The organism is Clostridium sp. BL-8 (assembly GCF_002006495.1).
Lineage (GTDB): Bacteria > Bacillota > Clostridia > Clostridiales > Clostridiaceae > Clostridium.
The window spans coordinates 1-53,441 of sequence record NZ_LZZL01000038.1 but is presented as its reverse complement, the minus strand read 5'-3'; the positions used below and the strand labels follow the sequence as shown (position 1 = coordinate 53,441).

64 protein-coding genes are annotated in these 53,441 nt (G+C 29.8%); 11 read left to right on the top strand and 53 right to left on the bottom strand.

Annotated features, from left to right (window positions below):
- From CLOBL_RS14330 to CLOBL_RS14315, 4 genes are all read right to left on the bottom strand, one after another.
- Positions 1-212: AAA family ATPase (locus CLOBL_RS14330; RefSeq protein ID WP_179117758.1), on the bottom strand; the 212-nt coding region annotated here is incomplete at its 3' end.
- A gap of 253 nt (positions 213-465) precedes the next feature.
- Positions 466-693 (bottom strand): hypothetical protein, encoded by a 228-nt coding sequence (locus CLOBL_RS14325; RefSeq protein WP_077859659.1) that lies wholly within the window; start codon positions 691-693, stop codon positions 466-468.
- Positions 694-918: 225 nt separating this feature from the next.
- Complete coding sequence (locus CLOBL_RS14320; protein WP_077859658.1) at positions 919-1,467, bottom strand: flavodoxin family protein; 549 nt, start codon at positions 1,465-1,467, stop codon at positions 919-921.
- 41 nt (positions 1,468-1,508) lie between these two features.
- A complete protein-coding gene (locus CLOBL_RS14315) occupies positions 1,509-2,714 on the bottom strand; it encodes an alpha/beta fold hydrolase (protein ID WP_077859657.1) in 1,206 nt (401 codons plus the stop codon).
- A 129-nt stretch (positions 2,715-2,843) separates the two neighbouring features.
- Between CLOBL_RS14315 and CLOBL_RS14310 the strand changes: the two genes are divergently transcribed.
- The gene (locus CLOBL_RS14310) at positions 2,844-3,455 is read left to right on the top strand and encodes a TetR/AcrR family transcriptional regulator (protein ID WP_077859656.1); all 612 of its coding nucleotides are present in this window, start codon (positions 2,844-2,846) and stop codon (positions 3,453-3,455) included.
- 84 nt (positions 3,456-3,539) lie between these two features.
- Here CLOBL_RS14310 and CLOBL_RS14305 read toward each other — a convergent pair whose 3' ends face one another.
- Positions 3,540-4,382: an AraC family transcriptional regulator gene (locus CLOBL_RS14305; protein ID WP_077859655.1), complete on the bottom strand. Its 843-nt coding sequence runs from the start codon at positions 4,380-4,382 to the stop codon at positions 3,540-3,542.
- 256 nt (positions 4,383-4,638) lie between these two features.
- Between CLOBL_RS14305 and CLOBL_RS14300 the strand changes: the two genes are divergently transcribed.
- The gene (locus CLOBL_RS14300; RefSeq protein ID WP_077859654.1) at positions 4,639-5,937 is read left to right on the top strand and encodes a glycoside hydrolase family 27 protein; all 1,299 of its coding nucleotides are present in this window, start codon (positions 4,639-4,641) and stop codon (positions 5,935-5,937) included.
- A gap of 245 nt (positions 5,938-6,182) precedes the next feature.
- On the opposite strand, the gene CLOBL_RS14295 is transcribed toward CLOBL_RS14300, so the two are convergent.
- The 10 genes from CLOBL_RS14295 to CLOBL_RS14260 form a co-directional block, all read right to left on the bottom strand.
- Entirely contained in the window at positions 6,183-6,935 is a 753-nt protein-coding gene (locus CLOBL_RS14295) for an alpha/beta hydrolase (RefSeq protein WP_242953844.1), read from the bottom strand.
- A gap of 46 nt (positions 6,936-6,981) precedes the next feature.
- On the bottom strand, positions 6,982-7,158 hold the full coding sequence (locus CLOBL_RS28040) for a hypothetical protein (protein WP_179117757.1): 177 nt from the start codon (positions 7,156-7,158) through the stop codon (positions 6,982-6,984).
- A gap of 122 nt (positions 7,159-7,280) precedes the next feature.
- Positions 7,281-8,183, bottom strand: a complete 903-nt coding sequence (locus tag CLOBL_RS14290) for a hypothetical protein (RefSeq protein ID WP_077859652.1) — start codon at positions 8,181-8,183, stop codon at positions 7,281-7,283.
- A gap of 290 nt (positions 8,184-8,473) precedes the next feature.
- Positions 8,474-8,941, bottom strand: coding sequence for a cupin domain-containing protein (locus CLOBL_RS14285; RefSeq protein WP_077859651.1), 468 nt, complete (start codon positions 8,939-8,941; stop codon positions 8,474-8,476).
- Positions 8,942-9,220: 279 nt separating this feature from the next.
- Positions 9,221-9,397 (bottom strand): hypothetical protein, encoded by a 177-nt coding sequence (locus CLOBL_RS28035; protein WP_179117756.1) that lies wholly within the window; start codon positions 9,395-9,397, stop codon positions 9,221-9,223.
- Positions 9,398-9,643: 246 nt separating this feature from the next.
- Positions 9,644-10,606 (bottom strand): hypothetical protein, encoded by a 963-nt coding sequence (locus tag CLOBL_RS28960; RefSeq protein WP_077859650.1) that lies wholly within the window; start codon positions 10,604-10,606, stop codon positions 9,644-9,646.
- Positions 10,607-10,982: 376 nt separating this feature from the next.
- Complete coding sequence (locus CLOBL_RS14275; RefSeq protein ID WP_077859649.1) at positions 10,983-11,702, bottom strand: SDR family NAD(P)-dependent oxidoreductase; 720 nt, start codon at positions 11,700-11,702, stop codon at positions 10,983-10,985.
- 215 nt (positions 11,703-11,917) lie between these two features.
- Positions 11,918-12,307 (bottom strand): hypothetical protein, encoded by a 390-nt coding sequence (locus CLOBL_RS14270; protein ID WP_143323871.1) that lies wholly within the window; start codon positions 12,305-12,307, stop codon positions 11,918-11,920.
- 425 nt (positions 12,308-12,732) lie between these two features.
- Complete coding sequence (locus CLOBL_RS14265; protein WP_077859647.1) at positions 12,733-13,836, bottom strand: diguanylate cyclase; 1,104 nt, start codon at positions 13,834-13,836, stop codon at positions 12,733-12,735.
- Positions 13,837-14,254: 418 nt separating this feature from the next.
- The gene (locus CLOBL_RS14260) at positions 14,255-14,911 is read right to left on the bottom strand and encodes a flavodoxin family protein (RefSeq protein WP_077859646.1); all 657 of its coding nucleotides are present in this window, start codon (positions 14,909-14,911) and stop codon (positions 14,255-14,257) included.
- Positions 14,912-15,066: 155 nt separating this feature from the next.
- Between CLOBL_RS14260 and CLOBL_RS14255 the strand changes: the two genes are divergently transcribed.
- On the top strand, positions 15,067-15,447 hold the full coding sequence (locus tag CLOBL_RS14255) for a helix-turn-helix domain-containing protein (RefSeq protein WP_077859645.1): 381 nt from the start codon (positions 15,067-15,069) through the stop codon (positions 15,445-15,447).
- A gap of 249 nt (positions 15,448-15,696) precedes the next feature.
- Here CLOBL_RS14255 and CLOBL_RS14250 read toward each other — a convergent pair whose 3' ends face one another.
- From CLOBL_RS14250 to CLOBL_RS14155, 20 genes are all read right to left on the bottom strand, one after another.
- Positions 15,697-16,671 carry an alpha/beta hydrolase gene (locus CLOBL_RS14250; RefSeq protein ID WP_077859644.1) on the bottom strand — a complete coding sequence of 325 codons (975 nt, stop codon included), beginning with the start codon at positions 16,669-16,671 and terminating at the stop codon, positions 15,697-15,699.
- Between the two features lie 495 nt (positions 16,672-17,166).
- A complete protein-coding gene (locus CLOBL_RS14245) occupies positions 17,167-18,036 on the bottom strand; it encodes a PhzF family phenazine biosynthesis protein (protein ID WP_009171104.1) in 870 nt (289 codons plus the stop codon).
- A 279-nt stretch (positions 18,037-18,315) separates the two neighbouring features.
- On the bottom strand, positions 18,316-18,702 hold the full coding sequence (locus CLOBL_RS14240) for a VOC family protein (RefSeq protein WP_077859643.1): 387 nt from the start codon (positions 18,700-18,702) through the stop codon (positions 18,316-18,318).
- A gap of 344 nt (positions 18,703-19,046) precedes the next feature.
- Positions 19,047-20,465, bottom strand: a complete 1,419-nt coding sequence (locus CLOBL_RS14235; protein ID WP_077859642.1) for an aldehyde dehydrogenase family protein — start codon at positions 20,463-20,465, stop codon at positions 19,047-19,049.
- Between the two features lie 6 nt (positions 20,466-20,471).
- Entirely contained in the window at positions 20,472-21,299 is an 828-nt protein-coding gene (gene eutJ, locus CLOBL_RS14230) for an ethanolamine utilization protein EutJ (RefSeq protein WP_077859641.1), read from the bottom strand.
- Between the two features lie 44 nt (positions 21,300-21,343).
- Positions 21,344-21,991: a phosphate propanoyltransferase gene (locus tag CLOBL_RS14225; RefSeq protein WP_077859640.1), complete on the bottom strand. Its 648-nt coding sequence runs from the start codon at positions 21,989-21,991 to the stop codon at positions 21,344-21,346.
- Between the two features lie 38 nt (positions 21,992-22,029).
- On the bottom strand, positions 22,030-22,311 hold the full coding sequence (locus CLOBL_RS14220; protein ID WP_077859639.1) for a BMC domain-containing protein: 282 nt from the start codon (positions 22,309-22,311) through the stop codon (positions 22,030-22,032).
- A 103-nt stretch (positions 22,312-22,414) separates the two neighbouring features.
- Positions 22,415-23,614 carry a methionine adenosyltransferase gene (metK, locus tag CLOBL_RS14215; protein ID WP_077859638.1) on the bottom strand — a complete coding sequence of 400 codons (1,200 nt, stop codon included), beginning with the start codon at positions 23,612-23,614 and terminating at the stop codon, positions 22,415-22,417.
- 32 nt (positions 23,615-23,646) lie between these two features.
- Positions 23,647-24,663 carry a response regulator gene (locus CLOBL_RS14210; protein WP_077859637.1) on the bottom strand — a complete coding sequence of 339 codons (1,017 nt, stop codon included), beginning with the start codon at positions 24,661-24,663 and terminating at the stop codon, positions 23,647-23,649.
- A gap of 3 nt (positions 24,664-24,666) precedes the next feature.
- Entirely contained in the window at positions 24,667-25,980 is a 1,314-nt protein-coding gene (locus CLOBL_RS14205) for a PocR ligand-binding domain-containing protein (RefSeq protein ID WP_077859636.1), read from the bottom strand.
- A 68-nt stretch (positions 25,981-26,048) separates the two neighbouring features.
- The gene (locus CLOBL_RS14200) at positions 26,049-27,155 is read right to left on the bottom strand and encodes a 1-propanol dehydrogenase PduQ (protein WP_347472850.1); all 1,107 of its coding nucleotides are present in this window, start codon (positions 27,153-27,155) and stop codon (positions 26,049-26,051) included.
- Between the two features lie 68 nt (positions 27,156-27,223).
- Complete coding sequence (locus CLOBL_RS14195) at positions 27,224-28,549, bottom strand: aldehyde dehydrogenase family protein (protein ID WP_077859634.1); 1,326 nt, start codon at positions 28,547-28,549, stop codon at positions 27,224-27,226.
- 44 nt (positions 28,550-28,593) lie between these two features.
- The gene (locus tag CLOBL_RS14190; protein WP_077859633.1) at positions 28,594-28,857 is read right to left on the bottom strand and encodes a EutN/CcmL family microcompartment protein; all 264 of its coding nucleotides are present in this window, start codon (positions 28,855-28,857) and stop codon (positions 28,594-28,596) included.
- A 40-nt stretch (positions 28,858-28,897) separates the two neighbouring features.
- Positions 28,898-29,476, bottom strand: coding sequence for a BMC domain-containing protein (locus CLOBL_RS14185; RefSeq protein WP_077859632.1), 579 nt, complete (start codon positions 29,474-29,476; stop codon positions 28,898-28,900).
- Between the two features lie 118 nt (positions 29,477-29,594).
- Complete coding sequence (locus tag CLOBL_RS14180) at positions 29,595-30,383, bottom strand: hypothetical protein (protein WP_077859631.1); 789 nt, start codon at positions 30,381-30,383, stop codon at positions 29,595-29,597.
- A 91-nt stretch (positions 30,384-30,474) separates the two neighbouring features.
- Positions 30,475-30,759 (bottom strand): propanediol utilization microcompartment protein PduA, encoded by a 285-nt coding sequence (gene pduA / locus CLOBL_RS14175; protein ID WP_077859630.1) that lies wholly within the window; start codon positions 30,757-30,759, stop codon positions 30,475-30,477.
- Between the two features lie 103 nt (positions 30,760-30,862).
- On the bottom strand, positions 30,863-31,642 hold the full coding sequence (pduB, locus tag CLOBL_RS14170; RefSeq protein WP_077859629.1) for a propanediol utilization microcompartment protein PduB: 780 nt from the start codon (positions 31,640-31,642) through the stop codon (positions 30,863-30,865).
- Positions 31,643-31,672: 30 nt separating this feature from the next.
- Entirely contained in the window at positions 31,673-32,593 is a 921-nt protein-coding gene (locus tag CLOBL_RS14165) for a glycyl-radical enzyme activating protein (RefSeq protein ID WP_077859628.1), read from the bottom strand.
- Between the two features lie 45 nt (positions 32,594-32,638).
- Positions 32,639-35,182 carry a glycyl radical protein gene (locus CLOBL_RS14160; RefSeq protein ID WP_077859627.1) on the bottom strand — a complete coding sequence of 848 codons (2,544 nt, stop codon included), beginning with the start codon at positions 35,180-35,182 and terminating at the stop codon, positions 32,639-32,641.
- Positions 35,183-35,488: 306 nt separating this feature from the next.
- Complete coding sequence (locus CLOBL_RS14155; RefSeq protein ID WP_077859660.1) at positions 35,489-35,566, bottom strand: EutP/PduV family microcompartment system protein; 78 nt, start codon at positions 35,564-35,566, stop codon at positions 35,489-35,491.
- A gap of 211 nt (positions 35,567-35,777) precedes the next feature.
- Between CLOBL_RS14155 and CLOBL_RS14150 the strand changes: the two genes are divergently transcribed.
- The 3 genes from CLOBL_RS14150 to CLOBL_RS14140 all read left to right on the top strand — a co-directional run bounded on the left by CLOBL_RS14150 (position 35,778) and on the right by CLOBL_RS14140 (position 38,054).
- Positions 35,778-36,236 (top strand): heme-binding protein, encoded by a 459-nt coding sequence (locus CLOBL_RS14150; RefSeq protein WP_077859626.1) that lies wholly within the window; start codon positions 35,778-35,780, stop codon positions 36,234-36,236.
- 621 nt (positions 36,237-36,857) lie between these two features.
- On the top strand, positions 36,858-37,505 hold the full coding sequence (locus CLOBL_RS14145) for a flavodoxin family protein (protein WP_077859625.1): 648 nt from the start codon (positions 36,858-36,860) through the stop codon (positions 37,503-37,505).
- Between the two features lie 219 nt (positions 37,506-37,724).
- Entirely contained in the window at positions 37,725-38,054 is a 330-nt protein-coding gene (locus CLOBL_RS14140; protein WP_077859624.1) for a hypothetical protein, read from the top strand.
- On the opposite strand, the gene CLOBL_RS14135 is transcribed toward CLOBL_RS14140, so the two are convergent.
- Both CLOBL_RS14135 and CLOBL_RS14130 read right to left on the bottom strand, forming a co-directional pair.
- Complete coding sequence (locus CLOBL_RS14135; RefSeq protein ID WP_077859623.1) at positions 38,049-38,240, bottom strand: hypothetical protein; 192 nt, start codon at positions 38,238-38,240, stop codon at positions 38,049-38,051. The genes CLOBL_RS14140 and CLOBL_RS14135 overlap by 6 nt on opposite strands.
- Before the next feature lie 103 nt (positions 38,241-38,343).
- Complete coding sequence (locus tag CLOBL_RS14130; RefSeq protein ID WP_077859622.1) at positions 38,344-38,904, bottom strand: DUF1697 domain-containing protein; 561 nt, start codon at positions 38,902-38,904, stop codon at positions 38,344-38,346.
- A gap of 240 nt (positions 38,905-39,144) precedes the next feature.
- Here CLOBL_RS14130 and CLOBL_RS14125 point away from each other — a divergent pair, with 240 nt between their 5' ends.
- Positions 39,145-39,468: a hypothetical protein gene (locus tag CLOBL_RS14125; protein WP_077859621.1), complete on the top strand. Its 324-nt coding sequence runs from the start codon at positions 39,145-39,147 to the stop codon at positions 39,466-39,468.
- 99 nt (positions 39,469-39,567) lie between these two features.
- Here CLOBL_RS14125 and CLOBL_RS14120 read toward each other — a convergent pair whose 3' ends face one another.
- The 8 genes from CLOBL_RS14120 to CLOBL_RS14085 form a co-directional block, all read right to left on the bottom strand.
- Complete coding sequence (locus CLOBL_RS14120; RefSeq protein ID WP_077859620.1) at positions 39,568-40,023, bottom strand: GyrI-like domain-containing protein; 456 nt, start codon at positions 40,021-40,023, stop codon at positions 39,568-39,570.
- 87 nt (positions 40,024-40,110) lie between these two features.
- A complete protein-coding gene (locus tag CLOBL_RS14115) occupies positions 40,111-40,509 on the bottom strand; it encodes a polyketide cyclase (RefSeq protein WP_077859619.1) in 399 nt (132 codons plus the stop codon).
- Positions 40,510-40,685: 176 nt separating this feature from the next.
- The gene (locus CLOBL_RS28955; RefSeq protein WP_077859618.1) at positions 40,686-41,426 is read right to left on the bottom strand and encodes a hypothetical protein; all 741 of its coding nucleotides are present in this window, start codon (positions 41,424-41,426) and stop codon (positions 40,686-40,688) included.
- A 30-nt stretch (positions 41,427-41,456) separates the two neighbouring features.
- Positions 41,457-42,326 (bottom strand): immunoglobulin-like domain-containing protein, encoded by an 870-nt coding sequence (locus CLOBL_RS14105; protein ID WP_077859617.1) that lies wholly within the window; start codon positions 42,324-42,326, stop codon positions 41,457-41,459.
- A gap of 282 nt (positions 42,327-42,608) precedes the next feature.
- Positions 42,609-43,022: a polyketide cyclase gene (locus CLOBL_RS14100; protein WP_077859616.1), complete on the bottom strand. Its 414-nt coding sequence runs from the start codon at positions 43,020-43,022 to the stop codon at positions 42,609-42,611.
- Positions 43,023-43,525: 503 nt separating this feature from the next.
- Positions 43,526-43,795 (bottom strand): hypothetical protein, encoded by a 270-nt coding sequence (locus tag CLOBL_RS14095; protein WP_077859615.1) that lies wholly within the window; start codon positions 43,793-43,795, stop codon positions 43,526-43,528.
- 22 nt (positions 43,796-43,817) lie between these two features.
- Positions 43,818-44,276 carry a hypothetical protein gene (locus CLOBL_RS14090; protein WP_077859614.1) on the bottom strand — a complete coding sequence of 153 codons (459 nt, stop codon included), beginning with the start codon at positions 44,274-44,276 and terminating at the stop codon, positions 43,818-43,820.
- 155 nt (positions 44,277-44,431) lie between these two features.
- The gene (locus CLOBL_RS14085; protein WP_077859613.1) at positions 44,432-45,109 is read right to left on the bottom strand and encodes an isoprenylcysteine carboxylmethyltransferase family protein; all 678 of its coding nucleotides are present in this window, start codon (positions 45,107-45,109) and stop codon (positions 44,432-44,434) included.
- A 201-nt stretch (positions 45,110-45,310) separates the two neighbouring features.
- Here CLOBL_RS14085 and CLOBL_RS14080 point away from each other — a divergent pair, with 201 nt between their 5' ends.
- The gene (locus CLOBL_RS14080) at positions 45,311-45,631 is read left to right on the top strand and encodes a hypothetical protein (RefSeq protein WP_077859612.1); all 321 of its coding nucleotides are present in this window, start codon (positions 45,311-45,313) and stop codon (positions 45,629-45,631) included.
- Between the two features lie 241 nt (positions 45,632-45,872).
- Here the strand turns inward: CLOBL_RS14080 and CLOBL_RS14075 are convergent, their stop codons facing one another.
- The 7 genes from CLOBL_RS14075 to CLOBL_RS14045 form a co-directional block, all read right to left on the bottom strand.
- Positions 45,873-46,229: a VOC family protein gene (locus CLOBL_RS14075; protein WP_009171122.1), complete on the bottom strand. Its 357-nt coding sequence runs from the start codon at positions 46,227-46,229 to the stop codon at positions 45,873-45,875.
- Between the two features lie 229 nt (positions 46,230-46,458).
- A complete protein-coding gene (locus tag CLOBL_RS14070; protein ID WP_077859611.1) occupies positions 46,459-47,619 on the bottom strand; it encodes a hypothetical protein in 1,161 nt (386 codons plus the stop codon).
- Between the two features lie 117 nt (positions 47,620-47,736).
- Positions 47,737-48,183, bottom strand: coding sequence for a hypothetical protein (locus CLOBL_RS14065; protein ID WP_077859610.1), 447 nt, complete (start codon positions 48,181-48,183; stop codon positions 47,737-47,739).
- Positions 48,165-48,755, bottom strand: a complete 591-nt coding sequence (locus CLOBL_RS14060) for a DUF1349 domain-containing protein (protein WP_077859609.1) — start codon at positions 48,753-48,755, stop codon at positions 48,165-48,167. The genes CLOBL_RS14065 and CLOBL_RS14060 overlap by 19 nt, the downstream gene beginning before the upstream one ends.
- Before the next feature lie 59 nt (positions 48,756-48,814).
- The gene (locus tag CLOBL_RS14055) at positions 48,815-49,657 is read right to left on the bottom strand and encodes a type II CAAX endopeptidase family protein (RefSeq protein WP_077859608.1); all 843 of its coding nucleotides are present in this window, start codon (positions 49,655-49,657) and stop codon (positions 48,815-48,817) included.
- Positions 49,658-49,856: 199 nt separating this feature from the next.
- On the bottom strand, positions 49,857-50,375 hold the full coding sequence (locus CLOBL_RS14050) for a GNAT family N-acetyltransferase (RefSeq protein ID WP_077859607.1): 519 nt from the start codon (positions 50,373-50,375) through the stop codon (positions 49,857-49,859).
- A 107-nt stretch (positions 50,376-50,482) separates the two neighbouring features.
- Positions 50,483-50,845 (bottom strand): helix-turn-helix domain-containing protein, encoded by a 363-nt coding sequence (locus CLOBL_RS14045; RefSeq protein ID WP_077859606.1) that lies wholly within the window; start codon positions 50,843-50,845, stop codon positions 50,483-50,485.
- A gap of 223 nt (positions 50,846-51,068) precedes the next feature.
- On the opposite strand from CLOBL_RS14045, the gene CLOBL_RS14040 reads away from it, so the two are divergent.
- Complete coding sequence (locus CLOBL_RS14040; protein ID WP_347472844.1) at positions 51,069-51,383, top strand: cupin domain-containing protein; 315 nt, start codon at positions 51,069-51,071, stop codon at positions 51,381-51,383.
- A gap of 93 nt (positions 51,384-51,476) precedes the next feature.
- Entirely contained in the window at positions 51,477-51,899 is a 423-nt protein-coding gene (locus tag CLOBL_RS14035; RefSeq protein WP_077859604.1) for an EamA family transporter, read from the top strand.
- A 296-nt stretch (positions 51,900-52,195) separates the two neighbouring features.
- Here the strand turns inward: CLOBL_RS14035 and CLOBL_RS14030 are convergent, their stop codons facing one another.
- The gene (locus CLOBL_RS14030; protein WP_077859603.1) at positions 52,196-52,843 is read right to left on the bottom strand and encodes a DUF4362 domain-containing protein; all 648 of its coding nucleotides are present in this window, start codon (positions 52,841-52,843) and stop codon (positions 52,196-52,198) included.
- Between the two features lie 359 nt (positions 52,844-53,202).
- On the opposite strand from CLOBL_RS14030, the gene CLOBL_RS14025 reads away from it, so the two are divergent.
- Positions 53,203-53,441: phage tail tip lysozyme (locus tag CLOBL_RS14025; protein WP_242953842.1), on the top strand; the 239-nt coding region annotated here is incomplete at its 3' end.

Sequence of the window (53,441 nt, the reverse complement as noted above, 5' to 3'; positions counted from 1 at the left end):
TACGAATTATCTTTTTCACTATTCTCAAAGAAGTATTGAAGCATACTCATATTTAATGTCTTCCCAAATCTTCTCGGTCTTGTAAACAAATTTACATCTGCTTTATTATCCAATAGATCTTTTATAAGTAATGTTTTATCAACAAAATAATAATCTCTAGTTATTAACTTTTCAAAGTTATCTATTCCTATTGGTAATGGTTTAAAATTCACCTTATCACTTCCATTCAACATTTAATTTTAACATAGGAGATTGTCAAAACAATTTTACTTTTGACAATGCCTGCTTTTTACAATATAAAAGCTTCACTTTACATACTAATTATAACCGAAATACTATCTTATTAAAACTTACCTTGTTTAAAAAGCAATACATGGTATATACATTTTTTCATATTATCCAAATCTTTTAAAAATTTAAACATATTTTTTTAATTCAAATTATAATTTTACTAATTCTATACTATTATTCTGCCATTCCTGGCCCAAAACTAACCATCCCTATAATAAAAAACATGAAATAATATATAATAGGAATAGCTAAGCAAATCATTCCAATTATGATAGTTTTTTTATAGGTTTTTCCTTTATATTTGGAGAAAAATCCAGCGATGAGTAATGTTATTGAAAATATTAATGCCGCAACAGGAATCCATGCTACTGTAAAAAATATAGTACGTTCTATAATACCCACTAAATAAGTCCTCCTTAATAAATTTAATACAAATAGCATTTGTAACAACTTATTATTATGCTCTGATTATAACATATTTTGTAAATATGTTATTTCTTAATTTTAAAATATCAGTTTAGCTCATAGGATTTTAGAGTATTACTCAATAAAAAAACGCAAATCCAATCTCTTGAAAATGCGTTTTTACAATCTGTTATTTATTTTTATTAATTCATGACATATTTATTAAACCAAATTTTCTCCATCTTTAAATGCTCTTAAAGATAACTCATTAAAAGCTTCATCATCAGTTCCACAGTAGTGGATGCAATCCTCCAAGTTCCAACCAAATACGTCAAAAATATTATTAACATATTTAATGGCTTCTGCACCTTTTTTAGGATCTAAGCTTCCTTGAGCAAATACAGTTATTAACTTTTTACCTGGATGTCTAGGAATAAACTTATTTGGAAGCTCTTCAACCATTGGAAACGTACGATCTAACCAAGTTTTTGCTTGACTTGTAATTTGGAACATATATATTGGGGAACCAAATACAATAGCATCTGCCTCAGCAATAGCTTTATACATTGGCTGTAAATAATCATTAACAGCACAGCCATCATGAGTACGACAATAGAAACATCCTTGACATCCACGAATTTCAGTGTTATTTAAATCAAATTCAATAACCTCAGCACCTTTTGATTTTGCTCCTTTTGCTACTTGATCTAATAATTTTGTAGTATACCCATTCTTTCTTGGACTACCATTAAAAATAACTACTTTTGACATTTTTCATCTCTCCTAAATATAAAAATTTGAATCCTGTGTTTCTATATCTTCCTTAGTATCTTTTCAATCCAACTAAAAATACGTTCATTTGCAATTAATTTAGCTCCAGCTTGGCAATGGAATTCAGCTCCTTCTTCAGCTGTAAATAAAATAAAATCTTTGTGGCAGATAAGTTCTTCATACAACTGCTTTGCTTGATCTCTAAGCAGTTTGTCATTTTCCGAATCAACGATTAAGGTAGGGCATTGTATTTTTTCTGCTAATCCTTTCATATAAAAACCTCCAACCTTTAGAATGAATTCAGCAGGGGTATTTACACCAAATACATACATTCCATGTGAAAAGCTCCATTTTGCTTTTGAGTTTAATTCCATTTTTTCCTTAACAGCTTTATTAAATCCCTCTGAATCAGAAAGTGCGAAATTTAAAAATTCTTCTCTTGGCATATTAAAGATACTTGTAAATCCTCCTAAAAAATCATATACTCCTCCATTTGCTATGCAGCCTGCAAGTCTATGTTCAAAAGCTGCAGCTCTAGGAGCAAGATACCCGCCTAAACTTTGTCCCCATAAGACAATCTTCTTTGAGTCTACTTCTTTTCTTGTAATCAGATAGTCTACCACTGGAGTTATAACCTTCTCGTAATCATGTCTGAAAAATAGTTGTTGTTTATGTACGGCCTCTCCTTGCCCTGGCCCCTCGAAAGTAATACAATGCATACCGTGTTCAAGTGCATCCATTGCCATTCCGTAAAATGCTTCCTTTGTTCCATCAAAGCCAGTCATAGCAATTAAAACTGGTTTTGGTTCCTCTGAATCCTCTAATTTATAAAAATGTCCTGTAAGTGTTGTATTTTCATAGGGGATTTTCACTTCTTCAATAACAGGCTTATTAAGTTTTATAACATTAGAAAAACAATCTAGGCTTGCACTATATAATTCCTCTATCTTTGGGTCTTCTGGATTTTCATGAAGGTAGAATTCTGCAATTCTATAATAATTAGAAGCTCTAAGATAAGCTTTTCTTGCACTTATTAAATGGCCATTTGAGTAGCTTTCTTTTGCAACTCTTTGCAAACGCTTGGCTGTTTTAGTCCATTCTTCACACCAGCTTTGATAGTCTCCTTCTTTAATTTTCTCTGCTGTTGAAACCACTTCTCCTATATCTGCAGCTTTGAAAGCAGTATCTCCAAGAAGCCCCAATACCTTGGATGCGAATTGATCATCTTTAAAAATTAAATTATTCATAGTAATTCTCCTTTACAGTATTTATTGTTTATGCAACACCTTGTTGCTATAATTAAAATATATCAGATATAGATTTGTATTCAACCAACAATATTTATTGTTTGTTTTATATACAACAAAGGAGTGAAAATGTTGCAGAATAAACATGATATTCGAACAAAACGGACACATCAGCAAATAAGAGATGCTCTTATTGATCTTATTTTTGAAAAACATTTCGATAATATTACAGTCGGTGATATCACTAATAGAGCCATGATTAATCGTTCTACCTTTTATAGGTATTATCAAGATAAATACGACGTTGTACTAAAAATTTTTGAAGATGCAATGGAAAAAATGAAAAAAGATTTAGGTCTTCCTAAAGAAAGCCTTAAGAATCTTAATGAAGACCAAAGATCTGATCCCTGGGTGAAACTATTTGATCACTTTGCTGAAAACAGTCGATTATATCTGGCAATGCTGGATGATTCATGTAACATATGGTTTATGTCTAGACTGCGCAGCAACATCATCTCAATGTTAAGAGAGCGTGAAAAATTGCGAAGCTCTTTTCTTGTAAGTGATAAAGACTGCTCCCCAGAGATTCAAGAAATGGCGTTCTTATTTACCGCTAATGCTTTAATCGGTACTATTGATTGGTGGTTAAAGTCAAACTGTACTCCAGATTCAGAGAAAATGTCTTATTTATTTAGATCTTATTTTAAAAACGGCCATGTAGGAATGCTTAATAAAAATTAATGTTGTGATTCAAATTTTGCATAAAAAAGACTAGACATTTCTAATTCACTTGAAATGTCTAGCCTTATATGTTTTATTAATTAATCAATTTCTTTCATTACGAAACTGATATGGTGTTAGCTGTGTATTTTTCTTAAATACTTTACTAAAATAGTTTCCACAAGAGAAACCACATCTTAAAGCAATTTCATTTACTGAAAGTTCTGTGTTATGTAACAAATGTATTGCATGCTGCATCTTAAGGTTTATGAGATATTTTAGTGGATTTATCCCCGTTTCCTTTGTAAATTCTCTGGTAAAGTGACTTAAAGATACACCAAGTTGTCCTGCTAAAGCATCAATTCCTTCAAGTTTTGAAAATTCATTTTTCATAATCTCTATTGCAGTTCTTGTCCTTATAGAATATTCATCTTGATTATAGGCTACCTTACTACATAATAAGCATAAAAAATGAAAAACAGTTTCGCTACCTACAAAAGGCTTAATATGCATCCCATCACTTAAATTTTCATAGAACTTTAATAAATATTGTATAACACTGCTATTTTCAGGAAGTGTAATAATTTTGCCAATTTTTCGTACTATCTTATCATAATATGGCTTCACAGCAGTTCCTTCAAAATGTATATATAAAAACTGCCACCCCTCTTCATCTAAATCCTCTGGACAATAATATTTTTCGTCATCTGGAATTTCAACAAAAAAGGCCTGCCCTTGCTCAATATAATATTTTTCATTCTTTGTCTCAAATATTCCATGCCCTTTTAAGGTATATTGAAACAAATATCCTTTTATATCTCTAGAATTATTATCAAAATAATAACTTGAAGTCCTCCTCTTTTCAATCCCCATATCCTTCAATTCAAATGGAGGATTTGGAATCTCATCAAAGAATACAAAACCATGTGACCCAAATTTATACGCCATCAAAAATTCACCCTTTTTATCAATTTATCACTCTTGCATCAAATTTAATCTATGTAATACACTTAATATAAAGCATTATATATTAATAAAAGCACTAACTATAATTATATCAAAAAACTACATTATAATCATATAGTAACTTGTTTTTTATTTAATTTCTATTTCTAGGCGTACCTAAAATGCAATGTTTACTTTTATTAAGGCGCGCAATAATCTTTTAATTTATAAAATTTTATTATAAGAGAGGATTTTTATCATGTTACTAGAAAACACTTTTGCACAAACTCCACCAATGGGCTGGAATAGCTATGACTATTATGACACTACAGTAAATGAGGCTCAAGTTAAAGCTAATGCTGAATATATGGCTAAATACTTAAAACCACATGGATATGAATATGTTATTGTAGATATTCAATGGTCTGATCCACTTGCTGGTACTGACAGAGAAAATTTCCAATATATAAATTTCAACCATTTTAATATGGATGAATATTCTAGGCAGCTTCCCGCTGAAAACAGATTTCCATCTTCTAAAAATGGCGCTGGCTTTAAACCTCTTGCAGACTATATTCATAATTTAGGCTTAAAATTTGGCATTCACATTATGAGAGGAATTCCAAGATATGCTGCACATATGCATTTAAAAATCAAAGGTACAGATGTAACTGCAAATAAAATTGCAAATCCTTATTCTATATCTAAATGGAATCCAGATATGTATGGTGTTGATTATGAAAAGTCTGGTGCTCAAGAATACTATAATTCTATTTTTGAATTATATGCAGAATGGGGAGTTGATTTCGTAAAGGTTGATGATATATGCAATACTAATTTCTATAAAGACAACCCTTATTCAGCTGAAAAAGAAATTGAAATGATTCATAAAGCTATATTAACTTCTGGCAGAAATATGGTCTTAAGCCTTTCACCTGGACCTGCTGTAATTGAAAAAGCTTGGCACTTAGAAAAGTATGCAAATATGTGGCGTATTACTGATGACTTTTGGGATAACTGGGAGTTACTTAAGAATATGTTTGAACGTTGTGAAGTATGGCAAAATCATGTATCAACAGGCTGCTATCCTGATTGTGACATGATTCCCGTTGGGTACTTAGGTAAAGGTTTTGGCCATGAGCGCTATACTAACTTTACAATAAACGAACAAATTACATTAATGACCCTTTGGTGTATCTTTCGTTCTCCTTTAATGGTTGGAGCTGAGTTAACAAAATTAGATTCGAAGACTTTAGAGCTTTTGACAAATGATGAAGTACTTTATTTAATATCAAATTCCCATGGAGCAATTCAAATTGAACGTTCTAACGAGCATGCTATATGGTTTAGTAAAGATAATAATGATGAAAGCTATTATCTAGCTGCATTTAACTTATGTGAAGAAACTCAAACTATAGAGGTTTCTTTAAAAGATCTTGGAATTAATTCTAAGGTTTCTATACGTGATTTATGGAAGCATGAAAACTTAGCTCCAACTGAAGATATAATTATTGCTAATGTTCCTTCCCATGGCGCAGCACTATATAAATTAGTTTAAAAAAACTTAATATACTGGACAGTCAAAAATTCTGTTCAATTAACAAGCCTGTAGATCCTCATAGAATGAAGAATTTGCTTGCTTGTTTTTAATTATTTTAGTTATGCTTAAATTCGCATTTTTACACATAATGCGAAAAATGTTTTTACGTAAGTAGCTTGCTTTTTTATAAAGCTTTTGACTGTCCAGCTATTTCATGGTTATCATAATACTCATTGGAGTAAACTACTATATATATGATTTCATTACAATAGGCATCTTCTTTCTAAAAATTCATCAAAATATTTATAAAATTCTTCTTTCTTTGCTAAATGAATATTGTGATCTTCATCTGACATTTCATAAGCTATACAATTAGGAATTAGTGACTGCATTTTAACAAACTCCTCATTTGATACTGCATTATTGCCTTTAGCTATAATTAGCAAAACAAGACACTTTATGCTTGGTAAAAGTTGAAACCAACTTTGATAATAAGTGCTATAAGCAGCCATGGCCTGAGAACTAAACATCATCTTATATCCCTCTACAGTTTCTACAAGACTATTCATAAAATATTGATATTCTAGACTTGAGCTTGAAGCCTCCTTAATAAATTTCATTGCCTCGTTTAAGCTTTGAAAAGGCAAAGGCCAATCTTTTGTTAAAGGGTCAACGGCTGAAATTTGATTTAATGGCAGCATATTTCGCTTATCTGGTCCAGCTGCTGATTTATCGAGTATAGCCAAAGCTTTTACATACTTAGGATATACTGCTGCTAAATATCCAGCAATTCCTCCACCCATTGAGTGTCCCACTAGAATTACTGAATCTATCTTTAGAAAATCTAATAATTCAATTATATCCTCAGCCATTTCTTCAACTGTATATTTAGATATAGGTTTACTACTCAATCCATGCCCTCTCTGATCCGGCGCAATAATTCTGTATTGTTTCCCATAATGCTCAATAAATTCAGCCCAAGTTTCTGCTCGTCCATACATTCCATGAAGACACACAATAGTCGCCCCTTGTGTCTTTGTATCAAAATAAAACATATCAATATTATTTAGCTTGGCCATGTTCCTGTAGATTTTTGTTTTTAGCAATTGATAGATTGTTATCTACATCAGCTCCACTTATATATCGAAGTTCCGTTATACAAGCGTCATGAAACCCTCCATAAATATCATTTAAATAATCTATATCGGATTTGTTACTTATATCATACCAATTACTCATCAATTACACTTCCTAAAATTTATTATTAAATGCTTACATAACCGTTCATCTTATATATCCTTTTTGATTAAATTTAAATTCATAATTACTAATAATGCTAAATGTGAGAAGATTCGAAATTATTACTTTTGTTTTAGTATGGAACTAATCCAAAAATAGCAACTATCTAATTCTTCATCGCTAATTAAATCTGACCTATGCTCAAACATTATCTTTACATTCTTATTTTCCTTTGTAATAATCTTCAGATAATTTTCAATAGGTGCCCAACCATCCTCTATTTTTAAATTTGGTAATGTAGGAAAATGGCTGTTTTCTAAATTTCCAGAAACCTTAACATTCCATAAATGAACTACTTCAGTATATTTTGCAAATCTTTTAATAATTTCTTTTTCATTAAAGTTTGAATCTATTTTACTTTGTAAGTGCAATCTTCCAGTATCCAAGCATATTTTTACTGTTCGATACTTTTCTAACAAAGATTCCAGAAAGCTATATTCACAAATATACTTATTTAAAATATCAAATTCTAATACAGGAATAAAATTATATTCGAGGCTTTTCTCAGATAGCCAAACAAAAAGATTTTCACTATATCTCTTAAATTTATTAATTGAATAATCTGCTTCATATGTATATTCACTTTTATCTTCAAATCTCCAATTACTCATATTAAAATTATTTTTCAAGATAACTGGCTTAGGGTAATGAAAGAGAATATATTCTGGCTTAACCTCCATATTATCAATATAATCTAATTCTTCTTCGATATATTTATAAGCATTTCTCCTCATATCTTCATCTAATGCTAAAAATTGAGGGTCTCTCAAATTTGATATTCCAGCTCTTAAAGGAAAGTGAATACCAAATTTAACTCCTTTTCTTTTAGTTTCATTAATTAACTTTTCTATATCTCTTTCATCTTCAAAGAGACACGCTTCTATTCCATAAAAATTTTCCTTAAAGTCCCTATTAAATTTGTCATTATCGAATTTTCCATACATTCCAATCATAAATTTTTGCATTAGTTCCCTCCGACTCTAATACTAATTCGTAAAAAATTTACCATTTCAAATCAATTATAACATAAATTGTAAATTTCTCGTTATTCAATTTTCAAAGGTCAGTTTAATAATTTACTAAGTCAAATCTAAATTGGTTGAAGCTGAATATAGCATTAGAGTTTGATATAAAAAAATCGCAAATTCAATTTCTTGAATAATACGATTTTACAATTTGCTATTTAATTTTATTGATTTATGATATAAGAATCATGCTTACTAACACTATCTAACATTATGCTTATTTTCTAACCTTATTCTCCGTCATAATATTCAACCTGTAGATTAGTTTTAAAAATCTGATCTATGTTTTTGCCCCAAATGCCTATTTTCCCTGAATCGGGATAAAACGCTACATCAATGTCATTATATGTATCAAAATCTAAATAAATCAATGCTTCACTTTCAGATATATTGGTCAATTTATGTGCAGCCTTTTCATTAGCTGGAAAAAATAAAAAATCTCCAGCAGAAACCTCTTTGCACTCAGTTGGAGTTTTTAGTAATCCTCTTCCGCTTATAATATAAAATGCTTCTTCATTTTTGGTATGATAGTGATAAGGATAGGCTGATTTTCCCGGTGGTATTTCATATACAGATATTGCACATTGTTCAGCAGCACCTTTAGAAACTAATTCACGCTTGTAATATTCATAACCTTCATGTTTGCTTTTGTGTTTACTAGGAATATCTTTAATTTTCACATGTAATAATTCATTCATAAAACTTTACCCACCTCATTTTTAAGTACTTACTACGACCAATAATATCACAACAAACTACCATTATAAATAAATTATAGCATAAATTGTTAATGTATATTATTCAATTTTTAAAGAACATTTTTCCACTAATTGCTACATCAGATCTACAAAGTACATATTTTTTTTTAGAAGTACGCAGTAAAAATACCGTCATTCATTTAAATAATACGGTATTTTTTGTACTTTTTTATTAAATTGGCAATGTTTTCATAATACAAATCTATTTATTATGCCTATTTATGCTATAGGTACCTTCTTATCCTCGCTTCGTACAAATGTATTGCACTTATTGCAATGATAACTATTTGTTATAATTTTAGTCACTTTACCATTATCATCTTTTTCTTCTTTTTCTGTTGTAGTCATTATCATGCTTGCTAATTCATGGCATTTAGGACAATATTCATTAATCATAAACTTCACATCCTCTTAACAATATATTTTATATTATAACATATTTTGTAAATACTGCATTATTCAATTTTCAAAGATCACTTTTTATTTAAGTTAATTCGTCAAATCTACAGTTTGTCTAATGTTAGAATTGCGTATAAAAAAAATCGCAAATTCATTCTCTTGAATAATACGATTTTGCAATAAATCATTTATTTTTGGCGTTTATATTATAAGAGGATTGCTAATCAAAAATTTTAAAGATAACTATTTTATATAAACTGTCAAAGCATTAATAACATCATCAGTAACTTCTTCACCATTTTGATAAAAAACCTTTACTGCATCTCCTTGATGCAAAATTAGCCATCCATTTCCAGTTACATCTATTATTTTTGCATGTTCTGTATTTATATTATAAGTTTTATTATTCTCATCGTTTATCACACATGATATATTATAACCACTTGCTTCTGCTTCTGAATTTACAGAAACAACTTTTCCTAATATTGAGGATTCGGTAGTTTTTTCCTCATTTCCTTCTAATATATTTCCAACAATCGTATCAAATTTAGTAGCTTCTTTGTATGGGATCTCATATGTGAATCTGTTTTTCTCCTCGAAAAACTTATTACCTGAAAGTTCAAATTCTCTAATGTTTCCATTCTTTAAGTATACTTTAATAAGATATCCCCCTCCAACATAATCACTTGGATCTGATTTTGTTTCAATTATATTTAATGATGTCAAATAATCTATAATTTTTTGTATTTGATCCTCATCAGATATATCAACTGCCTTAAATCTTGATGGAAAATCAGAAAGATTAATTTTTTGCACGTCATTCCTATTAAGGTTTAAATCTGTATTGCTAGTTATAGTTTTTTTACCAGTTTCCAAGCTTGATGAAATATTTTGCACAGATTGACTCCAAGCTCCATCAGAATCTAATGAATAACCATCAATAGACGTATTAGTAGCCATAGCACCACTACTATATAAATAATACCACTTATCTCCAGTCTGTATCCATCCAGTTTTCATGTATCCATCATCATCAAAATAATACCATTTTCCATCTATCTGTTTCCAACCTATTGACCATGAATTACCTTCTGAATTCCACCATCCGTTTGAATCCTGCTTCCATTCTGCACTTACCCCACTAGAACTTAATGCCAATGTAGATGTTATAATTAATGAACTTGTAATTATTTTTGTTAATTTCATACTTTTACTCCTTCATTTCTACTATTCTCATGTTATACCATTAAGTACAAATATTCGTATTTTTTCAAGTACCTTTTTATTCAATTTTCAAATATAAATTTGATTCATTTTATGTGAATATTTTTTTCAAGTTTTCACATAATAATATCCTCATGTTAAAACTGATCTCCTCATTTCATTCATTTATTAGGAGTTTTTTCTATTTTTAGAATTATTCACAAAAAAAATCGTAAATCCAATCTCTTGAATACTACGATTTTACAATTTGCTATTTATTTTTATTGATTCATGATATATAAAAATTACGACGTAAAACACATTGTAAAACAAGCCCATATCAGATTGCTGCTCCGATATGCGCGTATAGTTTAATTTCTCAAAATAATCCGCAGTTGTAATCAGCAACAGCACCATTATAATTTATAATCTCGCCATTATGATTTTTGCCATCAAGGATTATGTCTGTTATTAACTTGCCAGCTTCCTCTGCTGTCTTCATGTGTGGTCCTGTCGAGTTTCCATTTAAGTCAGTTGTTGTTCCGCCAGGCATGATCCCAAAAATTTCTAGAGGTTTTCCAGCTTGTTGGAAATTCAAAGCAAGGGTTTGTGTCATGGCATTTAGTGATGCTTTACTCGATTTATAGGAAAATGGATTAAAATAAGGTGTCATGCCGATAGGAATTGTGATATTTACAATTCGCCCATTATTTTTTTCAAGTGTAGGTAATAATTGTTTAGTAAGTTCAAATGGACCAAATACATTTGTTTCCATGACGCTTCTCAATTCATCCAACGTAAATTCATAGCCTGGTTTTCTCATGTCACCTGGAATAGCTGCATTATTGATTAATATGTCAAGATCAGAATGCTGTGATTTAATTGTGTTTACAGCTTCTATAATAGTTTCTTGATTCTGCAAGTCAATATTTATATAAGTTGCTTTAATGCCTTCACTAAGAAGTTCATTAACCGCTTCAAGTCCGCGTTTTTCATCTCGTGATCCTATTAACACAGTCCACCCACTTTTCCCCATTTCATGTGCTATTTGTTTACCAATCCCTTTGTTCGCTCCTGTGATAAAAACTTTCTTTGACATATCTTAGCCTCCTAATCTTTTCTTTGTTTCATTTATATTTTTATTAACTACTTTAATATGAACTTTTATGTGTTATATACTAATGCTATCACATAGAGTTATGTCTAGGTCAAGTGTTTTTACAAAATTATAAGGATATTTATGAATGGGCTATTCTATTAAAATGCAATTATACAATTTGTTATTTATTTTCACTGCTTCATGTTTGAAGAAAATTAAGGACTATACAGATGAGAATAAAAATTATTTATATTTCCATAGTTTAATGTTATACCTTCCCCTGAATATAAAGTATCTTTTAATGTAGAACCTGCAATAGAAGTTATGTTGTTATTTGCATCTACAGCAATAGCACCAACACATTCTTCAGAATTGAATGCGTAACCTTCAGTATTAGTATCTACAAAAGTTGCTTTTTTACTCTTTCCAAAAGCCTTTTCTACTGAACTTAAATTAAATTTGTCCATTAACGAAATTCCATTGATACTTTCTCTACTTAAGTCTATACCATGAACTCTTATGAACCTCAATTCATAACGATTAATTACTAAATAAGTGACTGTTAATATTATAATAATTATATAAATTACATGAAGTTTTTTCACCTTTTTGTCTCCTACTTTATTACTTCTTCTTATTCCACTATCCTGAATCAATTCTAACATAAATTGCAAATATCACATTATTCAGTTTTTAAAGAACATAATAATTTGACCCCTATATTAGCACTGAAGTAGAAATGCATTATGGCTAACCACTTTTATATCATTTAGTTTAGTTTATGATTGCCTATTCAGCTTTTGTATATCATAATATACAAATATCCATCATATAATTAATTTAAAAGTGGCTTCTTAAATATTTATTTTTTATATCCACTGCCCCTTATCAGGGGCTTTTATTTAACTTCAATAACAATATCTTGAATATTTATTTCTTAAGTTCACATAATAATATTTTTTAAGTTCAGACTGATATCCTTATCTTGACATTTTAATATAATGGGCTTTTATTAATTCGTAAATGAATATTATATATTATTTTTTTCATTGTTAAATACAACCACTTTATTTCTCCCATTGTTTTTTGCTTGATACAATGCAATATCAGCATTTTCAAGCAAATTATCAATTTGACTTGTCAGTTTAGGATATGATGATATTCCGATTGAAATTGTAATTTTTATAGATTCATTATCTGAAATGTAAAAATCATTATTTTCAACATTTTTCCTTAATCTTTCTGCAATTTTAACAGCCTTAGATTCTGAACAATCCAATAATATTATAGAGAACTCTTCCCCCCCAATTCTAGATATAACATCATAAGTCCTACACGTATTAATAAAGATTGGAGTTAAACTTTTTAAAATAGTATCTCCTGCATTATGACCATAGGTATCATTTATTTTCTTAAAAAAATCAATATCTATAAGTAACATAGATAACTCTTCTTCTTTTCGTATAGCCATCTGAGAAATACTATTAAAACTATTATCAAATTGCCTTACATTATTCAAACCAGTCAAGTAATCTTTTGTTGCTTCATTTTTTAATCTTTGATAAATTTTAATTATTTCCAGTATATAGTCTGCATATTTAATTGAGAGATAAGATACTATTAAATATCCAGAATAGTATAATATCATTGTTTGAAAAAACACTGCTGGATTTTGTGGTACTGGTACTACAAAGGCTGAAGCAACTGACAATACAATAAAGAAGAGCATACAATAAACATATTGATTTCTCCTTGATAGCTTTAATAAAGAAATAAATCCAAATCCAATCCCTATAAGCAAAGCCATTATTAATCCAATTACTGATGTATTAGATATTCCTAAAATTAGAAATCTAAAAATACCTATCAAAATTGAAGAAACAATTGAAGATAAAAAACCACTATAGAGAGCAGAAAATAAAATTGGTACGTACCTAAAATCAATAAAAGTCTCTGATGTAGTAGGGACACTATTTATCATAAGTATTATACCTAATATGCCGTTATATAATCCCCATAAAACCTTACTTTTTAATGGCATATCTCGTGAAATTTTTCTATCCTTTATAAAATGGTGAATAATACTCAGAGATGCTATTAAAATACATGCATTTTGAAAAAAACTAAGAAACATACTTTATCACTTCTTTCCCCTAAATTCCCACTTATTCTACAGTAATTATAACATATTGTAAAATACCACATCACTCAATTTTCAAAGAACCTTTTTATAATTTACTGCGTCAAATTTACAAATTACACAAAAAAATCGTAAATTCAATTCCTTTTGAATAATACGATTTTACAATTTGCTATTTATTTTTACTATTTCATAACTTAAGAAGGTTAGGCATTAACTATATAAGTACTTACTCACTAATATATTTAAATATAAAACTCCGTTAAAATATTAAATTCAATAAGGATATTTTAACAGAGTTATTCATTCTAGTTAATATTCTACATTATTTGTTAGACATTCCTAAAAATTCTTATGATTATATTATTAGTTGTAAGAAAATTTTATTGTAATTTAATATATTAATTTATTTCTAATTCTTTATTAAATTTGCACCTAATTCAAATGCTTTTTGACAATCTAAAGGAAATTGAATTTTTCTATGTGCTGCTTTTTCTTCCTCAGAAAAAGATTCAACTTTATATTTTGAGTAATCATCAAATTGATAAGTATTATTTGAATACATAACTGATGGTTTTGTGAATATATGTCCAATATTAGATTCCATGCGCTCAAAAGTTTTTAAATAACCAATTTGCTCCATTACTTCCTCTTTAACATTCATTGTATAAATGAATGCTGTTGGCATCCTCTTTGGCGCCAATGAAGTACCCTTATTGTCATACACAAGATAGGGAAATAATAGTCTTTCTAAAAATGATAGGAATTTACCTGTTACATTACTAAAATATACTGGAGAACTAAAAATAAGCCCATCAGCTTGAGATACTTTTTCAAAAATTTCTTGAAGATCGTCTTTTACTGCACATTTTCCATAACTTTTACTTCCAAGTCTTTTACAAGCAAAGCAACTTATACACCCAGTATAGTTTAAATCATATAAATTAATTATTTCAGTTTCAATTTCTTCATCTTTTGTAGATTCTTTCACTCCATCTAAAGCTTTTTGAAGTAATGTAGCTGTATTTTTATTTTTTCTTGGGCTCCCGTTAATACCATAAACTTTCATAATAAAACTCCTTTTTCTATATACTTCTCTTTATAATGTTTTATTTTTAACTTTTTGTTATAATTAATATAACATAGGAGCAGAGATATACAAGTATGCAGTTTTTTCTGTTTCAGTATAAAAAGTATACTATTGACTTTGAAGGAGTTGTGATTATGGATGAGTATATGAATTATGATAAAGAATTCCCTGCTGATAATGTATATGAAAGGAAATGTCCTGTTATATATGCACTTAATATTTTAGGTCAAAAATGGAAACTACCTATCTTGTGGTGTTTATCCAGCAAAGATTTTACTAGATATAATGAATTAAAACGAAAAGTTAAAGGTATTACTAATATGATGCTTACAAAGTCTTTAAAAGAATTAGAAGAACATAAGCTAATTGTTAGAACTCAATATGAAACCATTCCTCCTAAGGTTGAATATTCTTTGACAGAAAGAGGTAAGGCCTTACTTCCCACATTTAAGGAATTATATATATGGGGCGAAGAGCAACTAAAACTTGATACGTCTAAATCAGATTATAAATAATATAAAATAATAGGGATAATATATAAATTTAAGTATAAATAAATCTATATATTGTCCTTATCATTATGTATTACTTACTAATTTCTTTTTTTATACATTTTTAAATATTCCCCTGAATATTCAATACCATCTTCAAAATATCTCCATCCAGTTTTTTCATAATAGTCACAAATATCAGTATAAAAAACAGTTCTGTGAAACCTGCTTCTCTACAATAATCAACCAAAAAATTCTTTAATTACTTTATATTCAGTTTTCTATCAGTTTTAATATCTCATTATTTATTACATCAGGATGTGTGTGATATATTGCATGTCCTGCACCCTCAACTACTATTTGCTCGCTATTTGTTGACCATTCTTTTAATTTAGCTTGACTGTTATTCCATATATCATCATCTGGAGCCGTTAGAATTTTTATGGGTAAATCACCTAAATGTCCATTTTCCAATACAGTTTTAGCATTATTCCTTGCCAAATTACCTTCTTCTACAATATTGGTATTATACATAGTTGTTAGAATCATTGATAAATATGTTTGTTGTAAATTATCTGGGAGTAAATTAAGATTTTTTGAATAGTAATTTGTATGATTAATCACTAGCCGTGCTATTCCTATAGATTTTAAAAATTTATAAGAATAAGCTGTACTCTTAGGAATTTCTAAACCATTTTCAGCATAATACTCTGGATTACCACCATCTATTAGAACTATTCCTGATACTTCATTTCTATACATTTGTGCAAATCTTATTACTTGTAATGATGCATATGAATGTCCAACTAGTATATAAGGAGCTCTTTGTCCTGAATCTTCAAGCGCCTCATGCATTTCTTCTACTATAGTATCTATGTCTCTTGGTGCGTCTGTAACTTCACTCCACCCATGACCAGGTCTATCGTAAGTTACTACCTTAGCATACTTTGAAATTTCATTATAAAGAGGATAAAAATCTGCATAGGAATTAGGTTCCGTATGTCCTGCGCAAAAAACAACAGTTGAATTTCCTTTACCTTCACTAAAAACGTTGATTTTATGATTATTTACTTCAACCATTTCTCCGACTATAGGAAAGTTTTTAGTATCTATATATTCACCTATTCTTTCATAAATAAAACCTAACATTAAAATTAGTAAAATTAAACTTAAAAATACGTATTTTATTGATATTTTTTTACTTTTGTTGTTAAGCTTTTGTTTCTTTTTCCATATATTCAAATACATTTATAATCACTCCCTACAAATATCGTAATTCTTTCATTATAAATACTCTATAATAAATCACCATTATAATACAGTATTTATAAATACTTCCTTGAGTATAACATAGCTTTAAGTATAAAAACTTCTTCATTATCAGAATTAAGAAGTTCTTAATTAATTTGTCATATTTAGCTCTAATTTGAATAATGTGATTTTACAATGTGTTATTTAGTTTTAATCATTCATAACTCAATAAAATTGTGTGTTAATATATTGAAAGACTCATAGTTTCATTATCTTGAATTTTAGAAAATCCAAATTCAATTTTGTATTTATTGATTTTATCAAAGTATGTTTTAGAATTACGCACTAAAAAAATCACATTTTCACTTATGAATAATGTGACTTTTTAATCTATTTTTTACTTTTTATTAATTCATATTTTATACATATCCATATAACATAAAATATTGTATGGATATTATTGAGCTTTATTAATAAGTTTTAGCTTATATACTATATTTGAACCTCTATCTCTGCTAAATTCAATGCTTTTCCGCCGACCTTGACTTCAATAACTTCTTCGCCTTCAGTTCTTAAAGCAACAATTATTTCTGAAGGCTTTCCCATTGAATAACCTTGCTCAATAATTATATGATTAGCATTGTCAGATTTAATTTTATCATATTTAAGTAGATAACATGCAAGAGCACCATTAGATGTACCAGTTGCAGATTCTTCAGGTATTCCATAGAGTGGCGCAAAATTCCTACAGTAGGCATTTGAATCATTAAGAGATTCAAGCGTAAAAATATGATAGCCAATCGTATTATATTTACTGCTAATTTCTGATACTTTTTCAAAATTAGGCTTTATTGCATTAACCATATCTATATTCTTAATTGGTATAAGTATATCCCTAAGGCCTGTAGATACTATTTGCACTGGCAGTTCTTCAATCATTTCATTTATAGTAATATTCAATGAATCTGCAATTTCTTCCTTAGATATTGTTTGATGATAACTTGGAGCATTTTGGTTCATCATTATTGAAAAATCTTCTTTTAACTCCACACTTAAAATTCCTGCTTTAGTTTCTTGAAGGTACTTACCAGGTTTAATTACTCTTTTACTTAACAATGTACTAAAGGTTCCTATCGTGGCATGTCCACAAATGTCAACCTCTTCATTCGGTGTAAAAAACCTAACTTTAAAGTCTGCTAATCCTGATTTCATGACAAATGCAGTCTCACTAAAACCAATTATACCCGCAATTTTTTTCATACTATCTTCTGATAAATCATCTGCATTAAGCACAACTCCAGCAGGATTCCCTCCCTCTGCGCATTTTGCAAATGAACTTAATGTATAAGCTTTCACCTTCATAAAAAATTCCTCCTAAAAATTCCGCATAAACTTTCCATTTGCACCAAATTATTGATTTAGCACATTATTATGAATACATTACTGCATGTTTTCAATTTATCATATTATTCGATTTTCAAATAACATTTTTATAACTACTACTTCAAATCTACATATTGTTTCAGATCTACATTCATTTGTAGAATTATGCATAAAAATCGTAAATTCAATCTCTTGAATAATACGATTTTACAATTTAATACTTATTTTTTTAATTTATAATTTTAAGAAAACTACGTACTATTGAATTTCTGCAAAAATTTCATGTATATTTCCATCTGGGTCTGCAAATAGTGCTGTTCTTTGACTCCAAGGCATATCTTGTGGTTCATGAATAGGAGTTGCTCCTTTAGAGATTAACTTCTTAAATGATTCATCAACATCTTTATGATTTTCACATGGAAAAGCAAGTTCAAAGCCCTGTCCAAATGACTCTTTCATATATTCATTACTATAAACATACATAACATCCCTCAGACAAATAGCAAACCTTACTCCATCGTTTTCAAATTCAACATAATTCCCAAGATCATTTTCAATTCTAAATCCGAGAACTTGATTATAGAAATTCTTCATTTTATTTATATCATTTGTCCAAATCGTAATAAGATTAATTTGTGCTTTCATCGTATATTTTCCCCCTTCTCAATTTAACATATAGTTCGCTTTAATTTGCCATTACAAATCAATTATAACATATTTTGTAAACATTATATTATTCAATTTTCAAAGAACAATATTCTAAATAGCTACTTCGTACTTTGAGTTTGGTTGATTGCGATGTTGAGACCTAAAAAATAGCACATATTTAATATATATCTATACTTATTTTACAGATTATTACTCCTTTTAAAAGGCGTGTAAAATGTGAGAAGTGAAGCTCTTTGAGAAAGAACTTCACTTCTTATTTTTTCAACATAAAATTTTGTTTAATCACTATATAAATTGTAATTGTTAGAATCGCTTTAATATTATCTTATATGAAACGCATCGACCATTACACATTTACGTTTTCTGCAAAAAGATCTAGCTGATGTAAGCCCTTCACCTGTAGGTCCTGCAATAGTAAATGTTGTGTGTCCTTCTCCTCCAACGCCTATTCCCGCATAAGATGGTGCATTTTTAACAAAAATTGTTGTTTCAAGAAGCCTAGCCATTTTAGTAAGCTTATCAACATTTTTAGAATGCATCATTGCTGTATGTCTATTGCCATGTTCAGCAACGTAAGCACATTCAATAGCTTCATCAACATTGCTGACTCTTACTATTGGCAAAATTGGCATCATCATTTCTTCTATTACAAAGTGATGATTTCGATCAACCTCCATTATAATTACTTTTACGCTATCATCAACTTTAATTCCTAATTGATTTAAAATATATGGTGCACTCTTACCAACAAAAGAAACTTTAGGTCCACCTTTTTCATTAGTAACTAATGCTAAAAGTTTTTCAATAACATCTCTGTCTTTTATTTCATAAGCACCGTTAAACTTCATATTATGAATTAAATAATCACAAATCTGATCAACTGCAAAAACTTCTTTTTCTGCAATACATGGAACATTATTATCAAAACTGCAGCCATTTATGATGTCCATTGCAGCTTTTTCGATGTCTGCAGTTTCATCAACAACAACTGGTGGATTTCCTGCACCTGCACCAATTGCTTTTTTACCTGTAGACATAACCTTTTTAACTATAGCTGGTCCACCAGTAGCTACAAGCATTCGAATTTTTGGATGCTCCATCATAATATTTGTATTTTCAATAGAAGGTTCTTTAAGAGTTACAATAAGATTATCTGGTGCTCCAACTTTCTCTAATGCTTTATTTATCATAGTTATTAATTTTGTAGTAACATTTTTTGCTCTTGGATGTGGACTAAATACTACAGTATTACCACCAGCAATCATTGAAATTGAGTTGCAAATAACAGTTTCAGTTGGATTTGTAGTAGGAGTAATAGATCCAATTACTCCGAATGGACAATATTCAATTAAAGTAATTCCATTATCTCCTGTTATAGCTTCTGTTACTAAATCTTCAGTACCCGGAGTTTTTTCAGCTGCTACTCTATTCTTAATTAATTTATGTTCATACTTTCCTATTCCAGTCTCATCTACAGACATTCTCGAAATAAATTCCAAATTTTCTTTTTTGAGTACTACAGTTTTTATAGTATCAACATACTTTTGTCTTTCCTTCATCGAAGTTTTTAATAAATTCTTTTGAGCAATAACTGAGGCTTCAACAGCTGCATCCATGGTATCAAAAATACCATAATTTTTTGAAGCAATTACATTATTAAAATCTATATTGTTTTCATTCTTTACTTCTTTTATTGCTTGTCTAACTAATTTTTCAATTAATAGCTCATTTATTTCCATAATCTACTACCTCTCTTTAATTATTTTACAATTCATTGCAATTCCTAAAGGAGTTACAAGTAATGGTTCATTTGATTTTATTGTTTTAATTCCTATTTCTTTTTCAAATACTTCATTAAATTCTTCAAATGAACATGCTCCACCAACAACATAAATTGCAGGAACATCATAGTCTTTCAAATACTTTTTTACTATTGATGCCATTTTTTGAACAACTGGCCTTATGATTGAAAAGATTTCTTTATTTTTTTTAGGATCTTTTTTCAATGCTTCCGCTTCTTCAATGGAAATACCATAATATCCTGCAATTACTAGTGTCATATGAGTACCACCTGTAGCTTCATCTGCAGTGAAAACAACTTTTCCATCTTTTAATATACTTATACCTGTTGTTCCACCACCTACATCAACTACTGCACCATCTTTGATTTCTAATACGTCTGCCGCAGCAGTAGGTTCATCAACTATATTTATGACATCAAAACCTGCTGCTTCAACAACATTCGCTATGCATTTTACATTTCCATCAATAATTCCAGGTGGAACTGCTGTTGCTGCTGTTAACAATTCCTTCCCAATAATGCCTTCAAGTTTAACTTTTAACCTTTTTAAAATGTTTATAGCACCAACAAAATCAACAACAATCCCATCTTTAACAACAGAAGATGGATAAGTAGCCCCTGCAACCGGAACATTATTTGCATCAATTACTGATATAACAATATTAGCTGTTCCTAAGTCTACTCCTGTTCTAAGTTCTCCTTCAAAACTATTACATTTATTTTCGCTAATTAATTTAGAAAACTTATCTAACAATTCATTTTCTATAAACATCTTTATCCTCCTTATGAACATAAATGATTAACAACGATTTTTCATTATTCATCAATTATTTTGTGTAAGATCACAAAGTCATTATTTCTTAAACAACAAGCATTAGCTTCATCAAGGTCAATATGCATTTCAAAAGCTGACTTATTAGAAACACGAATTAAAACATCTCTTAAGATTCCACGCCTTTCACCTATTGTCTCAACTTCTACTACTTCTTTATCTTTAACTCCCATTCTTTCGGCACATTCAGGTGTCATATGAATATGCCTTAAGGCAACAATTGTTCCTTGTGGAATTTTTATACTGTCACAAGGGCCTACAATTTCAAGGCCCGGAGTATTATCAAGATCTCCTGATTCTTTTATTGGCGCTTTAACACCTAACCTAAAACTATCTGTTAATGAAATCTCAACTTGGCTTTTTTCCCTAACGGGACCTAAGATACGAACTTTTTCAAATTCACCTTTAGGTCCTCTTATTGTTACAGTTTCATTAGCTGCAAACTGCCCTGGCTGCTTTAATTCACTTTTCTTGGTCAACTTATATCCTTTACCAAATAACTTTTCTAAATCTTCTTGACTTACATGAACATGTCTATTTGATACTCCTATTGGAATTTTATTATTCTCTAAATCTCTTAATTTATCTATAACTATCTTTGTAACTAATTTTACTAACTCTTCGCCCTGCATTTTTATCAACTCACTTCCTAGTTAGACACATGAAAAAATTACAATATTGTTTTTGGTAAAAGCTTTTCTGTATCAGTATGTGGTCTTGGAATAACGTGCTGTGACACAACTTCTCCAACATTTCTTGCAGCTGCAACTCCTGCATCAACTGATGCTTTAACTGCTCCAACATCGCCACGTACCATAACAGTTACAAGCCCTGAACCTATTTTTTCATATCCTATCAATGCAACATTTGCTGCTTTTGTCATTGCATCAGCAGCTTCAATTGCCCCTACAAGTCCTTTTGTTTCTATCATTCCTAACGCTTCATTACTCATCATTTTTCCTCCTTTAAAATACATTTTTAACTTTATATTACATATGATTCGTATAAACAATCCACATAGGCCAGATTGATAAACATTTTAAATTTAAATAGTATTATATAAATTCATTTAAAATGCATTTAAGCGCTTTTTCTTTTAAAATTTGAACCTTATCAAGTTCTTCCCATCTAAAGTTCTCACTTTCTCTTCCAAAATGGCCATAAGCCGCTGTTTTTAAGAACTGAGGTTTTCTTAAATCAAGCTGAGCTAAAATATCAGCTACAGAAAATGAAAAAGTATCTTTAACAATCTCATTTATATATTCACTTTTTATTGTTTCTGTACCAAAAGTATCTATAGTAATAGCCTCAGGTTCAGCTCGTCCTATTACATAACTTAAGCATACTTCTGCCTTTTTAGATAATTTTGCACCAACTATGTTTTTTGCAACATATCTTGCCATATATGCTGCAGAACGATCTACTTTGGTTGGATCTTTTCCCGAAAAAGCTCCTCCACCATGTCTGCCTATGCCTCCATAGGTGTCTACCATAATTTTTCTTCCTGTAAGTCCTGTATCTCCTGCTGGCCCCCCTACGACAAACCTTCCTGTTGGATTTATAAATATTTTTGTATCATAACTTAGCCATTTGTTGTCTATAACACTATAAATAACATCATATTGAATTGCATTCTTAATATAATCGTAATCAACATTAGGAATATGCTGAGCTGATACAACTATACTTGAAATTTTAATTGGATTTCCATTCTTATCATACTTCATAGTAATTTGAGCTTTGCCATCTGGTCTAAGCCAAAAAGCACCTTCCTCTTTTCTAAAAGCTGTAAGCTTCATTGTCAATTTATTTGCTAAGTCACAAGTTAACGGCATATAATTTTCTGTTTCATCAAAAGCATATCCATACATTATGCCCTGATCACCCGCTCCTATAATTTCTTTGCTAGAGCTGCTATTTTCTTTCTCCTTATCAACACCTCTAGCTATATCAGAAGATTGTGTATTTATATTGGTAAGGATTAAACAGGTTTTATAATTAAAGCCTATATCATCGTCATTATATCCAATATTCCTAACAACCTCCCGTGCTATTTTTACCACATCAACTTTGGCATTAGATGTGATTTCTCCAGCAATCATTATAGTATTTTTAGAAACCATGCTTTCGACTGCAACTCTTGAATACTTATCTTTTTCCAAATAAGCATCTAAAATTGCATCTGAAATTTGATCACAAATTTTATCAGGATGGCCTTCTGTAACAGATTCTGATGTAATAAAATATTCATTCATATTTTTAACACCACCTACCTTAATTTTAGATTCTATAACATTTTTTTATATTGATAAACTGTGATATTCTCATATTTTTTAAATACTTTGCTAAAATAACTGCTTTCATTATATCCAAGCTTAAACGCTACATCCGTAATTTTTAAATCAGTAAAACAAAAATAACTTTTTGCTATATACATTTTTCTCATATGCAAATATTCCATAACACTTACATTAAATTGACTCTTAAAAATACGGCTTAAATACCCTTGACTTACAGAACAATTGTTAATTATTTCATTCAGTCCAATTTCCTCTTCAATATGTTTCTCAACATAATCAAATATGTTCCCTAGCAATGAATACTTTCTTGTACTATTTTGCACAAAAATAAAATTCATTACTTTAAACATCCAAAATTCGTAAAACTTTTCATCCCTTTTAAGAAATTCATCAATAGGAAAAATTTCATCAAATTTTATTGTTTCTAAAGTCGATAAAGACATAGAATTTACAAGACAATATCCTAAATTTATAAAACATTCTTTTAATGAATTTGTACCAGTTTTTTCTTCTAAGTAGATATCATGTACTATTTTAGGAAGATCATAATATACTTTTTTAAAATCTTTTTCCTTAATTATTGAAAACAACTCTTCATATTGCAGTTTATTTAATTTGCTGCTATTGATTACTGGAGTATTTTCAATTAAGTAATTTTTTAACAGATTCGCTATTTGTGAAAGAGCTACTGGTTTTGAAACATACGCTTTTACTTTTGTATTTAAAGCTTGGATTGCAAATTCAAAACTATTATATGAAGATACTATAAAGATAGTAATTTTAGGATTATGATCATATATTTTTTTACTACATTCAATACCTGATTCACCTGGCATCATAATATCCATAAAAACTATATCAACTTTATTGTTCTTACATATTTCAACTGCAAGTTCTCCAATTCCTACAGAATATGTAACCTCAAAGCCGTCTATTTTAGATATCATTATTTCTAAAGCTTGTCTCATAAGTGGTTCATCATCTGCAATTAATACATGATACATGCCTTAGACATTCCTTTCTTCAAATATTTTTGGATATCTTATAATGATTTTTGTACCTTGATTTTTAATATTCTCAATGTAAACATCATATTTGACTCCAAATAATGTTATTAGTTTCTTTCTTACATTAGCCATACTAATCTGAATATATTCTCCCTCATAGTTGCCTTTAAACAGCTTAAATTTCTCCTCTATTTTTTCTTCACTAAAACCTGATCCATTGTCATAAATGCTAATCACTACATTTTCTTTTTCGTAATAAGCCTTTATTTCTACTTTTCCGCCCTCAATTTTAGTTGAAATCCCATAAAAAACAGCATTCTCAACAAATGGCATAAGAATATTTAAAGGAATTTTCTGAATACGCATATTTTGTGGAAAATCAATCGAATATTGCAATAAATCTCCGTATTTGATCTTTTGAATTTTTAAGTATTTTTCAATATTCAAAATTTCATCACTTAAAGTAATATATCTTTTTTCATTACAAACGCTTTGTTTTAGAAGTTCAGAAAACATTACTATCATTTCATGAGTTCTAGGTGAATCCTCAATTATGGCTAAATTTGAGATAGAGTTTAATACATTAATTAAAAAATATGGATTTAACTCTGCTTTTAAATTTATAACCTCGTTATTCTTTAGATTATTCTCTACCTCTAATTGCTTTGTATACTCCTTTAGCTCCTGCACCTCTTTTTTCAAAGAATTATTTTGCATTAGTCTAAAAACTTGCTTTTCACCAAGCTGATTTAAAATTAGAGCTATTAATTCTGCCACATCAAGAAATTTTTCATATTTGTATACTGGAATAGAATTGAATAGGTCCTGCATATATTTATCTTCTTTATACTTTTTAGATTTCTCTATAACGGTTTCAAGTTTAGTAATCCCTAAAGGTGCATCTATGCACCTTACTTGTCCACCAATAAACGCTCCTAAATAATGTCCTCTAACAATAATAGGTATTGCTATTTCCAATAAACCACAGGGGCAAAAATACACGCAACTTTTCTTTGTAACTGCTGATTGAATCCCTCCAAAAGCATCAGATGACTTGCAGCCACTTGACCCATCATCTCTCTTTCTAATTTCATTACAAAACTCTGTAAAGGATGTCATTTTTGTGATAGGCTCACCTCTATAATCAACAGTTACAAAAGCCAATCCCGTTGCTTTAGATATTTTTTCTTGAATATCTTCAAGTGTTTCTTTACCAAACAAGTCAATTATATTAAATTTAGTAATCAAATTTTCATCAATTTGTACGTTATTATCATTAACTTTAGCAATGGTTTTATCATAAAATTCGTTCATTTATTCCACTCCTTAAATTGATAGAGCATATTTTTTTATATAATATATTCTACCATATTGGGAGTAAATCAGTATATGGCTTCAATCAATTCTATTAATGCATTAACACTCACCTCTATAGGGTTTGTACTTGTACAATTATCCTTTAATGCATTTTCAGCAATTAGCAATTTTACCTTATCAAATTCATTTTTATCTATATTAAATTCCTTTAAATTTTCTGGCATATTCATAAGCTTCATTAAAGACGTTATATAACTTTTTAAAACTTTCACTGCAAATAAGTCATCTTCCTTATTATCAACCATTCCAGCTTTATATACTAACTTTGCATATTTTTTTACTATTTCACGATTTTGGCAATTATAATCTATTACAGTATTTAAAAGCAATCCATTTGCTAGCCCATGAGGAATGTGAAATCTTCCACCTATTTGATGAGCGATGCTATGATTTATACCAAGGCCGGCTATGTTAAATGCCATTCCTGCTAAATTAGAAGCTTCATGCATCTTTCCCCTAGCTTCCATATCATCACCTTTGCTATAGCACTTAAGCAAGGCTTGATTAACAAGCTCTACTGCTTTTTCTGCTAAGGCATCTGAGTAAACATTCGAATTTTTTGCTACATAGGCTTCTACTGCGTGAGTTAAAACATCAATTCCTGTATTAGCTGTAATATTTTTAGGTACAGTTACAGTTAATTTAGCATCTAAAATTGCTTCATCTGGTAATACATAATCATCTAAAATTATATGTTTAATTTTTTCTTCTGTATCTGTAATAACAAAAGCTGATGTTACTTCAGATCCTGTTCCACTCGTGGTTGGAATTGCTATGAAATTAACTTTATCAATAAATTTTTGCTGTTTAGCAAAATAAATAATACCTTTTGCAGTATCGATGGCAGATCCCCCGCCAAAGGCGATAAGAACATCCGGATATATATTTTTTATTAGTGCAACTCCTTTTCCAATAACCTCCAATGGTGGATCTGGTACAACCTCATCAAAAATAGAAACATTATTATTGTCATCAATAAAACTCAAAATAGTTTTTACACTTCCATTTTTCACAAGAAAGTTATCGCATATTATCCATATGTTTTTATTTTTTATTTCTTCTAAACGCTTTAATGAATTTTCACCAAAATTAATTTTTGTTTTTATATACACATTATTCAACAAATTCACTTCCTAACCTTAACATCTAAAGCCACTATTTATTATTTCAAAAAATCTCATTAACGAATTGAAAACCCATTTGTAAGTGAACAACGTCTTCTTCTTGTAAAATGTCTTGCTGTTGTAGTACCTTCTCCTGTTACTGTAGCAATTGTAAAACTTGCATCTCCTTCACCATTGACTCCAATGCCCACCAAAGAAGCACCATTTTTAACAAATACTGAAGTCTGCATTACTTTTGCAGCAATATTTAATCTTTCAATTGATTGAGAGTGAATTGTAGCTGTATGTTTAAAGCCCTGTTCTATTTCAAGAGCTGTGTCTAATGCACTTTCAAAATTTTCCACTCTTATTAAAGGTATAAGCGGCATAAGCATTTCCACTGTTGCAAAAGGATGCTGCTTTATTGTCTCTACCACAATAAGTTTAATATTCCTATTGCAATGAATTCCTGCTGCTTTTAAAATTTCATTTGCATCTTTTCCTTCAAGGCTTCTGTTAATACTCATATCACTTGTTAAAGTTGCAAGGGTAAGTTTAAGCATTTCTTCAGTATTATTTACATAGTAAACATCATTTTTAATTAGCTCATTTATTAATTTATCTGCAATAGATAAAACTACAATTATACTTTTTTCAGATATGCACATTATATTATTATCAAATGAAGCACCTCTAACAATATCTCTCGCTGCTTTTTTAATTTCAGCTGTTTCATCCACAATGGTTGTAGGATTAGCTGGTCCAGCACCAATAACTTTCTTACCCGATGACATAGCCTGTCTCAAAACATTAATACCACCAGTTGTTACAATCAATGATATATCTGGATGGGTCATAATTTCATTAGTATAACTTATTGAACTTTCATTTAATGTTACAACTAAATTATTAATCCCACATTTTTCTCTTATGGCAATATTAATAATTTCTGTAACATACTTAGATACATTTATTGCTCTTGGATGTGGGCAATGAACAACTGCATTTCCACCAGCCAGCATTCCAATTGTATTGCTGATTAATGTAGCACATGGATTTGTGCATGGATGAATAGCACAAATTACACCATAAGACGATAACTCATACAATGTCATTCCATTATCTCCTGTTTTGACTTCTGTTATCAAATCTTCAGTTCCAGGTGTCTTATTAATAGCCCATTTAAGTTTCTCTATTTTATCTTTTACATTTCCCATTCCTGTTTCTTCAACAGTCATATGTGCTAGTTCCGAAATCTTCGCTGAAAGTTTTTCTTTTATTGCTTTAATAATTTCTTCACGTTCAGTTAATGTAAGTTTACAGTACATATTGTAAGCACCTTGTGCAGATAAAACCGCATCATTTACATAAGAAAAAACACCATTTTTAAAGTCATAATTCATGGTAACCTCCTTTCCACTCTTTAGATCAAAGCATTTATCATAGCCTAAGCATCGAAAGTGTCTATAATTCCTATAACAGCCATGTCAATAGCAGTTCTTTGTTTTTGTTCCTCAACTCGTACGGCTGATCCTTTACACAATAAAACATAATCTCCTATACCTGCTCCTACATAATCTGCTGCTACTTCTTCATCACCAGTGAATTCACATTTAGAGTTTATTCTCTTTACAACCATTAATTTATATCCAACTAATGATGGATCTTTCCTTGTAGCTACAACATTTCCAACAACCTTAGCCATATACATATTCTAAACATTCCTTTCTTACAAAAGTTTCTGATTAATATTACTCTTCTTGTTTTTTAGGTTCTGCTTTTTTTCTACTACTTCTTCTATTTTTGTTTTTTTCAGGACTTAAAACTTTTTGTTCAGAACTGGCTGAATCGATTTGTTTTTTTTCTTTCTCAACTAATGGCTCTTCCATTTTATCTTCTGTACTCTCAGCCTCGACGATAACATCATTATTAGATGACTCCTCTTTTTTACTATCATCTTCGCTAACATCATTCATTTCAATAACCTGTTCTTCATTATTATTATTTTCTTTTTTATCTATGATAATTTCTTTAGAAATACTCTCTTCATTATTGTTAAGTTGACAAAAAGTAACTTCTACATTATTGGAAGGTCGTGGAATAACTTTAGCAGCAACAAAAGAATTGTTTTCTATGGCAAGTTTTTTTCCGCAAGTAACTGCAGCATTTACAGCTCCGACATCACCACTAATTTTTATTGTCATATATCCTAAACCTCTTGTGTTTTCTAGCCCAACTATATCAATATTAGCTGTCTTGCTCATTGCATCAGCTACCAATATAGCTGTTGATAACCCTTTAGTTTCTACTAAGCCTAACGCTTCTCTCATCTTGTCACCTCACTTCTCTTTCAAGATATAAATTTTAAATTTTAAGTAATGCTCGGCTTATTTATATGTTATTATTCTTATAAAATATAGTAATCCTACATTGTGCTAAAAACTTTAATTAAAATTGTGATCTTCTTATAATTGAAATATTAAGACTTCTTGCCCTGTCACGAGCCATGTCTGTTATAATATCACCATCATTTAAAATTATCTTGTTACCTTGTATATAGTTTTCTATTTCTTTCTCTGTAATTACTTTTTTTATTCGGCTTAATTCATCTTCACATAGGAATACACTATTATTTTTCAAATAATTTATCGATGAAGCACCTTTGAAATCTTCAGCTAAGTCAAGTTTTTCCATTTGAGTAATGCAATCTAGTATTTCGATATCAAACTCCAGCAAAGTTCTATAATAATCAAGCATTTTATTCCTATAATTTAAGGGCTCCTTGCCACTAAATTTCTGTAAACCTGATTTTAAGAAAATAATTCTCTGCCCTTTTTCCATAGCCTTAAAAATCCAATTTGTTTCAAAAGTATCATCAATACACAAGGCAGTTTTTGCAACAATGTTTCTTGACACTATTGGGAATACAGTTATATATTCAAGGCGCTCGTCAAAGTGTACATCTTTTTCGTTAATAATACCTTTGCACACATTAAATTTTTTTAAATTGTTTATATGAAGTGTGCCAATAATACTACTTGATATTATCGCATACGCATCGTATTCATTTTGTTCATTTAGTGTCTCAAAAAAACTCCAGTACCTTCCATTCCATTCCTCTGTAAGAATGATATAAAGCTTTTTTTTAGGAATAACTAAATTTTGAGCATTCTCTAATCGTACTAATTTTATGGCTTTAATAACTAATTCTCTTAGTCTTTCTTCATCCATTATCATATTTTAGCCCTCCTCTACACCGCAGCTTCGGCTTAGAGTTTTAGAAATCTTCATTTATTGAAGATTTCTAAATACAATGTTCTATAAGCTTTTATTTTTCAATAAATTTAGGTAGAATTTTTTCAGTGTCTGTATGAGGACGTGGAATTACATGAATTGAAACAACTTCCCCAACTAATTTAGCTGAAGCTGCTCCTGCATCTGTTGCAGCTTTTACTGCTCCAACATCACCACGTACCATAACTGTTACTAGTCCTGAACCTATTTTTTCATATCCTATTAAATTAACATTTGCTGCTTTTACCATGGCATCTGCTGCTTCTATTGCAGCAACTAATCCCTTAGTTTCAACCATTCCTAATGCATCTGAATTCATATTAAATGCCTCCTTTTTATATACTCAAATTTTTTCTATATAATTAAAAATTTATTTGTTATCTAAATACTTTTAGATAACACTTTATTCATACATTGTTTCCTTAAATGTAAGGCTTTGTTGTTGATTTAGGTTCATCACCTAATGCCCCTAGCAATTTCTTACCAACATCAATAGATGCTCTTACAGCTTGTCTAACCGCACCTGAGTCGCCGCTAAAAGTTAATATTACTTCGTTAGAATAACTCGTACCATTACCAGGTGAACAATAACCTACAACATCAACATTTGCAGCTTTAACAGCAACATCGGCTAAAACTGTACCTATAGCTGCTGGCCCTGCACAAACCATTCCAAATGCTTTTCCAAGTGGTGTACCAAAAGCCTTTTCTAAACAATAACTTGCTCTCGCTGTATATTGGAATTCCAAGTGGCCTGCATCATTAGCATATACATCACCAAAATACTTATCTAAACTTGAAAGTGCTATTTCTACTGCACGCCTTGCATCAGATACATCTTCTGCTCCTATATAAATTAAGCTTCCATGTCCTGCTCCGCCTTTAGTGTCTCTTGGCAGTTCAACTGAAATAACTTCTGTATTTGTAGCTTTTACAGCATCATCAACAGCCATTATTTGTGGCCCTGCTCCTGTTCTTCCGCCAATAATACCAATTGAACGATACTTTCCAAGTTTCATAACATCTGTAAGCATTGGATCTACACTTGCAATAACTAGACCAATCGTATCCCCAATTGCAGTACCAACAAATTCAGTCACTCCTATATTATTATTCTTAGAAGGGCTATTTTGATTTTGAACAGAAATTCCAAGCTCATTAGAAACCTGCTTCATTACTTTTTCAATCAATTGCTGATCCATTTAAAATCCTCCATTCTAAAATTTAAAATCTTAACCGCCTATGATACAATTCATACCTTGACTTTCAACTATCTTTTTTAAATTTTCGATTTCATCACTATATAAGCTTTCTGATTCTTTCATAGGATAATCTCTTCCAAGAAGTTTGTACTTATTTTCACCATAAGTGTGGTATGGTAACAAATGAATTGTATCTATATTATTTAGGTTTCTTACAAATTTACAAATTTCCAAAATACTTTCTTCACTAGAATTAAATTTTGGTATTACAGGTACTCTAACAACCATCTTAGTTATCTCTGAAATCCTAGCCGCATTTTTAAGTATTATTTCATTTGAAATACCTGTAAACTGTTTATGAATATCTGAATTTACATTTTTTATATCCATAAGTGCTAAATCAATATATGGAAATACTTTTTCGATATTTTCAGGAGATCCATATCCTGTAGTTTCAATTGCTGTATGCCAGCCCTGTGCTCTGCATGCTTTAAGTAATTCCTTTGAAAAATCTGACTGTACTAAAGGCTCTCCTCCAGATAAAGTAATTCCTCCCCTAGAACGCCTATAGTTTGTAGCATCTTTTTTTAATTCCTTTATAACTTGCTCTACGGTCATTTTTTTCCCTTTTAAGGTAAGAGCACTAGCTGGACATACGTTTACACATTCACCACAAGCAGTGCATATATCTCTATTTATAAAACCTTTGTTACTAATACTTATTGCACCTTTTTTACATGCTGAAATACACCTTCCACAATGAATACAGTTCATTTCTTGATACATTATAACTGGCTTAAGACTTTGCGATTCAGGATTACTGCACCATTTACACGATAAATGACATCCTTTTAGAAAAACTATCGTGCGAATTCCTGGCCCATCATGTATAGAAAATCTTTGTATATCAAATATAAGACCTTCCAAACTGTAATTAATAGTATCCATCATGTACAACTCCCTTTTTCAATGTGACAATTGAGAATTTACAATTGCTTACATTGTTTGTTCAGTACGGCTAATAATGTTATCTTGAACTTCTTTTGCAAGAACAACAAATTGTGCACTATATCCAGCAACACGAACAACAAGATCTTTATATTTTTCAGGTTCTTTTTGTGCTGCAAGCAATGTTTCTTTATCTATTACATTAAATTGTACATGCATACCCTTGTGATCAAAATAACTTCTAACAACTGATGCAAAATTCATAAGTCCTGTATCTCCTGCAACAGCAGATGGTAAGAATTTTTGGTTATAAAGTGTACCATTTGATGCAATAAAATGATCCAATTTTGCTACTGAATTTGCTGCTGCTGTTGGACCGTTTGTATCTTTACCAGCTCTTGGAGATACTCCATCTGCAAGAGGTTCTTTTGCTAACCTACCATCTGGTAATGCTCCAACATCTTTGCCAAATAAAACGTTTGCAGAAACTGGATAAACACCTGCTTGGAATTGACCTCCACGAGGATTAGTATATTTTTCAACCTCAAAACAGTAAATTTGTGCGCATCTTCTAGCAACTAAATCAACTTCATCAATATCATTTCCAAAGCTTGGTGTACTATCAAGAAGCTTTCTTAAACTTTCAAAATCGCCAGCAACTGGTGCTTGAACTCCTTGTAATTCTGAAGTTATCTTACTTTGAATATTAGATAAATCAATAGAACCTGCACTGCTTAAAATCTTCTTAACGACTTCATAGATTTGTGCTTCAGTAACATCTGAATTACTGCTAGATGTAGGACAAGTATTAGTATTGCAGCCTACAGTATGTCCAAAGTTTGCATTTAAAGCTTCCTTTAGTTGTTGCATACTTACATCTTTATCCTCAAAAACATGCTTTTGTATTGCATATACTGAATCTCCAGTATCAGCAACTCCAAATGCTTGAGGTCCTGTAAAGTTATAAATTGCTCCACCTTCTTGAACTGATTTTCCTCTTCCAATACAATCGTCAACCAATGCTGATAAGAATGGAAGTGGTGCTCTTTCTGCATGTGCGTAATCAACACAGTTATCTGCTTCAACAAGATGATAAACAAAGTATTCCATTTGTTTTTTAAATGCAGTGAAGAAGTCATCAATATTCTTAAATGATGTTATCTCTCCTGTAGCAAGACCTAATTGTTTATCGTTAGCTTTACCGTTATTTAATGTAATTTCTAGTACCTTAGCTACATTAAAGAATGCTGCATCATGCCATCCTTCTGTTTTATGTGGACATTGTGGCTCAACACAACCAATAATGCAATAATTACGTGCATCTCTTAAACTAACACCTCTATTAACTAATGCTGGTATAATAACCTCATCATTGTACATAGCTGGCACACCTGTTCCAAGTCTTGCAACTTCACAAGCTCTTAATAAGAATTCATCTGGAGTTCCCTGCCATAAACGTACTGAAAATGATGGTGCAGGTAACTTAACATGTGCTGTCGCTTCCATACACATATAAGATAGTTCATTTGTTGCATCAAAGCCTTCTTCTGTTTGACCACCAACGCAAAGGTTTTGGAATACAGCATAACCTGCAAAGGCTTGAGCAGAAACTTCATCACGTGTTTTATTTATATCATTAAGTTTTATCCAAATACAATCTACTAATTCTTGAGCAAATTCTTTTGAAATACCCGTATCTGCTTCTAAATAAGGATACATATATTGATCAAAACGTCCTGGAGAAATTGAGTGGCCGCTAGACTCAATTTGAAGTAAGATTTGAACAAACCAAAATGCTTGGCAAGCTTCATAGAAATTTGTTGCACCATTTTCCGGAACTCTATCGCAATTAGCAGCTATTTGTAGTAATTCTGCTTTTCTAGTAGAATTGCTTTCTATACTAGCCATCTCTCTAGCTTTGTTTGCATATCTATGAGCAAAATTAATAGCTGCAGTATACGCAATAACTACTGAATTATAAAATTGTTGTTTCTTTATGTAATCTGGATCTTTTCTATCCATCTTACTCATAGCTTCAACAACTTCAGCAATAATACCCTTGAAACCTTTTGCTAATACCTTTCCATAATCAACACAAACATGTCCAACTCCACCATAAAAATAGTTTCCTACAGTAAATACTCCGTTAGCCATGCATTCTCTTGTTTCTTGTGACATGTAAGAATCTGCAAGTGCACTTGTAGTCTTGCCGTCCCAATATTTAAATGCTTCACCAAGTTCCATAGCTGTTTCTTTAGGAATTTGGAATGGGTCTGCTACTCTTGTTCCCATTGTTTCAAATTCTTTAGCTACCCAATCATAAGAAAATTCAGGGCATATTTCAGTAGAACGTGGATTTTTTGTAATTGCACCGACTATCAATTCATTATCACGAATAGTAATAGGCAAATTATTAAATATTTTTTCTGCTGCCTTAGCACGTCTTAATATAGGAGATAACCCTTCAGTTTCTTTATAAGATTCTGTAACAAGTACGGCTCTTTCTGATTCAACATACGGAACTGCTTCTACAATAACTTTCTTCAATCTTTCAACTCTTTCAGTTGGTTTTGAAAACCCTTTAGATATCATTAACTAATTCCCTCCTTGAAATATAATTAAGAATGTTTTTTGTTCGGTGTAAGCCTATTGTATATTAAACGTATACGAACTCTGTAATACTATTCAAACTTAAATATTGTAAAATTAAAACTAGATTCTTAAATATAAATTTCCTTCTCTAACGCCTGAAAAGGTACCATAACTTTATATTCTTCCGTAAAATCCTCAGTCAGCATTAATACTTTTCTCATGTAAATCAACTCATTAAAAAAGATTGCATTTTTAAAACCTTTTCATTGTAAATTTTAGACTTTTTGCTTTTCCCAATGCATCACATCACAATTTTCCTTTTAAAGCTTGAATTAATGCAGTTTTACCGCATCCTGTCCTACTTACCAACATAATTTTTTTCATAATACTACCTACGCTTTTGTTAAATTACATGCATCAAACAATAATTTTAAATCTTATTATTAGTACACTCATGACTAAAATCATGTAATTTTGAGTACAGTCTTAAATTTACATGTAATAACTATAGTTACACAATATAATGTTTCTATATAAAATTGTTTTAACTATTTTTTTGCATGTTTATATATCAACTTATCTGGAGTGATTTAAAATGACTGATAAAGAAATGATAAATAGAATAACTGAAAACTTAATTACCTCCATAAATAATAGTGCTCTTACTTTGAAAATAGCAAAAAAAATAATTCAAAAAGCTGAAGAGAAAGCTGAAGAAATAAAAGTTGCTACTGTCATTACAGTTGTTGATGAAGGTGGCAATCTAGTTGCTGTTCATAGAATGGACGACTCTTTGTTAATAAGCCTTTCTGCTTCTTTTAATAAAGCCTATACAGCAATCGCTTTAAAAATGCCTACCGAAAAACTATATGATCTTGTTCTTCCTGGCAAACCTTTTTATGGATTAGAATCTATAGAAAGTGGTAAAATATGCGTCTTTGGTGGCGGCATCCCTATAATAAAGAATGGACGTTTTATTGGTGCTGTCGGTGTTAGTGGTGGTACAATTGAACAAGATATTTTGATAGCCAACTCAGCAATAGTAGAAGATTAAAGCATTACTTATTCCCACTACTAGATATATTTTTAAGCATTCTAATATAAATTCATATGATTTATAATATCCTTTTAATATAAAACATATTTTCTTTCAATCATGAATTAAAGTTCACTGCCTAATTATGGAATGAAATAATTAGGCCTATTTGAGTGCACTTAAAATCCATAAATTTTCAAATACATTGATGTGATATCTTAGAGATTTGGAAATATATTTGTTTTAAATCGAAAAGGAGCACCCTCCTGATTAAAATTTTAATCATTTTGCGACACTCCCTTTTCTTTATATTCTTTAATTTCAAATTATTATTCCTCTAATTTATTTATTGATTCCATTACATAAATTCCATCTGAACCATATCTATTTAATGCTTTCAATTGTATTTTTTGCCCACATTGAATCCCTAAACGCTGCTCTTCTTACTACTATAAGATCAGCTTTGCCTGAAGAAATTAACTCCTCTGCAGCTTCTACTTCTGTTATTCCACCTGTAAGTTAAATTGTTAGTATATTTTTTATACTTGCACTGAAAAAACTGCATACTTGTAAAACTTATATCGCTATGTTAAGTTGATTATAACAAAAACATAAAACATTTGAAAGAGGAGAGATACTATGAAAATAATTGCTATTAACGGAAGCCCAAGAAAAAATAAAAACACTGTAACTTTATTGAATAAAGCTCTTGAAGGAGCTAAATCACAAGGATCAGAAATTGAATTGATAAATCTTTATGACTTAAAATATAGAGGATGCATAAGCTGCTTTGCCTGTAAAAGGAAGGATGGAGAGCATGGTAAATGTGCAATGAAAGATGATCTAACACCTGTTCTTGAAAAATTAAAAACAGCAGATGCTATTATTTTTGGTTCACCAATATATAATATGAACATTACTTCTGGAATTAGTGCACTTTTAGAGCGCTTCATATTTTCAAATGTTATATATAGTACAGAAATACCAACTGTTTATCCGAGAAAAATTCAATCAGGATTTATTTATACTATGGGTATAACAGAAAAATATATGGAGGATACTGGATACAAATTAATCTTAAAGCCATATCAGGATTCTATTTCAATAGTACTTGGAAACCCAATAAAGCTGTTATATAGTTATGATACTTATCAGTTTACTGATTATGAGAAATATGAGTCTTCTATGTTTTCAGAAAAAGAAAAAGCAAAACATAGAGCTGAACAATTTCCAATTGATTGTCAAAAAGCCTTTGATATGGGGGTAAGCTTAACTATAAATATTTAACAAATTTTAAGGATGTTGTGAATAAAGACAAATTCATATGATCATTGTATTAACTAAATGGAAGTGCTTCAGAATGAGGCACTTCTGAACACCTCTTTGTAGTAGCTATTTTTTATCAATAAAAATCAAATGTATATATAACATCTATCTTCGCATAATATGAATTGAATAGTATATTTAATTCTAAAATATTAATATTATGAAAGGTTGTTAAACTTAATGAAAAGATTTATTTCATCATTTTTTATTGTATTATTTCTATCATTTACTATAATCGGTTCTACTACCACTCCTAATCCTCTTACCTCAAATGTGTTTAAAGAAGGTATTTACAAATTAAATACTTATGAATCGATTTTAAAAGATAAGCTGTACAAAGCTGAAAATGTCTCTACAGATAAAAGTTCCTATTTAACTATCTACGATGATAACTTTATGCCACTTCAATCAATAAGGCTACAACCACAGTCTATAAAATACGACTTAACCCCATTAAAAGCTAATTATACAATGGTGATAGTTGGTGATGGTGATATATATTTTTCATAAAATTAAACTGTAGATGTGTTTCTTCTGACTTCTGCTCTTATGTGAAACGCATTTTTTTGGCAATACTTTATTTTGCCCTCCAAGTACATATTCACCAAATGGAGCTCCAAATGTAATGGATAACTGTAATAAAGCCATTCCAAAAGTAACCACCGCACATATGAGTGAACTAACATAACCTATCATATTAACATCTCCTCGATTTTTTTATATTGCATTTGTTAATATAATAAACCATGTAAGTATACTACCTAGTCAATACTCTTTTTATTCTATTTTTCGCTTTATTTCATATTTCCATATCTTTAGCTAATGCAGCAAGCTTGCTTAATGTTTTCCAATTACGCACAGTTGCTTCCACATTCAATTTATGAATATTATTAGCAAGCTTTGAATTTCGAATACTATGATTGAATAAAAGATATACATCTCTTCCTATAATTTTATATTTATCACTTTCACTACTATAAACATCTATGCACTCAATCTTTTCTTTTAAAGGATTATGTTTTAGTAATGCAACATATAGACTCTGTACTTTTGACAACGTCTCTGCTTCTGTCACTTCATCTTTTGAGAATGGGCAATTCAAAATAAGCTGTTCTAACTCTTTAGATGTCCTTAAAATAACTTTCACAGGAATCCCAAAGACTGCCTCAATCTCATGTTCAATTTTATTGCACAGTGCTTCCTCTGTTTCATTTGATTTGAATAGAACATTTCCACTTTGAATATATGTTTTTACTTCACAAAGTCCAATTGATTCAAATACTCGTTTCAAATCTGCCATCTTAATTATATTTTTCCCACCAACATTAATACCTCTTAAAAGTGCTATATAAACATTCATATTGTGAATTCTCCTTAATATAAAAATAAATCTTAATATCCTGTTAGTATTAATAAAGTATACCACAAATTGTAACCATCTCATTATTGAGTTTTCAAAGAATATATTTTGCTGTTAGTTTAGAATTTTTCCTAAAGAAATCTTAATTATATGCGATAATTGTAATATATTGGTTCCTAAGAATATTTATTTAATTATTAAAAATTAATACAATTAATTCGAATTGGAGGGATTCATAATATGTCACTAACAATAGGAAATCAGTATAGTTATTTAAACTATCCAAATAATATTACTAGAACTACAAATACTATAGATAATAATTCAGTAACATCACAAGCTAAACCTTCACAAAATTCTACACAAACAAATGATTCTGGTCTTCATACAGATACGATACAGTTTGTAATGAAAAATGGCATGGCAGAATCCGCGTATGTAGATGGAATTAAAATGAATCTTTCAGATATGTTTTTAAAGGACAAAAGCCAATTAAAAGCAAGAATAAATGAAGAATATAATAAAACTGATGCAGAAAAATTAGAAGAAATATTTGGATTATAACTATAAAAATTGTAAAGGCAGGTTAAGTGTCTATAACTTAATCTGCCTTTACAATTCTTATAGATGGTTCTACAAATCCAAATTTATTTTAATATTCTTTTATAATACTGGTACACAGACTTCACAGTAATGATTATTTATCATCTGCATTGCATAACGTTCAAGAATAGTTCTTCTATCATCAAGTTCATAATTTCTTTTTGATAACTCAGAAAATATTTCAATCCACGCTTTTTGCATAGCATCCATTGTATGATTTATTTTAAATACGCAATATTTTCCACCGATAGTTTTTCCAAAATTAACATCCTTATTATCAGTCTCAAATTCATCAAAAACAACTAAACATGCATCATACCGACAATCTTTAGGTTCTGTAACCTTAGGATCATCTTGAGCTATTCCTAATATGATTGAACTTTCATTAAGTAAGTCTTTTTCTCTAGCCAAACTTTTTAATTGTTCCATTACTTGCACATTTTCTAGCCCATAAGGACCTATTTTTCGTATATAAGCAATTTTATATGATGGTATCATTTCAATATTAATATCCATAACTTGCCTTCTTTTTTAATATAGTACATCGATGCCTGAATTCATCATATAATGCTTTAAAATGTATTTCAACTTATTTTTTAAAATTTATTCTCCAAGTTCTTTTTTTAAATCTGCTATATAAAGTGCTTGTTGCTTTTTTAGATACAAACCCACAAAAAAATTCATTATAGGATTGTTTACTGATACCTTTTCTGTAAATTCAATCTGTGTACCATTATTAAGAGGGCTAAAAACACCAATCCAATGACCATTCATATTTTTATTAGTCATATCAAATTCATATCGCTCATAAGGTTTTTTTAAGGTAATATTAAATTTAGTAGGGAAATTACCTTTTGTATATTCTGTAAATGAATTTCCATCTATTGAAACATCAATTTTACTTAAATCGCTTCGCCAGTCATATTTATTGTTGTTTGTAACTACTTCCCATACCTCTTTAATATTTGCTTTAAATGTCGCTGTAATGGTTGACTTCTTCATAACACACATTCTCCCCTATGAATTACTTCTATCTTAAAATAAATTATACCATATAATGTATATTTAAATATCATTATTGATGAAGCTATCTGCTTAAAATAATACAATAAAAAATATCACACTGAACAATGTGATATTTTTTTATTGCCCTTTATTCTATTTGTACTTAAACCAATTTAATTATTAATTTTTGTCTCACCTTCAAATGCTTCTCCCAAAATAACCTTTAAATCTGAAAGAATTGTTGCATTTTCACCGCAATATTGGACTATTATTTTACCCTTTTTATAAAAGTGAGGTGCATAACTCCAGTCATAGCTTATTCCTTCTGCTTCACCATTTGCCAAAGTCTTTACATATGAACCATTATTCTTAATGAGATTTGCTGCATCTTTCTCCATTTCTTCACTGCTGCTATATACATATATTGTTAGGCGTTCGTCATTAATAGTAATTAATTTTCTTGTAGTAGGTAAAAAATCTTTTTCTACATCTTTTGCTACTACATTACTAAATTTTGTTTTAAGAATGCTAACTAATTCATCGATACTAAAATTACTATTGTCATTTACCAAGGTTTGCGAACTATTTTGCGTTCTTTGACTCCATACACCATCTGGACCAATTGTATGCTCGTCTATAGTTGTATCATGAGCCATACTTCCATCTGAATTTAAATAATACCATTTTCCATTAATATCTTGTAACCATCCAATTTTCATATACCCGTCTTGTCCAAAATAGTACCATTTTCCATCAATCTCCTTCCAGCCAACTAACCACGAGCTTCCTTCTGTAAACCACCATCCTATATTATCTTGTTTCCATTCTGCACTTGCCCTCATTGGATTCAGTGCTAATACTGAAACTATTAGTAATAAACTTGTCATTACTTTTTTTAATTTTATATTTTTCATTTTTCCCCTCTGCAAATTACTATTTATTTTTTATTGTAGTTCAAATTCTGCAGTTACATGTGAATAACCTATTGAATTTTCAATTTCCACTAATACTCTGTACTTTCCTGCTGTGAGATTTTTAAAATTTTTTAGTATGTTTAATTCACAAACACTCATACTTGTTCCTTTTGCTGGCAAAATTGTTGCCACATCAGTAAAAGTTGCACTTTCTCCAAAGTCCAAATTATGCCACTCATTATTTTCAAACTTATCTATTTGATAATACATTCCACCATATTCACATTCTAAATTCGTATTATTTGTTATATTAACCCTAATCTTTTCTGTACCAAGAGGATATACACTTTTTTCAGTCTTCATAGTAATATCTTGTAATTGTGATTTACCTTTAGTTGTATCTAAAGCTCCGTCTGCACCTAAATAATATCCATCAACAATTTTGTCCTTTGCTAGAGCCCCTTCAAAGCTAAAATAATAATACTTTCCATTAACTAATTTCCAGCCTTTAGATGCAAGATTTTCCTTATATAATGTATCTCTTACTTCTACAGGATATCCCTCTGTTCTCAATGTATTTTTAAATTCATTAATATCAAAATTTTCATTCTCATTAGCTGCAACATTCTTTGAATGTGATGCAGCTTGAATCCATACACCATCAGAACCCAATTCGTATCCATCTATTACTGTATCGTGTGCCATATATCCATCTTGTCTAAAATAATACCATTTTCCATCAATCTCTTTCCAGCCTACTGACCATGAACTTCCTTCTGTATTCCACCAGCCATTTGAATCCTGTTTCCATTCTGCATTTGCCTTTATAGGATATATTGTAAGCATTGAAGCTACCGCTAATGAACTAGCTATTACTTTTGTTAATTTGATTTTTTTCATTTTCAACCCTCTATTTCCATTTAATCACTATATATTTATAATATACATTTATTTCATATTTTTTCAGTACCATTTTATTCTATTTTTAAAGAGTAACACTCATCTACCCTTTTGATGTGTTACTCTTTATTATATTTCACATGAGTCTTAAATTAATATTTTGTAGCAAAAAATATCACAAATTCATTTGAATAATGTGATATTTCAATCTGTTATCTATTTTTATAAATTTATAAAATAAGTACTCCCTAAGTATTCAAAAAGCATTCATTTTTAAAAAAACTATTTCTGAACTTCATCCTTAATTTTCATTACAGCGTCAGGAACATCTGCAAAGACTCCTCTTAAAAATTCTAAGTCTTTATCTTCCTCGATTTCTTTTTGTAATTTCACAGTATGCACAATAAATGTTTTACCATCTTCCTCTATTATGTCATGTCCAAATAATAAACTACCCATTCCTGGTATATCTGTCTTATCCCAATATGATTCAAAATCAACAACCTTTATCATCTCAAATTGCATTTCAGGCATATCCTTAAGTTTCATTATTCCTGTAGTTCCTGTTTTAGCTTCACCATTAAAAATAAGATTTTCTAAGTCTAATTCCCAAACATAACGTCTTGTTGGATCAGAATAATATGGCCAAATCTTCTCCTTTGTAGCATTAACCTCAGTTTTAAAAGTAAATTCCATTCATAAACTCTCCTTCTTTTTTATAAAATTTTGTTCAAAATGTATTAGTTAATTATATATATTTTTTCTCTATTTATAAAAGCAATAATTACGTAGACATATTGTTGATCTGCAAATACACGTAAACTATACCCGCCTGGTATAGTTTGAATATACAGCCTTATTTTCCATTTGTCAATATTTAATTTATTTACATAACAATTCATATAAATCCATTTTATTGCTAAAAGTCTGATCATTTAAATTATTTTTTCAAAATCAACAACATTAAATTGATCGTTTTATTTTGGAGTTTAATAATACATATAATGCTCTAACAGTTCGTTTAAAACAAAAACCGCAGCTTCAAACTCTTGAATACTACGGTTTTAAAGACTTCTATTTATTTTTATTAAGCAGTGCATTTTTTATAGATTTACTAAATATTACAGCTAATATTCTATTTCAATCTGTTATTTGTTTTATTAATTTATGAAATAAGTACACCCTAATTATCTAAATAATTAAATCCAATTTCTATTTTGTACTGATTTTCCATGTCCAAAATGAATAGATCTATTCCCTAAATCACTAATTTTTCTAGCACTAAGTTCAAGCTGCATTTTATTTTCATAAAGTAAGGATATTGTTGGTTTTAACATATTCATTAAGGAATCTCCAACAATTAAATCTCTTTGCTCAACATCAATACCTATTGAACCTTTAGTATGTCCTGGAAGCCCAATTATCTTTCCTTCAATCCCAAAGCATTCTAATGAATCTCCATCTTTCAAAAATTATGTTCATGGTGTTCTATTATTCAGACTGAGCTTCAATCTCATAATCATGCCAATTGTCTCCCACTCCTAATAATAAAATTGAATTTAAATCATTCATCTCCAAACCAAAAACCTCTGATGTCCCTTGGCTATTTTCATACACAGAACCGAATATATTGATAAGTTCAGATTTTTCTGTAAACCCATGAAAATAATATTCTTTATTATCTATTATAATTTTCCCTTCTAATTTATCTCTAAAATGAGCATTAAAATTGAATATCGAGCCTGTATATAGACCCCTATATAAATTAGCATCTATCTCAATTGTAGTTTTCTTTAATACTTCTTTACCACTTGGTTTTGTAACAATTGCTTCATTAAACGTCTTATGTATAGCAATCGGCTTTTTATAATTATACATTCCTATAAAGCATATAATTGCAATTATACTAATTGAAACTAAAATATAAATTTTCTTCGAAAATACTTTCATAATTTTTCTTGTCCCATAAATTTCTTATTTCTCCCAATAATTTTATTTTGAATTAATTATAGCATAAATTGTAAAGTATATCACATTATTCAACTTTTAAAGAACATGTATATAATCTCTATCTAACAAAGCAAGAAAACTCTCTAATCTTGCACCTACCATATGAATGGAATCAAATGATATGGTACCTTTTCACAATATTCATCATACCCAGATAAATTCTTAAATAAAAACTTTTCTTCATTAAGAAGCCTAGCCACAATAGTAAAAGTTAAAGCTACTACAATAAGTAACCCCCAATATGATCCTAATGCAACTCCCGAAAATACCAACATGAGTATTGCTCCAAAGTACATAGGATGACGAACTATTGAATACATTCCAGTTGATATTACTTTCTGGTCTTTATCAACTTCAATTATAGCTGAAGTATAACTGTTTTCTTTGAATACAAGAAATACTATAAAAAAACCTAACATAACAAAAATATTTGCTAATAAGCTAATATATAAAGGAATATTTGACCAATGAAAATGATAATCAAGCCCTGCAATAATATATATAAGGCAGAAAAACACACTTGCCATTAATTGTATATTTTTTTGACTCTTTTCCTTTTCAGCGCTTGAACCTGCATTAAGCCGCCGTTTCAAAAGTTCTTGATCGTTCTTTAATAAATATATAGTAATCAATATTGTTGAAAGAGAAAAAGTAAGCAAATAAATCCATGCCTGCAAATAATTAATTGTCCATGCAGGTAAAAAAATCAATATCCCCATAATAACTATAAGCATTATAAATCCAGATATAGTTTTTCCAATTATATTATCCATGTAATCACCCCAATTATCAGCTTTATTTATAATATGTCCCATTGATAATGAGAAAATGTGTAGAATAGTCAAGACGTTTTACTCTTTCACTAACAGATGGTGTAGTTTTATCTAGAATTACTTCAATTTGAATATTTATTATTTAAGCTCACATAATAACAATATGTTTAGATAAATTTAATTTTAAAGGTGGTTAATTTCATGAAAAGGTTCATTACTATATTTTCTATTTCTTTATTTCTATCAATTAGCTTGAATACAATATCTGTTTTTGCCCAACAAACTAAAACATTAACTCAAGGTATTTATAATGTGAGGGATTCTAACTTATTAGTAGGTACTCCTATTACTGCAAGAATGACTTCTTCTAATGATAAGGCCATTATTATAGTTATTGGTCCTGATCAAACCATACATGCTCTAGAACGATTGGGTTCTGGTATTCCTCAAGAAATTTTGCCTCCACTTGACTATGATCAATCAATTATAATTTATACTAATGGCAGCGTAGTGCTGTCATAAAAGCCACTTCAAAAGTGTCTTTTTTATTTAATTTACCACATCCTTTTTACATATTAAAAACCAAAAAGCCGCAGCTTCAAGCTCTTGAATACTGCGGTTTTAAAACTATTACTTATTTATAAATTGATATTTATCTTCTTGTAAATTATAGTATATTTAATAAGAATCATATTATTTAATTTGTATATTTACTTTATTCAACGAATTACTTAAAGTTTTCTGTATACAATACTTATGAATATTAATTTTTATGTTCAACATATTCAACTATAGTTCCATCTAAATGTTTTACAGTCATATTCATTCCTGTTGGAACCACTTTTAAATCTCTGATGATTGTAGCACCATTATTTAATAAGAAATCTTTAAATTCCATAATTGAATCTACTAAAAACGTTGCTTTGGTATCCTTAAATGGCTTTAGCGCCTCATCAGATCCACTAATTATTAAAATATTTCCTACCTGAGCTAATTCTAAATTTACTTGAGGATAGTCAAACCTCAAATTACACTTTTCATTTAAGACTTCTTCATAAAATTTTATTGATTGATCTATGTCATGTACATAAAATCTGTTTAAGATTTGTTTTACTTTCATTGTCATCCCTCCAAGTATAATATAAATTATACATCAATTTACTCTTAAATATCAAATCTAAGTACAGATTCACAATCACTAAAAGTACAAAGATAGCAACTGCAAAATTTTATTTGATTCTGATTTAAAAATATCACATAATTCATTTATTTTTGAATTATGTGATATTCTAATTTACTGTTATATTTTCAGATATAAATATAAAACTCTACAAGATATTTAACTACCGCTATATTTTCAAGTCTTCCTTTAACGACTTCGCTATCGGATCTGCGTCAGCGAGACATATAGGATCTCTAGCAATCAGTCCTGCCTTCTCATGCCACAGTTCACTAAACAAGGTGTAAAGCGGCTTGAGCCGATCAGTATCACCACCCTCTGTTAATGTTTTTGCAAGATAATCAATGGCAAAGTACATGGTCTTGCTTTCATAACATAAGTGCGGATGCGGACTAGGGGCATCAATTATCCAGATAATTAAGTTTCCAACCCGTTGCAAACCGTAATAAGGAGTTATTCCAAGTTCATGGCAAAATGGAATAAGTTGATCATTGAAATCTATCCTTGAACGACAATTTACAATAACCAAGTACTTGGAAGGGCTATCTTTTGAGAAAACTTGTGCAAAATTGACACGTTTTGCATCTCCATATTGCTTTTCGTGAGCAAGATCAATACCCGTACACTCTTTGAAATTAGCAAGTGCACTGGGAAGAAAGCGCGTAAGATCAAGTTGTGGATTAGATGCTATTGCAACGCTGCCAGGGATTTTCTCAGCGATAAACAAACTCGATGCACCTCCTGATGAGATTGAATAAAATATAATTCGCTCATTAGGGATTCCAAGACATCGTGCCACATTCATGATAAGTTTTGCCGTTGCGTCTCGATAATCTCGTTCATTTGTGCCATAGAACCAACCTACAGCGATATCTGACTCAAAATACATCGGATCTTCAATACTAAGCAAATGTCCTTTCAGAAATGTAGACCATGACCACTTATGGAATCGAGGGAGCGGTCCATTAGCAATTGTATTGTCATCTCGCATGGTATCGAGCACAACGTAGAGATAGTCGTATTTGCTTGCATGGTAAAAGCACTCAAAATGTGCACCATCGACCTTAGTGTTAAACCTACCTTCCGGCACTCTGTCAAATTGTTCAGCGTCAATATGCACACTTTCCACTGCAATAGTTGAGGCATCAGCAGACCGATATTGCTCAAATCTACGTGCCTCAAGCATTTCGGCAAGGTTTGCCTCATTGCCTTCGCTATCATACTCACAGGTTATATCTTCAAGAAATTCAATTGTTGGGAGATCATTATTATCATCCAATTTTTTTTGAGATTTAGTAAAGTACATTTCATTTTCCTTCTCTTTTTTCATAACAACCAATCCTTTATTTTTCCACTTTTAATTTCAGACATATTATATCAGAACATTTGTTCGAATACAATGGTTTTATTGCAAAAAAATGCAACTTCAATCAGAAGCTGCTTAGGTTTAATTATTTATAGCAGTAATCTTTAATTCAGAGTTACTCTCATCAAGCATCACATCATTAATCCAAGTATTACCTCCAGCAAACATTATTCCTTTATAATTTACAAATAGATACTTGGTAGGTGCCTTACTAATTACTTGTTTATAATCTGCATTAAAAATTTGGTCATAATTTTCAATTAGTTCATCTTTATTTTGAATTTTGATAACTTGGCCATTTACTTTTACATTGATTGGATATGCTATTTCTTCAGCCAACTTTTTCTTATCATCGTTTACTATATAACTTTGAATTTCACTAATGAAAGTCTCTACATCTTGGTCACTTTTGTTATAAACAGCTATAGCATATCTTTTTCCATATTCGGCTCCAGGAAGAATATCTTCAAGTGATAATACAAATGGATAACTTGTTTTATTATCTGCACTTATCCATGTTCCTGCCACTTGCATTCTGTAATATGCATATTGGTGAAAGTTGCTTTGAAAGAGGATTCTTCAGGACTACAGGCATAAATTCCAAAAGTAATTTCTTTTGCACCTTTACATAAATGGCATATTCTCATTTGTTTGAAATTAACACCATCTATGCTACACTCAATGCAGTAATCACTTCCTCTTCGGTTAAGTCTGTACCACATTTCCTTAATCGATGCAGAAATATCTGTTGTTGCCCAATCTGAATATCCTTGATTTGTTACAACACTTCCTAGTCGTTGATATTCCTCATTTTCATATTCTATTGAAGCCTTCAGCCAATTTTCGCTATCTAAATATATGACTACTCCACATTGGTCAAAAAGATGCTTACTATTAAACGCCGTCTTTACAACAAATGAAAAAAACTGTTCATCTGTCTTTGCCTGTAATACTGGTGCACTATCATTTCGAAATTCATAATAAGTACGTTGCCACAGATCAGTTCTGGCTTCGGTAATTATTTCTACTTTTTCATTATCAATGCTGATATTATTTGGTTTTCTAATCCAAAATAGATCTTCTTTCAAAAAATCTTTCATAACAAACTCCTCCATAAATTATAACTTCTAATCAAACCTTGAATTGAAATTTGTGATTCTTAACCAATCTTATTAAAATCAAAATTTTGAAATTTACTTGATGTTTTTCCAGTTATGCTAAATATAATGCATGATAAGACGGTTAATTGAATTATCCAATAAATAATCGAATACATATTAAGGTAATTTAAAAATTCAGGAAAACATATAGATGCAATAAAATCATCAATGCAATGATATAGAATTGGAATTAACAAACTTCCTCTTACACCGTTATAAATCCATGTATATATAATGCTTAAAGAAATAGTTTGTAGAAGATATATTATAAAATTATCATATCCCTCAATATGAAACAAAAACATTGGTATGTGCCAGCAAGTCCAAATAACTCCTACCATTATACCTGATAATAATGGAGTATACTTTTTTTGAAGCGTTGGTAATAAAAATCCTCTCCATCCAAGTTCTTCACCAAGTGGTCCTCCAAAAATCAAGATAACTAATAAACATCCTAATAATGATAAAGGATTATCAAGATTAAAACCAAATATTTGATTTTTGATATAAATTTTATAGTCTGCCCCTGCTATGGCGCAGATAAGAGACGGTATATAAAATGATGCTACAGAATAAAAAAATATAAAAACATAAAAAAACGGATTAACCTTCCAGATAGTTAACTTTTTTAACAGTTCTCTTAATCCTCTTCTTCCATCAAAATAGTTAGTAAAAATTACAGCTACAATACTTGGCATTAATGAACCTACTATACGAAAAATTACATTCAAATGCGAACTGCTTGAGGTAAATGAAATAATCCAAAATATCCATGTAAATAAAAAAGTACTAATTAAATATAATACTTTTTTATATTTATCAAGCCTCCTTTTAATACTCATTTTTAATTTCTCCCTACATATTTCTATTTACAATTTTAAAACTAATATAAATTAATTATAATTTTTTAATATTCATTTAGTCTTAACTATACCTTATATTTTTCTTAAAACTCATATAATTACTTTTTATTCAATCTCTGTTATAACTTAATCTGCCTTTATAATTCTTATAGACGGTTTTGCAAATTGGAGTTAAATGTTATAATGCCTTTTCAAAACATTTTAAATTTTCCCATATTACATTTTGAAAATGAAATTTTGTTGTACCTACATAACGATATCCAATCTTAGGATATAGTGTCGCAGCGGGAATATTGCCCTCATAAGTGTCAAGACGGATAACTTTATATCCTTTCTCTTTAGCATATTTCTCAATAAATTCCATCATTATTCTTGCTTTGCCCTTTCCACTTGCAAACGGCCTAATACATAAAGTATGGATGACCATGATTTCGCTTGGCTTTGCCTGTATTCCCCATGGAATATTATTATACTCTTTAGGCTTAACACTATTAAGCACTACACAGCCATACATTCCTTTTTCATCTTCTCCAACAAACATTGTACCATTATCAATAGCACTTTTAGCATAATCAGCTGTTGGATAAAGCCCCTTTTTCCAATTGGTATACGACACTGTTTGTTCTTCATAATCCAAAATTTCATTATATATATTTTCTATTTCCAAAATATCATCTGCCGTAGCAACTCTAATCATCACTTTTCCCCTCCACAATTACTATTTATATTACTGTAGATTATAGCATACTTTGCAGAAGTCATATTATTTAACTATAAATTGAACTTTATTCGATAAAATATATATTATTCCTTTTTATCATGTCCTTGATAAATGGCAGATTCTGAGTGTTTATTGGATTTTATATAATTCTCTCCCCAAATATTCATAGAATCTAAAACTGGCTTTAGGCTCTTTCCTAGCTCTGAAAGTGAGTATTCAACCCTAAGTGGTACTTCGGGGTACACCTTTCTAATAATTAATCCATCAGCTTCCATTTGCCGAAGTTGTTGCGTTAACATTTTTTGGCTTATCCCATTAATTCCTCTTTCGAGTTGGTTAAACCTTTGTGTTCCATCATCATGCAGATTTCTTAAAATAAGAACCTTCCACTTGTGACCAATAAGTTTAACAGTTTCTTCAATTGGACATAACTTACCACAAGTCATTAGTATTCACTCCTATCACATATATATAAATTAATACTTACTATTTAGTTAGTACAATACGAAATAGTGCCTTCTTGTAAAAAATTAATAGCGATTATATTATAATACTATACTTCATCAAAACATAGGAGGAAAGTTTTTATGAAAATTTTAAATGTGTCTTTACCATAAAATAGAGCTTTAATAATTAACTTAAAATAAATATCATAAATTAAGGAGACATATGACTATGAAAATTTTGAACATTAACGATATTACAGAAAAAATCAAAAGGAAAGCACTATTTACAGAGGGCACAATGGACTCAGGCATTTTATTCTACGAACCTGGTGAAACAATGACTCCTCACAAACATTCAGATTTAGATGAAATATTCTATGTAATTAGCGGCAAAGGAATAATAACCATAAATGACAAGGATTTTTCAATTAAAGAGAATGACGTAATGTTATCTCCACATGAAGAAAGCCACGGATTCACAAATAATGGAGATGAAAGATTAGTAATCTTACAAATAAAAAACACTATTATGAAGTAATTTCAATATTTACAATCATTAGGATAAAGGAGTTTGAAGCTTTTATTCTAATGATTACTACTTCAAAACATATAAGAAAGGATGTATTATTATATGTACTATATATCTATGATAATCACAGTTTTAGCAACTGTAATATACAATATCAGCCAAAAATCTATTAACCAATCAATAAATCCATTTATATCAATGATAGTCACATATATTACCGCAATAATCTTCTCTGTATTGGCATTAATTATTTTACCCGTAGACCGCAATATTATAAGTTCTCTAAAACAATTAAATTGGGCAAGTTATGTACTAGGGCTATCTGCATTAGGCTTAGAAATAGGATATTTATATCTCTATAGAAGTGGATGGAATATAGCCGTTGCTCCTCTTTTTGTAAGTATAATTTCAACAATAGTGTTAATTGTCGTTGGTATTTTTATCTATAAAACAAAAATATCCCCTATGAATGCTATAGGAATATGTTTAAGTATAGTTGGATTAATTCTAATGAATAAAAAATAGCTGATTTGTCACTGTACTGACACATTAGCCAATTATAATAAAGTTAGAAATTCGATAATAAATTTTTCATAAATATTTATCTCATTAAATAAATATATTCCTAAAGAGTAACACTCATTTTCTTTTTGATGTGTTACTCTTTTATATTTTAAGTGATTCTTAAATGAATACGTGATTTATTAGTGTTTCTGCAGAACATATATGGAATAACATTCATCTTCTCTAAATTGCTTAAAAAAAATACCACAAATTCATTATTGAATAATACGAAGTTATAAAAAATTATATATACTTAGTTAATTCTTTATACTACTTTTATAAAAACTAATTACAGTTGCTCCCATATTCTCTGGAGTATCCTTACTTTGAAGAGTTTCATATCTAATCGCATCGCCTGAATCCCTTTTTGCCATTTTAGGAGAATAACTTGGACTTCCTTGCACGAATTTATTTTTATCAGCATATGTATCATATACTAGTTCTTTAATTGATTTGCCGTCAGTTTCATACTCTTCAAGTTTATTTACTAATAATATGCCATCCTTTTTTATTGTTCCCTTAATTACACGTACATAACCTTCTTTACCGTTATTAAATGAATCTATAAATTTATCTAATGATGCTATATTATATACTTCCTGGTCTTTGCTATTATCTCTATCAATCATTATTACACTGCCATTTTTAAGGGATTTCTCGAAATCCCTAGCTTCTTCTATATCAGGTTTCTTTAAATCACTTAATTCCTGAAATGATGCTTCTAATTCCTTTTCTTCTTCTTTTATTTTAGTCTTTTCTAAGTCATCATCTTCTTGAGTTTTAGTAATTTCAGTAGCAACTGTGGATTTATTATTCATAGTTTCACTACTATTCTTATTATTTGTACATCCACTAATAATTAAAACTGCTGCTATACTACTTACTAATAATATATGCTTTTTCACGCTCTCACCCTCTAAAGTTATTTATCTATATTAATCTACCTTCATAATTCTTAAAACATGCAGTAATTTTAATAGCCATACATCTTTCTTAAATTATGTACAACTTATTTTTTCTTCATAAGTATTGCCCATAAAAATTCTTTACCGTATACATTTGGATTATTAGATTCCTGCATTCTTCTAAATTCAATTATAACATAAATTGTAAATATCTATCATATTATTCAATTTTCATATTAATGCACCTTTTTAATTTCTTTAAGTAAACGTGGTTTACAGATTTTAAAGGCAAAACGTTATTATTAGTGAAAGTTATGCAGCGCTGATAACCTAAAAAATAAATTAAGGAGGTCATTAAAATGGCAGAAAACATGAATGACAATGCAAGATATATTTATTCTTTTTTTAAAAACAAGGGATGGACAAGTAATTCTATTTGCGGAATGCTTGGAAACATGCAAGGAGAATCTGGAATTATTGCAGATATAGATGAAATCAGCGGAGGTGGCGGATACGGTTTAGTACAGTGGACTCCAAAATCTATTCTTACTAATTGGGCAAGCCAAAATGGACTCGATTACAAGGCTGTTGATACACA

Coding starts and splice junctions, on each gene's coding strand:
- CLOBL_RS14320 (WP_077859658.1), bottom strand. CDS start 1,467: ATGTCAAAAGTAGTTATTTTTAATGGTAGTCCAAGAAAGAATGGGTAT.
- CLOBL_RS14315 (WP_077859657.1), bottom strand. CDS start 2,714: ATGAATAATTTAATTTTTAAAGATGATCAATTCGCATCCAAGGTATTG.
- CLOBL_RS14310 (WP_077859656.1), top strand. CDS start 2,844: ATGTTGCAGAATAAACATGATATTCGAACAAAACGGACACATCAGCAA.
- CLOBL_RS14305 (WP_077859655.1), bottom strand. CDS start 4,382: ATGGCGTATAAATTTGGGTCACATGGTTTTGTATTCTTTGATGAGATT.
- CLOBL_RS14300 (WP_077859654.1), top strand. CDS start 4,639: ATGTTACTAGAAAACACTTTTGCACAAACTCCACCAATGGGCTGGAAT.
- CLOBL_RS28040 (WP_179117757.1), bottom strand. CDS start 7,158: ATGAGTAATTGGTATGATATAAGTAACAAATCCGATATAGATTATTTA.
- CLOBL_RS14290 (WP_077859652.1), bottom strand. CDS start 8,183: ATGCAAAAATTTATGATTGGAATGTATGGAAAATTCGATAATGACAAA.
- CLOBL_RS14285 (WP_077859651.1), bottom strand. CDS start 8,941: ATGAATGAATTATTACATGTGAAAATTAAAGATATTCCTAGTAAACAC.
- CLOBL_RS28035 (WP_179117756.1), bottom strand. CDS start 9,397: ATGATTAATGAATATTGTCCTAAATGCCATGAATTAGCAAGCATGATA.
- CLOBL_RS28960 (WP_077859650.1), bottom strand. CDS start 10,606: ATGAAATTAACAAAAATAATTACAAGTTCATTAATTATAACATCTACA.
- CLOBL_RS14275 (WP_077859649.1), bottom strand. CDS start 11,702: ATGTCAAAGAAAGTTTTTATCACAGGAGCGAACAAAGGGATTGGTAAA.
- CLOBL_RS14265 (WP_077859647.1), bottom strand. CDS start 13,836: ATGTTTCTTAGTTTTTTTCAAAATGCATGTATTTTAATAGCATCTCTG.
- CLOBL_RS14260 (WP_077859646.1), bottom strand. CDS start 14,911: ATGAAAGTTTATGGTATTAACGGGAGCCCAAGAAAAAATAAAAATACA.
- CLOBL_RS14255 (WP_077859645.1), top strand. CDS start 15,067: ATGGATGAGTATATGAATTATGATAAAGAATTCCCTGCTGATAATGTA.
- CLOBL_RS14250 (WP_077859644.1), bottom strand. CDS start 16,671: ATGTATTTGAATATATGGAAAAAGAAACAAAAGCTTAACAACAAAAGT.
- CLOBL_RS14245 (WP_009171104.1), bottom strand. CDS start 18,036: ATGAAGGTGAAAGCTTATACATTAAGTTCATTTGCAAAATGCGCAGAG.
- CLOBL_RS14240 (WP_077859643.1), bottom strand. CDS start 18,702: ATGAAAGCACAAATTAATCTTATTACGATTTGGACAAATGATATAAAT.
- CLOBL_RS14235 (WP_077859642.1), bottom strand. CDS start 20,465: ATGGAAATAAATGAGCTATTAATTGAAAAATTAGTTAGACAAGCAATA.
- eutJ (WP_077859641.1), bottom strand. CDS start 21,299: ATGTTTATAGAAAATGAATTGTTAGATAAGTTTTCTAAATTAATTAGC.
- CLOBL_RS14225 (WP_077859640.1), bottom strand. CDS start 21,991: ATGCAGGGCGAAGAGTTAGTAAAATTAGTTACAAAGATAGTTATAGAT.
- CLOBL_RS14220 (WP_077859639.1), bottom strand. CDS start 22,311: ATGAGTAATGAAGCGTTAGGAATGATAGAAACAAAAGGACTTGTAGGG.
- metK (WP_077859638.1), bottom strand. CDS start 23,614: ATGAATGAATATTTTATTACATCAGAATCTGTTACAGAAGGCCATCCT.
- CLOBL_RS14210 (WP_077859637.1), bottom strand. CDS start 24,663: ATGTATCATGTATTAATTGCAGATGATGAACCACTTATGAGACAAGCT.
- CLOBL_RS14205 (WP_077859636.1), bottom strand. CDS start 25,980: ATGAACGAATTTTATGATAAAACCATTGCTAAAGTTAATGATAATAAC.
- CLOBL_RS14195 (WP_077859634.1), bottom strand. CDS start 28,549: ATGAATTATGACTTTAAAAATGGTGTTTTTTCTTATGTAAATGATGCG.
- CLOBL_RS14190 (WP_077859633.1), bottom strand. CDS start 28,857: ATGTATATGGCTAAGGTTGTTGGAAATGTTGTAGCTACAAGGAAAGAT.
- CLOBL_RS14185 (WP_077859632.1), bottom strand. CDS start 29,476: ATGAGAGAAGCGTTAGGCTTAGTAGAAACTAAAGGGTTATCAACAGCT.
- CLOBL_RS14180 (WP_077859631.1), bottom strand. CDS start 30,383: ATGATAATGGATGAAGAAAGACTAAGAGAATTAGTTATTAAAGCCATA.
- pduA (WP_077859630.1), bottom strand. CDS start 30,759: ATGAATTCAGATGCATTAGGAATGGTTGAAACTAAGGGATTAGTTGCT.
- pduB (WP_077859629.1), bottom strand. CDS start 31,642: ATGGATCAGCAATTGATTGAAAAAGTAATGAAGCAGGTTTCTAATGAG.
- CLOBL_RS14165 (WP_077859628.1), bottom strand. CDS start 32,593: ATGATGGATACTATTAATTACAGTTTGGAAGGTCTTATATTTGATATA.
- CLOBL_RS14160 (WP_077859627.1), bottom strand. CDS start 35,182: ATGATATCTAAAGGGTTTTCAAAACCAACTGAAAGAGTTGAAAGATTG.
- CLOBL_RS14155 (WP_077859660.1), bottom strand. CDS start 35,566: ATGAAAAAAATTATGTTGGTAAGTAGGACAGGATGCGGTAAAACTGCA.
- CLOBL_RS14150 (WP_077859626.1), top strand. CDS start 35,778: ATGACTGATAAAGAAATGATAAATAGAATAACTGAAAACTTAATTACC.
- CLOBL_RS14145 (WP_077859625.1), top strand. CDS start 36,858: ATGAAAATAATTGCTATTAACGGAAGCCCAAGAAAAAATAAAAACACT.
- CLOBL_RS14140 (WP_077859624.1), top strand. CDS start 37,725: ATGAAAAGATTTATTTCATCATTTTTTATTGTATTATTTCTATCATTT.
- CLOBL_RS14135 (WP_077859623.1), bottom strand. CDS start 38,240: ATGATAGGTTATGTTAGTTCACTCATATGTGCGGTGGTTACTTTTGGA.
- CLOBL_RS14130 (WP_077859622.1), bottom strand. CDS start 38,904: ATGAATGTTTATATAGCACTTTTAAGAGGTATTAATGTTGGTGGGAAA.
- CLOBL_RS14125 (WP_077859621.1), top strand. CDS start 39,145: ATGTCACTAACAATAGGAAATCAGTATAGTTATTTAAACTATCCAAAT.
- CLOBL_RS14120 (WP_077859620.1), bottom strand. CDS start 40,023: ATGGATATTAATATTGAAATGATACCATCATATAAAATTGCTTATATA.
- CLOBL_RS14115 (WP_077859619.1), bottom strand. CDS start 40,509: ATGAAGAAGTCAACCATTACAGCGACATTTAAAGCAAATATTAAAGAG.
- CLOBL_RS28955 (WP_077859618.1), bottom strand. CDS start 41,426: ATGAAAAATATAAAATTAAAAAAAGTAATGACAAGTTTATTACTAATA.
- CLOBL_RS14105 (WP_077859617.1), bottom strand. CDS start 42,326: ATGAAAAAAATCAAATTAACAAAAGTAATAGCTAGTTCATTAGCGGTA.
- CLOBL_RS14100 (WP_077859616.1), bottom strand. CDS start 43,022: ATGGAATTTACTTTTAAAACTGAGGTTAATGCTACAAAGGAGAAGATT.
- CLOBL_RS14090 (WP_077859614.1), bottom strand. CDS start 44,276: ATGAAAGTATTTTCGAAGAAAATTTATATTTTAGTTTCAATTAGTATA.
- CLOBL_RS14085 (WP_077859613.1), bottom strand. CDS start 45,109: ATGGATAATATAATTGGAAAAACTATATCTGGATTTATAATGCTTATA.
- CLOBL_RS14080 (WP_077859612.1), top strand. CDS start 45,311: ATGAAAAGGTTCATTACTATATTTTCTATTTCTTTATTTCTATCAATT.
- CLOBL_RS14075 (WP_009171122.1), bottom strand. CDS start 46,229: ATGAAAGTAAAACAAATCTTAAACAGATTTTATGTACATGACATAGAT.
- CLOBL_RS14070 (WP_077859611.1), bottom strand. CDS start 47,619: ATGAAAAAAGAGAAGGAAAATGAAATGTACTTTACTAAATCTCAAAAA.
- CLOBL_RS14060 (WP_077859609.1), bottom strand. CDS start 48,755: ATGAAAGATTTTTTGAAAGAAGATCTATTTTGGATTAGAAAACCAAAT.
- CLOBL_RS14055 (WP_077859608.1), bottom strand. CDS start 49,657: ATGAGTATTAAAAGGAGGCTTGATAAATATAAAAAAGTATTATATTTA.
- CLOBL_RS14050 (WP_077859607.1), bottom strand. CDS start 50,375: ATGATTAGAGTTGCTACGGCAGATGATATTTTGGAAATAGAAAATATA.
- CLOBL_RS14045 (WP_077859606.1), bottom strand. CDS start 50,845: ATGACTTGTGGTAAGTTATGTCCAATTGAAGAAACTGTTAAACTTATT.
- CLOBL_RS14040 (WP_347472844.1), top strand. CDS start 51,069: ATGACTATGAAAATTTTGAACATTAACGATATTACAGAAAAAATCAAA.
- CLOBL_RS14035 (WP_077859604.1), top strand. CDS start 51,477: ATGTACTATATATCTATGATAATCACAGTTTTAGCAACTGTAATATAC.